The sequence below is a fragment of the Pseudodesulfovibrio sp. zrk46 genome (genome assembly GCF_012516435.1).
In the GTDB taxonomy this organism is placed as follows: Bacteria; Desulfobacterota; Desulfovibrionia; order Desulfovibrionales; family Desulfovibrionaceae; genus Pseudodesulfovibrio.
The window spans coordinates 3322253-3379923 of sequence record NZ_CP051216.1 but is presented as its reverse complement, the minus strand read 5'-3'; the positions used below and the strand labels follow the sequence as shown (position 1 = coordinate 3379923).

Below are 57671 nucleotides of genomic sequence, written 5' to 3'. Positions count from 1 at the left end.
TCACGGAAGTCTAATCCGTTGATGCGCGAAAAAAAATCAATAACGTCACCGGACGCCTGACAGCCGAAGCAGTAGAAAAAACCTTCATCATCGTTAACCGACATCGAGGGCTTTGTCTCTTGGTGGAAAGGACATGGGGCCATAAACCGGCCAGAAACCGGTTTCAGATCCACATATCTACGAACAATGTCCGCGATGCTTATACGGGCCTTCACAGCCTCGATAGCACTTCTATCCACTTTAACTCCAAACAGATAAAACTGTTACTTCAACGTGACTTCGGTCATGCCGTCCCCGCCACGTTCTTCGTTGGCTAGGGAGAAGTTTGCAACAGCCGGATAGTGCTTGAGGAATTCATGCACTTCTCGGCGTAGTGCGCCTGTGCCACGTCCATGTACTATCTCCATCTTTCCTGCCCCTTTACGAAGCGCATCATCCAAAGCTCGTTCAAGTTGGGACAGCGCCATGTCTGCTCGATTTCCTCGCAGATCGACTTCAACCACCATGTCTGACGATGCTACAGTCTTGGATTTACCCTTTTTTGAGCCTGTAGCCTGCAACTTCGATGACTTGTCTGCCGGACCAAGGTGGTCAGCCTTGACCCACATAGCTACGCCGTTGATATCAACCTTGGCCTGTTTTTTACGGTCATTTATTTCTAAGACGGTTCCAGACTTATTCCATGCGAGATACGATACTTTTTTGCCGGGGACAATATCCTCAAAAGAAAAGGTTGGTTGATTTTTCTTTGATGGACCGACATTTATAACTTTTTCGCGCACCTGTGCTAATTTCTTTCGTGCTTCTTTACGGCCCAGTTTGTCAGCTTGCCATTGCTTGACTACGTCCTGTGCCTGCGACTGTATGTCGTTTAAAATTTTTGTGCGCTCTTTTTCAAAATGCTCTTCAAGGCGGTCACGTTTTTTCTGTAGCTTGGTACGTTCCTTTTCGACAGCATCCAGTTCTGCTTCCCGTTTGACTGCCATCTCATTGAGTCGGTCCAAAACAGAGGTTGTATCCGAGCCGTCTAGAAGTAAATACTTTTCAGCCCTCTCAAGAATGACACCTGGCAAACCGTGTTCACGGGCAACGTCTAGTGCAATGGATGCGCCCACCTGATCATAAGCAATTTTAAATAAAGGCTTTTTAGTGCCAGGATCAAACAGGACGCTCGCAGCGCGGACGGATTCGGAAGCCATTGCATAGGCCTTCAAAGCCGGAAAGTGTGTTGCAATGAATGTCGTTGCATTGCGTTCAACTAATGAATCAATTACAGCCTGTGCAAGAGCTGCGCCCTGTGTAGGGTCTGTACCTGCTCCAAATTCATCAAGAATGAATAGTGTTTGTCCGTCTACTTTGTCCCAGACACGCTTTAGATATTGGATCTGAGCTGTAAAAGTGGAGACATTTTCTTCAAGAGATTGCTCATCACCCATTACAACAAAAATATCAGTCCAAAGTGGCAAGGAACTGCCCTCTGCCGCTGGTACCGGAAGTCCAGCGAACGACATCAATGCGATAAGGCCCACGGTCTTGAGACAGACGGTCTTACCACCAGCATTACCACCACTTACAACCAGTGCTTTTTGTCCTTCAAGTAGTTCAATGTTGACTGGCTGGACATCTTCTTCTGCCAAAGCCAACAAAGGATGACGGGTTTTTATCAGGACTGGTGAACCGGATTCCACAATCTCAATGGCTCGGCCATCGTATCTAGTCGCTAAAGCAACTTTGGCCATAAGCACATCAAGGCCAACCAATCCGTGGTATGCTTCAAAAACACCGCATTGTTCCTGACGAATAAGTTCCGTAAGATATTTGAGGACCTTATACTCTTCCTCGCGCTCTTCGCGCTTAAGTTCTTGGAGACGATTATTGGTCTCCACCAGGAACATCGGTTCGAAATAACAAGTTTCACCAGTCTGCGAATAATCGTGAATAATACCCTTAGTTTTATTCTTAAAATTGACCTTTAGTGGCAGTACATAGCGATCGGACGAAATCGTCATGAATTCGTCCTGCAAGGCGTGACTCATATTTTCACGTAGTACGAAATCCTTGACGCGTTTAGTACAGCGTTGATGTATGGATCGAATTTCTTGGCGCACAGCCATCAAGTCCGGAGAACTTTCGTCTTTGATGCGTCCTTCAGGATCCAAACAACGGTTTATGGCAGAAACGGTTTTGGTCGGCCACTCATAGGCAAATAAAGAAGCCCATAAGTAATCCCACCCGCGATCTTCGAAGTTCCGCAGGGAGTCACGGGAGATACGAGTGGTATCTAATACTTGTTTGAGAGCGAAGAGATCATCCTGGTCGAGCACTCCTTTCATGTTATCAAGATAGGCGAACATGCCATCCAGATCGGGAAAAGACTTGATGCGGAAACCAGACTCCCCTGCCCATGAAGCAGCCTGCGCAAATAGAGTTGCGGCCTTATGGATATCATCCAAGGCATTAAGTGGCTTAATTTTCAAGCACGCAGAAGCGCCGGATTCAGACACGGCGAAACCGGATAGTACTTTTAGAATTTTGGGGAATTCCAATACCTGATGTGTTCTGGACTCCATGAGACCCACTTGCGGAAATGTTTGGATTTGACAACGACTAAGGCTGTTCAAAAAGGACCACCTGCCAGACGCGGAAAAAACTCAACACCGAAACGCTTATACGTCCGGTTTGAGTTTCTTCATCAGAAAAGCAGATGATGCTTTTTCAACAGCCTTACGAAAGCTTGGCCTTGACCATGTCGCTGGCTTTCTTGCCGTCGACCTGGCCTTTATGTGCTGCGAGCACTGCACCCATGACTTTGCCCATATCTGCCATGCTGGAAGCACCAGTGTTAGAGATGACCTTGTCAATAGCTTCGGAGAGCTCATCGTCGGCCAACTGTTTAGGCATGTATTGCTCAAGAGCAGTCAGTTCATCGGCTTCGGTCTTTGCGAGATCATCGCGACCGGCCTTAGTGTATTGATCAAAAGCGTCCTTGCGCTGTTTTACCTGTTTGGCAATCAGGTCAAGGACCGCATCGTCGGACAGAGAATCGGACTTTTCATCTACCATACGGTTTTTAATGGCCGTCTTGAGATGCCTCAAGACGGCCACTTTTACCGTAGCTTTGGCTTTGTAGGCCTCGATGTAGTCCTTGTCTATTTGCTTGGACAGACTCATGCTACATTCCACGCATTTTGCGCATTTTCTTTGCAAGCCTCTTCTTTGCGGCAGCTTTCTTTTTCTTCTTCTGCACGCTGGGCTTTTCATAGTGTTGACGCTTCTTCAATTCAGACAGAATACCTGCCTTTTCAACCTGCTTCTTGAAACGACGCAGGGATATATCGAAGTTGTCGCTATCGTCGAGATAAACGCCGGGCAATGTAAATCACCTCCTCGGTGAACCGCCCGCTTTTAATAATTTTGAATAAGCGGGCTGGCGAAATAAGAAACGTTACATATATTCCTTATGCAGAAATTGCAACCAAAAATATGTGATTATTTGAAATTTGCCTGTTGGATTCCCAAGTTAGGCTTAAAAAGAAAAAGCAGTCTGCTGCAATTCTGCGGCAGACTGCTTGAATTTATGCTGTATCTGCGTCTAATGGTCAGCCTTTTTGGCGTCGCGGATGGACTGCATGACAGTAATGAAGAGACCGAGGCCGATAACGCCAATAACCACATAAAGTACTCCGAAAAAGACGAAGTGGTCAGGCATCCACCAGGGCAGATCCATGGGCAGCGGGCTGTGAACGGTTTCGCCGTGAATCATTATAATATCTCCTGGTTACTTAACGGCGTCCTTGAGGAGCTTGCCGGGACGGAATTTGACGACCTTAGTGGCCGGAATCTTGATTTCTGCGCCAGTGCGGGGGTTACGGCCTACACGAGCTTTGCGTTCTTCAACGGCAAATGTGCCGAAGCCCGTCAGGGTCAGCTTGCCTTCGCTTACCAGGGTGCCTTCCACAGCATCAAGGAAAGCGTTAAGGGCCTTTTCGGCACCAGCCTTGGTCAGGTTGGCTTTCTCAGCAATTTTGACAACCAATTCAGCCTTTGTCATCAGTCCTTCCTCCTCAATGAGATTTACCTAAAGTATCGGTATGAAGCTTTTGGCGTATGCACAAGTCCGCCTTGCTTCTTTCCTACCAAACGTTCTCTTTGGGCTTTAATGGAACTTTCAATTTGTGTCCAGCCCGTCAAGCCAAAAAAACCGAAAAAAACGCCGTCATATGGCGCTTTCAGGGAATTCTTCGCATTGAAAACCAGCCTCAAAATCATTTCAAAGATACCGGAGAGCCCTTTGAAATCGCCATTTTTTGTGAAAATATGCACTAAATGAACTTTGATAGGCCCCGAAACTGTGATGGTGTGAGATTCTCAGGCCTTGCCTTGGGGGAAACCTTCTCTCTTTGGAACCAAGCCTCCATTTCAGGTGTCCATTGCTTTTTTAAAATTGTGGACAGCTGTTTCCGTCGTTTTTGAAATAACATTTTGATTAGACGGGCAAGAGCTTCTGGATTGTCTGGCATTTCCTCGACTGTTAGGGGTTTGAACAAGACAACTGCAGAGTCTACCTTTGGTTGGGGGCGAAACACTGTGGGCGGAACTTTGAAAAGATAGCGCGTTTTAGCGAAGTTCCTCACCCAAGCGGTCAGACCTCCATAAGACTTGTTACCGGGTTCGGCTGTCAGGCGCTGAGCTACTTCGTGCTGAACCATAAAAACAGCTCTCTCCAGAGTCTTCACCTTACTAACAATATCCCAAATTAGCTTGGAACCAACATTGTATGGCAGGTTGCCAGCAATCTTACACAACTCATCGTTATTGAGGGATTCCCACTCAAATTTGAGTGCATCGGTGTGAATGATGTTCAGTTGAGGGTATTCTTCGCCCAAATGTACAATCAGATCGTCGTCCATTTCCAGGACAGTGTATCTTGCAGGCTGACCTTCATAAATGAATTTTGTGATGGCTCCCTGTCCTGGGCCTATTTCTATTATATAATCTTCAGACTTTGGATCGATTGCATCTACGATCCTGCGGCAAATATTTGGGTCTTGCAGGAAGTTTTGTCCCAAACTCTTCTTAGCCCTGTGATTTAATTTATTACTCATGGTGTTCTCCGTTGCTGCACATCTAGCTGATGTCCTTGTCCTGCGCAACTTTATTGACACAATATCAGTATAAAACGTATGAGTCATCGGTATTCATTTCAGGAGGATTTTATGAATTTACGCGAGTACGTCCGGGATATCCCCAACTACCCCAAAGAGGGGATTATGTTTTTTGACATTACCCCCATTCTCAAGAGCCCCAAAGCGTTGAAGTACGCTGTGGATGCTTTGGCCGAAAAATTCCAAAATTCTGGTGCCACCAAAATTGTGGCAGCTGAAGCGCGCGGTTTCCTGTTCGGCACCCCACTAGCCTGCAAGATGGACATTGGTTTCATCCCAGTCCGTAAACCCGGCAAACTCCCTTTCAAGAACTGTTCTGTTACTTATGATCTTGAATATGGCACTGATACTTTGTGTATGCATGAAGATGCCCTTGAAAAGGACGACAAAGTTTTGATCATCGATGATCTGCTTGCGACCGGTGGCACTGCAGCTGGCATGGTTCAACTGGTCAAAAACACTGGCGCCGAGATTATTGGAAGCGGCTTTGTTGTTGAGCTTGGTTTTCTCAATGGCGGGCAAGTTATGCGCGATGCAGGCGCTGAGCCCATATCTTTACTCACCATTGATTAGTCCGGGAGCATTATGACTAAAATAGGCATCATTGGAGGCAGTGGGCTTGATAATCCGGATATCCTACAGGATGCCCGAGACGCGACGATGTCAACAGGGTACGGCACACCTTCAGCTCCTCTCAAGGAAGGCGTTATCGAAGGCAAGGAAGTAGCAATTTTGGCCCGTCACGGTCGCGAACACACCATTCCGCCCACGTTCGTCAACAATCGCGCCAATATTATGGCGCTGAAGGAAGCTGGGTGCGATCTGATTCTAGCCACTACAGCTTGTGGTTCTCTTCGTGAAGAGATTGATAGAGGACATTTGGTCATTCTTGACCAGTTTATCGACTTCACCCGCCGCCGCGTGGTTTCTTTTCATGAAGAATTTGATCCTCATGGCGCCGTCCATACCGGAATGGCCGATCCTTTTGACGAGAAGCTGCGTACACTGCTTAATAAAGGTTGTGACAATTTAGGCATTACGCATCATAAACATGGCTGTGTGGTTACTGTCGAAGGTTCTCGCTTCTCAACTCGCGCTGAGTCAAATATGTTCCGCATGTGGGGCGCTGACGTTATCAACATGAGTGTCGCACCGGAGTGCATTCTGGCTAATGAAGCAGGCATTCCATACGCTGCAGTAGCGATGAGCACGGACTACGATTGCTGGAAAACAGACGAGGCTCCCGTTACTTGGGAAGAAATTCTTGAAGTTTTCAAAGGCAATGTGGAAAAAGTTGTTTCCTTGATCAAGGAAACTATTAAGAATATTGACTAATCCGTCTGATAAATAATGAATTGTACAAATGCGTCTGAAACGTGTGACCTGCTCATTCGTGCTGATGTGGTTGTGACGCAGGACGACTCCCGCACCATTGTTAATGAGGCGGGAGTTGCTGTGTCTGATGGTCTTGTCGTTGAAGTTGGCTCTTACGACGAACTTAATAGTCGTTTTGCTCCTGAATCGCATTTGGATATGTCTGGCAAGATGCTTATGCCGGGACTTGTTAATGGGCATATTCATCTTCCCATGACATTGTTTCGTGGTTACGCAGACGATATGCCACTCATGCAGTGGCTAGAAGATCATATCTGGCCTGTCGAGTTCAAATTAACAGACGAAATGTTGAAAATTGGGGCACGAATTGGTTGTGCAGAGCTTCTTCGTTCTGGTTGCACTGCATTTCTCAATGGGTACTTTTATGAGTATATAACTGGCGAGGTGGCTTCAGCTTGCGGTTTGCGGGCTGTTCTTGGTGAAGGCTTTTTCAGCTTTCCATCACCCCACTTCCCCACTGCCCAGCATTGCTGGGATACAATTAAAGAACTCAATGATCGCTTCATAGAAAATCCTCTGATTCGCACAGCAGTTACACCACATGCGGCATTCACGGTCCGCCCTGAATTGTTGACTGAAAGTTACGAACTGGCTTGTGATCTCAATATACAGTGGCAGACTCACATTGCAGAGTCGCCGGTGGAGACGGATATTTGTCTCAAAAAGTACGGTAAACGTCCTATTGAAATTCTACGTGATGCAGGGGTCCTTTCAGAGCGAACAACCCTGGCTCACTGTGTGGATTTGACGGATGATGAAGTAGCCCTGCTTGCCGAGACTGGTGTGACAGTAGTTCATAATCCGGCATCCAACCAAAAGTTATGTTCGGGGCTGGCTCCTGTGCAGAAATTATTGGATGGCGGAGTACATGTGGCATTGGGGACGGACGGTGCTTCTAGTAATAATGGTTTGAACATGTTTCGTGACATGGGATTAGCCGGATTGGCCGGAAAAATTCAAGGAATGGATGCTTCGGCGGTCCCAGCACAGGCTGTGCTGGATATGGCAACCCGAGGTTCCGCCCGTGCACTTGGCTGGCCCGAGCTTGGGCGTATTCAAAAAGGATGCCCTGCAGACATTATCGCATTGGACCTTGCAAGTCCTAATATGATGCCTATGTACAACCCTGTGTCTCATGCGGTGTACGCCGCGACTGGGGGTGAAGTGTGCATGACTATGGTGGCTGGAGAAATTTTATATCTTTACGGAGATTTCAGATCATTAGACGTAAGAGCCTTACGTGACGAGGCTTTTCGGGCGAAATCGTGGGTTTTGAAGACGGCTGAAAATCAAAAATAAGTCTAAAAAAACTTGACAACACCCGCCGAGGGTGCATATCGAATTCTGCTCTTGCACCAATATAAGTTAATAATTGCTCATTAAGCGTAATTTAGCCGCACCAATTTTTAGGAGGAAGGCATATTATGGCCAAGAAAAAAGTTGTTTCCCTGGAAGGGGCCGTTAAGACCGATGCAGGTTTGACCTACAAGGGTGTTGTAATGGCTCCCGTTGTCGAGAAGTGTGAAGGTTGCGAACGTGTCGCTGAAGTTGAAGGCGAAAAGTTCTGCCCTACCTACGCTCAGCCTGAGAAGAAATGGGCTCACGGTGTCTGTAACTTTGCTACCCACGTCCGTGCTGAGATGGATAAGGGCGGAAAGGTTAAGGTCAACCCGCTCAAGGCTTCCAAGCGCGCTGCTCGCGGTCGCTAGAAACCATCGTTCTCGAAAAAAGGCGGGGCTTGTCCCCGCCTTTTTTCGTTTATGGACTTTAATTCATAGGTTATACAAGGACACTCACCTACACGGAGGGATCAAATGGATATCCTTTTCAAGACACTCGACCAACAGTCCGAAGCAGTAGTTGAACTGCAGACCAAGCTTACGGCAATTCCAGCTCTCGGCCCCTTAAATGGTGGCGAAGGAGAAAAGGATAAGGCTGAATTTCTGCTAGATCACCTCAAGTCAATGGGCATCAAGGATATTCGTGAGTTCCGAGCTCCAGCAGATGACGTGCCCTGTGGGTATCGTCCAACTGTAGCTGCTATCATTCCTGGTGAGAATACCGAGCAAACTTTGTGGGTTATTTCTCACATCGACATCGTGCCTCCAGGAGATCTTTCCTTATGGAAGACTGATCCCTACACCCTCGTTCGTGATGGTGATATCATTGTCGGCCGTGGTGTGGAGGATAACCAGCAGGGAATTGTTTCTTCTCTGCTTACGGCTCAGGCCATCCTGGACAACAATCTGACCCCAACTGTTAACTACGGCATGCTTTTCGTCGCAGACGAAGAAACTGGAAGTGCCTACGGTCTTGATTATATGGTTCGTGAACATGGTGATCTGTTTAAGAAGGATGATCTTTACTTGATTCCTGACTTCGGTGAAGCCACTTCAGAATCGGTTGAGGTGGCTGAAAAATCCATGTTTTGGTTGAAGGTAATTGTTGAAGGTAAGCAGTGTCACGCCTCTACTCCAGATCAGGGTATTAATACTTTGGTTCCGTGTGCGGATTTTATTTTGCGTATTCAAGAACTGGAGAATATTTTCGACGCTGAAAATCCCATTTACGATCCGCCTCGCTCTACTTTTCAACCTACCCAAAAAGAAGCCAATGTAGAGAACATCAATACCATTCCTGGGCGAGATGTGTTCTATGTCGATTCCCGAGTCATGCCTAATTACGATCTGGATGAGGTCTTGGATAAGATCAAGGAGTTTGGCTCTGAGGTAGAGAAGAAATACGGTGTGGCGATTTCCTACGAAGTCGTGCAGCGTGAACAGGCTGCGCCAGCCACTCCTGTGGACAGTCCAATTGTGAAAAAGGTCATTGGAAGTGTAAAAAAAGTTTACAACAACAGTCCGCGTCCTGTGGGAGTAGGTGGTGGCACCGTTGCTGCGATTCTTCGACACAAAGGATACGATGCAGTTGTTTGGGCCACTTTGAACCACTGCGCACATCAGCCCAATGAGTGGGCATCCATCAAAAACACCATCGGCGATGCAAAGGTTATTGCCGATATATTGTTTTAATCCGGGCAACGGGACTCCTGCAATGAAACCACCCTATCCTGATCAGTTTGATCTAATTGTTGTGGGCGCGGGCCATGCTGGCTGTGAAGCTGCCATGGCAGCGTCTCGTCTCGGTCTCAAAACCTTGCTTTTGACTATCAACGCCGACCGCATCGGCCATCTTTCCTGTAATCCTGCCATCGGTGGTTTGGCCAAAGGACACATGGTTAAAGAGATTGATGCATTAGGCGGCATGATGGGCCTTTGGGCGGACGCTGCAGGTATTCAATTTCGCATTTTGAATACTCGCAAAGGGCCGGCAGTTCGCTCCAGTCGTGCCCAGATTGATCGTGCAGAGTACATGCGTGTTGTCCAGAAATCGATTTATTCTCAGGATAACCTTTGGGTCTTTCAGGATACTGCTGACACCGTTCTCACTGAACATGGTCGTGTTTCCGGTGTGCGCACTCAGCTTCAGCAAACATTTCAGTCTAAGTCTGTGTTGTTGACCACAGGTACCTTTTTGCAAGGGCTCATGCATGTAGGACTTACAAGTATTAAGGGGGGGCGTTTTGGCGATCCCGCTTCAAATTCTTTGTCAAACTCTCTGCGCAATCTTGGATTTGATTTAGGGCGCCTCAAAACGGGAACTACTCCACGCCTGCTTAAATCGTCTATTGATTTTGACAAGATGGAGATTCAGCCTGGTGACAATCCGCCTGTTCCATTTAGTTTTCGCAATAAGACGGTTCCCATGCAGCAGGTGCCCTGTTACCTAACGTATACAAACGAAAAGGCTCACGAGGCTATTCGGTCAGGCTTTGATCGTTCTCCTATGTTCACAGGTGTAATTGAAGGCACTGGAGCGCGCTACTGTCCCTCCATTGAGGACAAAGTTGCCCGTTTCCCAGATAAAGATCGCCATCAGATTTTTGTTGAACCGGAAGGGTTGGATCATCCGGAAATGTACCCCAGTGGGATTCCCACCAGCCTACCCTTTGATGTGCAAAAAGAGATGGTTTCCGCCATCGTTGGACTCGAGAATGCCCAAATAGTACGTCCTGGATATGCTATCGAGTACGATTTTATACCGCCCACCCAGCTTAAGCCTACTTTGGAGTCTAAACTTGTACCCGGACTTTACATGGCAGGCCAAATTAATGGCACTTCCGGTTACGAGGAAGCAGCTGCACAGGGCTTATGGGCCTCTTTGAATGCTGCTTGTAAACTCTTGGAGCGTGAACCGTTCCTTTTATCTCGGGACCAAGCCTATATGGCTGTTTTGGTGGATGATTTGGTTACCAAAGGGACCAATGAGCCATATCGTATGTTTACTTCTCGAGCTGAACATCGTTTGCTTCTGCGTGAAGGCAATGCAGACGAGCGTTTAACACCAATCGGCCGTGAACTCGGTCTGGTGGATGACACTCATTGGGCTTTATACACTGCTAAGCAGATAAAAATGCAGGCAGTTATGGAAGCCATGAAGACTATTCGCATTCGTCCAAATGCTGAAACTCGTGAGATCATCCACTCCATCGGTGCCGCAGTGCCGGGCAAAGCTGTAGAATTGGCCGCTTTGCTTCGCCAACCGCAAATGGAAATCGAGAAATTGGCGCCTTTCTATCCAGAATTAGAAGAAATGGATGAAGACGTTCTTCGTGAGGCAGAAACTCAGATTCGATATGAAGGTTATCTCGTCAAGCAGGCCGATCTTGTTGCAAAATTCCATTTGCTTGAAGATGTGACGTTGCCTGCCGACATCGATTTTGATTTAGTTTCTGGTCTCACTACTGAAGTGCGGGAGAAGCTCACCAAGGTGCAACCTATGACTCTTGGGCAAGCGAGTCGCATCTCTGGAATCACCCCAGCAGCAATATCCTGTCTTGAAATTCATCTTAAAAAACTCGGCTTCTTATAACAGAAGCGTTCCTTCTCCCTATTGACAGCCGGTTCTCCACTGTCTAAATATTCCAATTATATTGAAGCCCACATATGTAGGGGGTTTCATATCGGCAAGTCATAAACATTTTGGAAGGAGTCTGGTCTTGGACGAAGGATCTGACAGTCGATTTACCAACATTTTCAAAAAAATATTTGGCTCCAACGGACAAGATCTTGAGGAGCACATCCTCGAAGCACGAGCCGAGGGAGAAATCGAGGGCGACGAAGTTTCAATGCTCCTCAATATCCTCGATTTTGACGAAAAAGAGGTTACGGAAATCATGGTTCCACGTACAGACATGGACTGTGTCGCAGTGGATAGCAGCGTGAAAGACGTCGCCTCAGTCATTCTTAATGAGGGATCTCACTCCCGAATTCCCATATATAAAGACACCAAGGATCACATTGTGGGGGTTGTGCATGCCAAAGATCTGCTTGCCCCATTACTCGACGGCAACGGAGATCAACCTATTGAAGGTTTGATGCGACCGGCTTTTTTCGTCCCTGAGGAGATGTGTCTCGATGATGTTCTTTCCGCTTTCAAGAGAGAAAAGATACACCTAGCCATTGTTCAGGATGAATATGGTGGCACCTCTGGGATAGTGACTATGGAAGACGTTCTTGAAGAGATCGTAGGCGAAATAGCTGATGAATATGATCAAGACCGTCCCGACGAAATCGAAGAACTGTCTGACGATGTTTTCATCGTATCCGGTCGTGTGCCCTTGGATGAAGTTTGTGATCGATGCAGCCTTTGCCTGGAGAGTGAAGATGTTGATTCCATCGGTGGTTTTGTCGCCGCCATGGCTGGACGTATCCCCAATGTTGGGGAGTTTTTTACCTTTGACGGGAAACGATTTACCGTTTTGGAAGCTGATGAACGTCAAGTTTGGGCCATTCGCATCGAACCTCTAGAAGGCGTATAAATTGTTTTCTCTCGTTCTTGTCGGCACTCTCGGAGCTTGGCTGGGATTTGCTAATCCTGTTTTACAATTTCCTTTGGCTGCTCTAGCCTTTCCTTTGGCTCTCACTTGGATTGGTCTTCGTGCCATCTCTTTGAAGCAAGCCTTTAAGTTTGGTTGGTTTGCAGGTCTACTTGCTGGCATTGGCTGTTATTACTGGATGGTAATTCCAGTTCAGACTTACGGTGGGCTTCCATGGTTTATCGCTCTTCCTTGCCCCGTTGTATTGGCCGCTGCCATGGGAATTTACTACGGCCTCTTTTCAGTTGCTATGTACCAGGCAGGCCAAAAACTTGAAGGCATCCCTTTGTGTCTATTAGCAGGACTGACTTGGGCTTCTCTGGAAATGTTAATGGGGTGGCTGTTTTCTGGTTTCCCTTGGACAAATCTTGCTTCAGCTTTTGCACCTTGGCCATTTGCTATACAAGGAGCAGCACTGTTAGGCGCATACGGGCTTTCAGGTGTGTTGACTATGCTCGCAGTCGCAGCGCTCCTATTCTCCACCTACCGTAGCACGCTATACCTTTCAATTTCTTTGTCTATCGGCATCTGTGCCTTTGGTGTACTTAGGATAAGTCATTTCAACGGTCCTAAGGCATCATATCCTATTTCAATTATTCAAGGAAATATTGATCAAGGTGCCAAATGGGATCCTGAGTATCAAGCAGCTACAGTTAAAAAATATGCAACCTTGACCTTGCAGGCCATTAGTCATTTCCATCCCAAGGTTGTCATCTGGCCTGAAACTGCTATGCCATTTTATTTTCAGGATAAGACTCCTTATAAAAAAGCTGTTCAAATCCTTGCCAAAGACAGTCGAACTCCTATCATTACAGGCTCTCCTGCGTATAAAGTTATTGATGCCAAAGCACGTAAGTACGTTCTCTACAACCGTGCATGGTTAGTAGACGATACTGGGCGAGCTCTCCAGCGGTACGACAAAGAACACCTGGTCCCTTTTGGCGAATATATGCCATTTGAGGAGTGGATTCCGTTTAAAAAATTAGTGCAGGCTGCAGGAGATTTTGTTCCAGGAGACAACAACCAGCCTATCATTATCGACGGCGTTGCTCTTGGAATGTTGATTTGTTATGAAGGCATCTTTCCGGAACTTGCTCAACAACAGGTAGAACGTGGTGCGAGCGTGATTCTGAACATCAGTAATGACGCATGGTTTGGAGAGACTTCCGCCCCAAATCAACATCTAAATCTGACAATTTTACGTGCCGTTGAACAAGGACGTTGGTTGGTGCGCTCTACAAACACAGGTATCTCTGCTTTTGTCGATCCGTTGGGGCGTATTACTGCCATGAGTACTCAATTCAAGGCAGAGCATTTGAACGCATTCGTCGCCCCGATAAATGATACCACACCGTTCCACAGGAATTACGACTTAATCGCTAGATCAATCTACGCTCTGACTGTTGCGATGTATGGTTTATTTGTGTTCGGTGCCAGAAGAAAAGAACAGTAGGATAATATTAAGTAATGAAAGAATTTCCTGAGCTTAAAGCCGTATCGACGGATCTTTTAGATCAATTTGAGTCTCTTTGGGGGCGTCTTTGACTATACTGAAACCAAGAATAGACTTGATGAAATAGAATTGGAACTTTCAAAACCTGGAGCATGGGATAAGCCTGATGCGCTCACTCCTGTGCTAAAGGAAAAAAGCCAACTTAGTATCAAACTCGGAATGTACGACGACCTTGTTGAAGCAAAAGACGACCTTGATGCATGGCTTGAATTGGCACAGGAAGAGGCAGATGGGGAAACATTGAATGCTTTAGATGCCCAAGTGCACTTGTTCCGCTCTCGTCTAGCTGGAACCGAGTTGGCTACAATGTTTGCTTTTGAACACGATAAAAACAATGCTATTCTTGAAATTCATCCTGGAGCTGGCGGTGTCGAATCACAAGATTGGGCCGAGATGCTTCTGCGAATGTACACTCGCTATGGGGAGCGTAAGGGATTTAAAGTAAATCAATTGGATTTTCAGCATGGCGATGAAGCTGGAATTAAGAGTGTGACTATACAAATAGAGGGATTGTATGCCTATGGACTTCTCAAGGGAGAAGCTGGAGTACATCGACTAATTCGTATATCGCCCTTCGACTCTTCTGGTAGAAGGCACACCTCTTTCGCTTCTGTTGATGTCTATCCCGACATGGATGATGACATTGAAATCGATGTGAAGGAAGAAGATCTGCGTATTGATACTTTTCGATCAAGTGGCCCCGGTGGTCAAAGTGTGAACAAGACTAGTTCTGCCGTGCGAATCACCCACATACCCACTGGAATTGTTGCTCAGTGTCAAAATGAGAAATCACAGCACAGAAATAAAGCAACTGCCATGCGTCTGGTGAAGGCACGGTTGTATGAAGCTGAACTCAAAAAAATTGAGGAAAGCCGTCGACAAGACTATCAGGCCAAGGAAGCCATTGCTTGGGGAAGTCAGATCCGCACCTATACACTCCAACCATACCGGCTGGTCAAAGATCATCGCTCCAACAGCGAAACAGGTAATGTCGAGGCGTTTCTTGATGGCGACCTAGACGAAATGATCCGCAACTACTTACTCTTTATGCATGCCCATGGACAAAACACTTAAATTTCCGCAAAACGAATTGGCCACAGAGCTTGCCGTACTTCGAGAGGAATTAGGAAACCGCTTCTTCTCTGGAGAAGATGGGGATGCTTCTGATGCCGTTTGGGTCTTTCGACTGTTTCAAGGTGTGTCACCTAGCGAATGGGAAGATCTCTCTAGCAAGCATAATCTGAGCGGCTGGCTAAGCTTGCCGATTGATGGTGACGCTTTTCCGCATCTTAAGCGTTTTCAGGAGACACTTGAACGTCTTGCTTATCAAACTGAGCATGATGCCCTTACTGGATTGGCAAATCGACGAGCTTTTGACCGTACTCTTGATATTGAAATTGAACGGTCAAAGCGAGCACGGACTCCCCTTTCACTTGCTATTTTTGATTTGGATAACTTTAAATCCATCAATGATACATATGGTCATCCCAAAGGAGATGAAGTGTTGTCCTCTTTTGCTCAGAAGCTTGAGCAAACAACTCGGCGCTATGACTTAGCTGCTCGATATGGTGGAGAGGAATTTGCTTTGATTATGGCAGGATCTGGGGTGGTCAAAGCGCAACGTCTTTTAAGTCGTCTTCTTAATGAATTTCGGGAAATTGAGTTTGTATCTCCCGATGGTGCTAAAATCTTTAATGTTACCTGCTCTGTAGGTCTTACTTGCTACAAGGGCTCCGTAGATATAACCGCTGATGAGTTCATTAAGTTGGCTGATGATGCGTTGTATGAAGCCAAGACCTCTGGCAAAGATCAAGTCAAGGTTTCAAAGCTACCCTTTGTGGACAATGTACCTAATGACACACTGGTTCATGCAAACGAAAAGCAATTCCTTTTTGGTGGAAATTAACGGAGATAAGTCATGAACGATAACAATACACTTAGCCTGTCCATCATGAGCGGCAAAGGCGGAGTTGGAAAAACTAATATTGTCCTAAATCTGGGGTATGCACTTCATGAGGCGGAAATGACCGCCATGCTCATGGATTGTGATCTTGGCTTAGCCAATCTTGACGTTCTACTCGGGATATCGCCAGAAAGAAATTTGCACGATTTAATGCAGACAGGTGTTGACGCCGAAGATGTTCTTGTCCCTATTGAGGACGGGTTCGATATGCTGCCAGCCACTAGCGGTGTGCCTGAATTGGTTGAGATGGATGAAGATATGCAGGATATCTTGTTCAAGAAACTCATTACTCTTGCGGGTGAATATGACTATCTCATGCTTGATTTAGGTGCTGGCATTAGCCATACGGTTCTATCGTTTGCTGCCCTGACCCAACTTCGGATTGTCGTGGTTACTCCAGAGCCGACATCACTGACCGATAGCTACGCCATGATTAAAGTTTTGGCGACACAGCATAATGTTAAGGATTTCCTAGTAATCGTAAACCAAGCAGTATCGGCTAGTGAAGCAAAGCAGACTTTTGACAGACTGTCTGCTGCCTGTAAAAACTTCTTGAATATCGAGCTTCGAAATCTCGGCTTCATTCACCAAGATCAGACTCTCGTTGAGTCTGTTCGTCGTCAAACGCCGCTGATGAAATTTGCTCCGAATGCTCCAGCAAGTAAAGATATCAAGATGTTAGCGCAAAAGATTATGCGTTACAGGGAGGCCAATATAGAGCGAATTGCTGGGCGTCCTATTCTTAAAGACTTCCCTTCTGTGTGAAATTATAAATAAGGGGTTGACGAAAAGAGTTATTTTTCGGCATAGTTAGTGAGAATTTTAGAAGAGTTCCGTGTTTTGTTGCCCGAAAGGCCTCAAAATGGGGCTTTCGGTTAACTCTATAGTTCCAGGGGGACACTATGAACAAGAGCGAATTGATTAAGGCTCTGTCTGAAGAGAAAAAAATGCACGTTGACGAAGCCACCAAGGTGGTCGGAGCCTTCGTCGATTCCGTCAAGGAAGCCCTTCTCCGTGGTGACCGAGTCGAAATCCGTGGCTTTGGCAGCTTCAAAATCAAGGACTATGAAGGCTACACTGGCCGTAACCCGAAGACAGGTAGTGTCGTTCAGGTTCGTCCTAAAAAGCTTCCCTTCTTCCGTCCTGGTAAAGAGTTGAAAGAATTTATTAACGACTAAAATGCGTTGGTTTTCATACTGCCTGCTTGTGGCGGCAATTCTTTTATCTTGTGAGTTCGCACGAGCAGGTCAGCCGTTGCTGACAATTCTCTACTCAGCAAATACGTATGGCACGGTGCGGCCATGCCCTTCTTGAGGCGGTAAGACTCTTGGAGGGGTGGCCCGGCGGGCCACGTATTTTTTAGACGCTAAAAAGTCAGATCAGCCCATACTTCTCGTTTCCGGTGCTTGGGAGTTCATGGTTCCTGGCGGCAAAAAACCTGCTGCTGAATTGGTATCCGGTCTTGCAAAATCCTATGATTTAATGAACTATGACATCGCCATGCTCGCACAGGATGAAGCCAACTATTTTGGTCATCTAGGTGTCAACGTCGACCAGACGAGAAATGCTGCCAAGGATGCACCTTTTACCAAGGTAAAGACTTCGTCGGGTGATTCGATAGGATTTATTCGATTCCCTTCTCTGAGGAAGGGGCATGATGCTCCTGCAGAAGGAATCATCCGAGAAATTACTAGTTTGGTCAAAAAGCACCAAGATGAGGTCAAACTCTTGATCGGTCTTTCCGACTGGGGGTGGGCTGCTGAGCGCGAGTATCTGGCACAATCGCCGGAATACACTCCCGATTTCTTGTTTGGAAGCGGTTATGGCTCCGGCGTTAATGGACGTGTTGAGGCTGACGGCCGATGCGTCTGGGTTCGCCCATATGATAAAGGTCGAACAATAAATGAGGTCAGGATTTTTTCATGGCCTGATCGTTCTCAACCTTTTGTTTGGGAAGAACCTAATGCCGTCATGTCTCTTTCAGTTGGACTTGGCGACAATTATGCCGACAACCCGGACGTGAGCGCCATATTACATTAGGGTGCTTCATGCCCCTTTTTATAAACCCGCAGCTTTCCGCTTTACAGGAGGGGATGATCATGGAACTCAGAGGAGCTTTCACTGCCCTCTCGACACCGTTTAAAGACGGTCAGATCGACGAGACAACTTATCGCGACTTCATTGAATGGCAAATTGAACAAGGTATTGATGGCCTTGTGCCCTGCGGCACCACCGGTGAAGCCGCTACTCTGACTCATGAAGAACAGGGACGTATCATCAAAATTTGTGTTGAACAGGCCAAAGGTCGCGTTCCTGTGATTGCTGGTGCTGGCTCTAACAGTACACGCGAAGCTATCGAATTGACCAAGATGGCTAAAGATGCTGGTGCAGACGCAGCTTTGCAAATTACACCTTATTATAACAAGCCAACTCCCGGTGGATTGGTAGAGCACTTTAAGGCAATTGCAGCCGAAGCCTCTATGCCATTCGTTATTTACAACGTTCCAGGGCGTACCGGTTTAAATCTTTTGCCAGAACATCTCAAAATGATCACTGACGCAGTTCCCGAGGCCATTGCAGTCAAGGAAGCTACAGGTAATCTTAATCAAGGAGCTCAGGTCATTGAGCAATGTGGTAAAGATTTCAATCTGCTTTCCGGCGATGACTTTACTGTCCTTCCACTTCTTTCCGTTGGTGGATGTGGTGTTATTTCTGTTATTTCAAACATAATGCCTGCGGCAATGAGCGGAATGTGTAAAGCCTTCTTTAATAAGGATCATGAGAAAGCTCTTGATCTGAGTTTGAAAATGGCTCCGGTCAATCGTGCCATGTTCATGGAGACTAATCCGATTCCGGTCAAAACTTCTCTCAACATGATGGGAATTTTCCCTGAAGCCTCATTCCGTCTTCCAATTGTCCCGATGCAAGAAGACAACAAGCCGAAGCTTAAAAAAATACTTAAAGAAGCTGGCGTTATATAATTTTTGATCAGGGCTTTTTTCGGTCATCCCAAGCGGAGCAACGTTTGTTGCTCCGCTTTTTTTGCTATGTATCGGTGTTAAAATTATAATTTTAATAAAATGGCCCGCCAGCACAACGCTGACGGGCCTGACTTTGCGCACTATTTTAGTCTAGTAGACTAGCCTTCGAAGGCCTTGATGAAGTTGGGGGCAACCTGCTTTTTGCGGCTCATCACGCCGTCCAGGTAGACGGGAGCGCCGTCAGTTGCAACGCCGAAAGCCTTTTCGACAACAGACGGATCGTCAGAGGCAATAAGCATCTCAGAGCCTTCCTTCATGATGTCAGTCAAAAGCAGGAAGACGGAGTGACGACCATCAGCTTTGACTTTTTCGATTTCAGCCTGAAGAGCTTCTTTGTGAGCGTCCAGCATAGACAAATCAACAACTTCCAGCTGGCCAATACCAACTTTGTTGCCGGACATGTCAAAGTCTTTGTAGTCGCGGAAAACAAGTTCATTCGGGGTAGCACCGTCAACAGCAGACTTGACTTTGAACATTTCCATGCCCAGAGCCATAACATCTTCAACGCCGGCGATTTTAGCCAGTGTTTCTACTGCTTCCTTGTCCTGCTCAGTGCAGGTCACGGACTTGAACATGACGGTATCGCTCAGAATGGCGCACAGCAAGATGCCTGCAACATTAGCCGGAACTTCAACGTTGTAGAAATCGTACATGGCCTTGATGACAGTACCGGTACAGCCAACAGGCCACACCCACATTTCCAGCGGGTTGGGGGTGGTAACATCACCCAGTTTGTGGTGATCAACAACAGCAAGAAGTTCACCCTTGTCCAAGTTGTCGATGGTCTGGGAGATATCGGTGTGGTCAACCAAGATGATCTGCTGGTCGGTAGCGTCGGTGACGATCTCGGGAGCAGTGAAGCCGAACTTCTCAAGCACGAAAGCAGTTTCAGGAGCGATTTCGCCCTGAGTGATAGCTTTGGCTTCCTGGCCACGCTTGGTGAAAAGATCAGCGACAGCAATCGCGGAAGCGACGGTATCGGTATCGGGGTTTTTGTGTCCAACAACCAAAATTGCCATATCTAAAGTCCTCCTAATTAAATTACTCCTGAAATCAGGAAAATTACCTCTGAAATAGAATGTGCCAAATATCACAATCTTTCCCACCTGTGCAAGTTAAAACAGGTGAAAAAACACAATATCGAACGAAAAAATTTTAGATACTCATAGAGGCTAGGTAAAAGGCAACAAGAGCTGTGCCTATTGCCAATACGACATAAACACGCTTAAGCCTAAGAGCCATGAGACCTCCCAATGTTGCGGCAATCCAAAGGTGGGCCCATGTTATGTCGATTGAAAGCAAGAAGCCGGGAAACAATGATATAAATGCTTGAAATGTGAACATCAGAACAAGCAGACATAAATAAAAAGTTGAAAAGGAAAAAATAAGCTTCCGGCCGATAGCCCGCGCTACGAGAATTGATGGCACATTCTGATCCTTAGGATTCCGAGACCAATTGAGAAGTGAGTTGTAGCTCCCCTTCTCCTGTTCACGTAGAATGAACTCTAATTTAGCCCCAACCCAAGCCAAAGGCATGCTCATAAACAGAATGCCCATAATCCGTCCAGGGGCGCTGAATCCAAAATATGTTGTGAGCGATAATGCGGCAAAGGTCGCTGCCGTTAAGTGTGGTGGGATATACGTTCCAACAGGTATGAGATCCAACCAAAAAAGCTCAAAAAAGATTGCTATATATAAACTGGTTTCAATATCCCCAGTGAAGAGCGCCCAGAACAATCCAACAACGAGTGGACGTTCTAGAAGTCCGAGACTAAGTGAGAAACGGAAGAGAGAAAAGAGGGCAAAAAAAAAGCGACCAGTGCGAACCAAAGATATGGACTAGCAACAGACATATCTAGAACCTCACCTGAATAGGATCATTGGGTACGCAACGGAAATCAAGCTCTACGCCTTTTTGGGATAATTGTTTGAGACAGCTTTCATCATCGTCAGAGAGTGCTACACTAGGGGAAATTTGCTTTTTCCCAGGGCTATAATGAACGTTACCAATATTCAAAACTTCAAATCCGAATCCACATTCATATGCACGTTTGGCATCCGGACAAGAAGAAAAAAGAACCAAAATAGATTCTGATTCACCTGAATCTTTTCTCTCTTCAATTTCATCAGCGAGTTGCTCGATCGAACAAAAAATACAAGAGATGGTTTGAGGGATAGCCAGTGACATGATTTCTTGCTGCAACATATCTGCGGCAAGAGCATCATTTGAAACAATCACAGTTTTGGCGCCTGTGTGCGGAAGCCAAGTTTCTATGATCTGCCCATGAATCAACCTATTGTCGATGCGTACAAGAGTCACGGTAACTCCCTATTTCTTAGCCTTTTTACGCAGCATTGCACCCGCGACCTTTATACCTTGCTGTCCTGCAGATTTAGCTTTATCAGCCAACGCATCAAGATTCATGGAACGATGTTGAAGCGTTGATACCAGCATTGGCAAATTCACACCTGTAATAACTTCTAACTTTTCTGATTTCATAAGAGAAAGGCTCATTGTAGTTGGTGAGCCTCCAAAAAGGTCAGTTAGGGCAACGACGCCCTTTCCACTTTCTACTGATCGAATTGCTTTGCGAATTGCCTCCATAGTCTCATCAACGCCAATATTTACGTCGACTCCTATAGCGATACATTTTTCTTGGGGGCCAAGAACTGTTTCTGCAGCATCCAGTATGGTCTTGGCAAAAGCACCGTGGGTGACAATTACCACCCCGACTTGTTTAGTATTAGTGGTTGGTTTTGCAATCATAATTATCCCAATTCCATGTGTCGGTGTTCAATTGTGACTGCATACCCTTTTTTCTTTAAGGTAGCCAGTACGGACTCAGCCACAGATACAGAACGATGTCGGCCACCAGTACAACCTAACGCTAGTGTTATTCTATAACGCCCTTCATCTGCATAAAGAGGCAACATGTAGCTTATAAAATCCAAAAATTTCGCCTCAAACTCTTCTCCAACATCACTCTTCAAAACATAATTTTGAATAGACTTTTCTAAGCCAGACAATTGACGAAGGTTCTTGTCAAAATAAGGGTTAGGAAGGAATCGAAGGTCAAAGACAAAATCTGCTTCTGTCGGAACACCGTATTTAAACCCAAAAGTAATGATATGCACTCGCATACCACGCCCTAATTCTTCAATCGCTGTCCATTTTGTTTGAATAACTCTTCGCAAGTCATGTACTGAGTAATGTGTAGTATCTAGTACCAACTCGGCATTCTCACGAATTGGCCCGAGCATTTCTCTTTCTTTTGCAAGGGCCTGCTCCAGTCCTAGAGATTGACTTTCAAGAGGATGGAGCCTTCGTGTCGTTGCGTACCGACGAACTAACTCATCCTGCTTTGCCTCCAAAAACAATACCTGTGGCACTATTCCCAGATCAGTAAGGTCTCGTAGAGCATTATGCCAGCCATCCAAAAATTCTAGTTGACGCATATCCATACCCAAAGCCAGGCCACGATATTTAGCATCCTCTTTAAGGATTAACTCAGCGATCTTGGCTGACATTCCCGCAGGAAGTCCATCAATGCAAAAAAAGCCCAGATCCTCAAATACTTTGAGAGCTGTGCTTTTTCCAGAACCGGAAATACCGGTGACTACAACAACGGGAAAGGTATTACTTGGGCTCAAAGAAAGAATCCTTTTGGGCTAAACACCTTGGAGGAGTTTCCAAAGACCTTCAGGACCATCTGCACCGATAAACTCATTACGGAATTCAGAGTCCTTCAATATACGAGAAATTTGCGCTAGAATACGTAGGTGCATTCCAGCAACACTCTCAGGGGCTAGAACAAGGAAAAAAATCGAGCACGGCTTATGATCTAACGCATCGAATTCGACACCAGTCTTGCTTCGCCCCGCGATAACGATAACTTTATCCAAATCCTCTAATTTTCCATGTGGTATTGCGATTCCATCTCCAATACCAGTTGTTCCGAGTTTTTCACGATCAAGAAGGACACGAACCGCTTGGTTCGTGTCCATCTCTGGATATTTTTCACTCAAAGGAGTGATAAGTTCATTTAACACCTCTGCCTTAGTTGCAGAGGTTAATTCGGAAAGGACAAGGTCCTTTTCCAGGTAGTCACCAAGCTTCATAGTCTAGTTTCCGGGGTCGATCAGTCCGAAATCGCCGTTCTTTCGCTTATAGATTACGTTTACACCCTCAGTCTCGGCATTCAAGAAAACGAGGAATTCATTATCAAGCGTATTAAGTTGTTCTGCAGCCTCATCAATAGACATGGGCTTGGCCTCATATGAATCAGTGCCTACAATTGAAGGACCTTCGTCTCCAGTCACATCATCATAAGACAAGAAATTCATTTGAACCTTGCTACCACGGCCTTGACGGCTGCGATTCTTTATCTTCTCACGCATTCTACGAAGCTGAGCCTCGACCTTGTCTAATACCATATCAATGGTCGAGTACATGTCTTCAGAATCTTCATATGCAGATATATGGATGCTGTCCGCGTTAAGGATAACGTCCGCCTTATGACGGAACTTGTCGACCAGCAGGTTCACCTGGAGATCGGCTTCGGTATCGGAAACGAACTTGCCCACCTTTTCAAAACGCTTCTGTGCGTAGTCCTTTAAGTGGTCGGACGGCTCAAAGTTCTTGAAAGTGAAGCTTATGTTCATATGCTACCTCCTGGTTGATTATACGAGAAACTAATTAGAAGTATTGTTTACGCTTTGAAGAAGAGGCGATACCCATGGCGGAACGATACTTGGCGACGGTTCGCCTTGCGATGTTAACATCGAGTTTCTCCTTGAGTATTTCTCCAATTTTTTCATCGCTTAGTGGCTTCTTCGTATCTTCCTCGGCGATCATTTGCTTGATGAGCGCCTTTACGCTTTCCGACCCTACCTGAGAACCGTCATTCAAATCCAGTGCACTATTGAAGAAAAACTTCAATTCATAAATGCCATGCGGCGTTGAAACGTACTTACTGGTAGTAATTCGGCTTACGGTAGACTCATGCATCTCGATGTCCTCAGCTACCTCCTTGAGGATCAAAGGTTTGAGCTTGGTTACACCTTCTTCAAAGAACTCCCGTTGAAAACGGACAATACTCTCAACTACTTTGTACAATGTTCTCTGCCGTTGGTACAGACTTTTCATTAACCATGCGGCAGATCGCATTTTTTCTTGAAAATATTCTTTTTCTTTATCCGCCGCACCCTTCATAGAATCCATGTAGAAGCTGTTCATTTGCAAACGAGGCAAGCCATCTTCATTAAGGATTATGACAAACTCATCTCCGTACTTATAGACAAAAACGTCTGGACTCACATAGTGCGGATCAGTGCTTGAAAAGCTTGTTGCCGGCATAGGATCAAGAGTCTGAAGAAGATCAAGATATTCCTTGAGCTCTTCCATGGAAATCTTAAACTTTCGCGCGAGTGGCTTATAGCGATTCTTTTCCAAGTCTTCGAGATGATCACGAACCAAAGATTCCAAAATTGGATCATCGTATCCAAGCACATCCATCTGAACGAGCAAGCATTCTTGAGGAGTTCGAGCTCCTACGCCAACAGGATCAAGCCGCTGGATACGCTTTACAACATCTTCAATTTCATCTTCGGTAGCCTGAACCATGGACATGATCTCTTCATTGGAAGCCTGAAGATAACCATTATGATCAACGTTTCCGATGACAATTTCACCAATAGCAATGTCACTATCTGTAAAATTCGAAAGCCGCATTTGCCAATTGAGATGCCCTTCCAGTGAAGGCTTTGAGGCAAGCCGTGCTTCAAAGGAAAGTCCTTCTTCTGGAATTTCGGAGTCACGTGCAGAAGCCTGCTTGGAGGTAGACGAAAATTCTCCGAGATAATTTTCCCAATCCGCAGTTCGAACCAATTCCTCTTCTTGTTGGGATTCTGTCAGCTCTTCCTTTTCACGGACTTCAGTCTCAGTTTCAGTTTCGTCTAGAAACGGATTCTCCATGAGCTCTTGCTGAACAGTTTCCAGCAGCTCAAGACGAGATAGCTGCAACAGCTTGATAGCCTGCTGCAACTGAGGCGTCATGACCAGTTGTTGGGAAAGCTTAAGTTGTTGCCTGAGTTCGAGTCCCATATATAAATCCCGGAGGCTGCGAAGGCATCTCTATCGGTTTGAAATCAAATAGTCGGTATTGACGTAACTTTTTTCCACTTCTTAATAATATTATTGCCACAGCAATATGTTAAAATCAAGAACACTCTTGTAACCTGTCGAAACTATTGGGCTAGTTATTATTTCGATGGCACATGAAAAAAGTGTACCAACCTTTAGATGAGGTGTAAATCGAGAAACGCTTATGAGATGTAAAAAAAGGGGTTACAGACTAAAATCTTCGCCCAAATAAATTTGACGGGCACGGCTGTTTTGTACAATCTCCTCTGGATTGCCTTCTAGAATAACTGTTCCTTCATATACAAGGTACGCACGGTCACAGATGTTCAATGTCTCACGCACATTATGGTCTGAAATCAGTATGCCTATGCCCATAGACTTAAGAACTGAAATAATTTCTTGAATGTCAATGACTGCAATTGGGTCAACCCCAGCAAACGGTTCATCAAGCAGAATAAATTGTGGGTCCATAATTAGTGCACGAGCAATCTCCAAACGACGTCGCTCTCCACCTGAGAGAAACATAGCCGCCTGGTCTGCCAACTTCGTAATTCTAAACATTTCCATGAGTTCATTAGCTCGCTCCTTTTGAGCAGCTTTGTTCATGGAAGTCTGTTCAAGTATTATTTCAAGATTTTGGCGAACAGATAGTTTTTTAAAAATGGAGTTTTCCTGTGGCAGGTAACTAACCCCCATTCGTGCTCTTTCATGAAGAGGCTTATCTGTCAGTGGAACTTGATTGAGAACTACTTGACCTGTGTTAGGCTTAACGATGCCTACCAACATGTAAAAGGTAGTAGTTTTACCCGCTCCATTAGGACCGAGTAAGCCCACAACTTCTTGTGGATTAACTTCCAAATTGATGCCGTGTACTACTTCTTTCTGACCATATCTTTTAGAGAGATTGGTGGCTGTAAGTCCTTTAGACATTAAGGCACCTTCACGCCTTCTGGAGTCATGAATACAGCGCGGACACGCTGTCCTTTACCTCCTACAACTTCGCTACGATTTTCGCGAGCGTAGAAATTAATCACCTCACCTGTCAGGCTATTGGGGCCATCTTGAAGCTTGGGATTGTCTTCCATTTTGAGCATCTGGCTTGCCACAAAGTAGGTCAGCTTACCACAAGTCCCCTCAGACTTGCCCTTCTTGGCGCGCACATTGCCCGATGCCACGATTCTCTCAATAGAATCAGCGGAAAATTGCTTTCCTGACTTGGAACCAAGGTAAGCTGAAAGTTTATTAGCCCAAAGCGTCAAGCCACCATGCTCTGCAACAACATTGCCAACAAATGAGACGACTCTTCCGCTTTCGTTGTAAACCATTCTGTCTGAGGAAATTTGAACAGGAGTCCTTGTTGGATCAACTCCCAAACTGCCAGTGTCGGAAGGCGGTGTTGCCGCTACTCCTGCTTTAACTTCCCCTTCCCCATTCGCTTGCTTGGATTCGACTGCTGTGGTTTCGTCCGCAGTTTTTTTAGATGGTTGCTGAGCGACCTTTGCTAAAAACTTAGAGTTGGCATAACCAATAGCGCGTTTTTCATCTCGACTTGCTTCATTTAGATTAAAAACTGCAAACCAACCATTTCTCAAGAAATCAACTTTCACTCGCTGACCGCGAGCCAATGTCACGACATGCTCACCCTTGGGTGTGCGTTGATCACGAACGTTTAGATTTTGCGTCGCTTCGCGAATTTCACCCCAGTCTTCGGCACAAGCCGAGCCAGAGGCTAAGAGAAGGCAAAGGAGAGTTAAAGCAGTGGTATATAAGATCTTCATCGGAGTCATACTCCTTCTCTACTGTTTAAACGGGTTTTTATCCAACCCTTCAGGGGCCAGCAACGCATTAACCCTTCCAGCTGCAACCAGTTCATGAGTGACCAAATTGATCTCGACTGCAGCGGCTTGAAGGGTCATGTCAGGACGTCGCACAATTACGCCCCCTTTGAGATAGACCTTATCGATTGCACCTACGTAGTCAAGATGCTGAGCGATTAATTCCATATCGCCAAATCGTCCGGTCACATTGTCATACAATGTTAGATTGTCATCTTGCTGATCGACTTCGCCTCGGTCAGCCTTAACATAAACTTCTTGCCGATCATCGCCGTAGTATGCCGTCAGTTGTGGCCGTACAACACCAATCAACTTCTTTTCTTGATTATATTTTGCTGATTTTGCAAGCAACTTCCAAGTCATTGCGCCCTGCTTACCTTGAACGAGCTCAATGTCTTCAGCTACGATATCCGCCTCGTTAAGAATCTCCTCACGCGTTTTCTCAGTTTTGATAGAATCCTCACTCCTCTCAACGAGAGGCGACGAAAAGAGAATCTCTTTGACTATAAAGCCAAGAATTATACCCACTGCGAAAATTATTATGAAGGAGAGAGCTGGACGCCCTTTCATCTAATCCGTCCACTGTTTAAGGGCTTCTTCCATTAAGCCTCGGGCTTCAAAGATGAAACCAATAGCTTCACGAACCGCACCTTCGCCGCCGCTACGAGAGGTAATTAACTCCGCAACAGCTTTTACTTCAGGCACCCCGTTGGGGACACTAATTGCCAACCCCGCTGTACGCATTGCTCCCAGATCAATCCAATCATCACCCATGAATGCTGCTTCGGATGGTTCAACGCCTACATTTTCACACATTTCAAGGAAAGGTGGAATCTTATTATGATGCCCGGCATAATAATGCCGAATTCCAAGTTCAGTAATGCGATTTTCTACTGGCTTCTGATTTAGACCTGTTATGACGCCAATTTCAAGGCCAACAGCCTGAGCTAACTTAATACCAAGACCGTCTTGCACATTAAACCGTTTCATGGCGATACCATTAGCGTCATAGTACAGACCACCATTGGTCAGGACGCCGTCGACATCAAGCACAAGAAGTTTTATGTTTTTCGCCAACTCTCTGGCGCGATCATCCATTGTTGATCTCCCAGATAGCCTTCAGTCGGGTCAGTAGTGCCTCGACTTTTTTAAGCGGCTGACTATTTGGACCATCACAGAGGGCATTATCTGGATCGGGATGACATTCCATGAATACACCATTAGCACCGGCAGCCACGGCTGCGGCTGCAAGGACAGGCACGTATTCACGTTGACCGCCGGAAGCTCCGCCCAAGCCACCAGGAATCTGTACAGAATGAGTGGCATCAAAGACAACTGGAACGTCAAAGCTTTGCATCTCAGGGATGGACCGCATGTCAACAACCAAGTTGTTGTAGCCATATGTAGAACCACGCTCGGTCAGCCACACTTGTTCGTTGCCAGATGCACGCACCTTCTCTACAGCATTTTTCATGTCCCAAGGAGCCAAGAATTGACCTTTTTTGATGTTGATAATTTTCCCAGTTTGGGCTGCAGCTACCAACAGATCTGTTTGACGGCAAAGAAAGGCCGGGATTTGAATAACATCTGCGACCTCGGCTACTGTTGCTGCCTGCTCGGGATGATGAATATCTGTCACTATAGGCAGTCCAAAAGCCTCTTTAACCTCGGATAGAATATTAAGTCCACTCTCTAAACCGGGGCCACGAAAACTCGTCACAGATGTTCGGTTCGCTTTATCGAACGAACTTTTGTAAATTAATGGCAATTTCAACTTAGCCGCAACTTCAGCCAAAAATTCGGCTGTTTGCATGGCTGTTTCACGTCCCTCAATGACACACGGTCCGGCCAGAATAAACGGGCCGGACCGAGAATTTTCATATAGGTAGTTGATACTCAACTAATTACCCCTATTGGCCTTATCTTCTTTCGATGCCTTAATGAAGTCCCGGAATAAAGGGTGTGGATCCATAGGACGGGATTTGAATTCTGGATGGAACTGACAACCCAAGAACCACGGATGGTCAGGAATTTCCACAATCTCCATGAGAGATTCATCAGGAGCAGTACCAGAGAAAACCAGACCGTTTTCTTCGCACTGCTGGATGAATTCATTGTTAAATTCAAAACGATGGCGATGACGTTCATCTATGTTGATGGTCTTGTATGCCTCATACGCCTTGGTATCTTTCTTGAGCTTACAAGGATAAGAACCCAAACGCATTGTGCCGCCCTTATCAGAGCCTTCGTCGCGCACTTCAGTCTTTTTAGTGCGGAAATCGTACCACTCTTTCATCAAATAAATGATATTGTGCGGAGTCGTTGTATCAAACTCTTCAGAGTTTGCACCTTCAAGACCGATAACGTTTCGCGCGAACTCAATGCAAGCGCACTGCATACCTAAACAGATACCGAAGAACGGCACCTTGTTTTCACGGGCATATTTGATAGCGAGAATTTTGCCTTCAACACCTCGGGAACCAAAGCCGCCTGGAACCAGAATTCCATCAAGATTTTTGAGCTTTTTCTCGAAGTTCTTAGTGTTGAGCTTCTCAGAATTCACATATTCAAGCTCCACTTTAACCTCATTGGCAATACCACCGTGTACCAGGGCTTCGTGGAGACTCTTGTAAGCTTCGGTCAGGTCGACATATTTGCCGATAATACCGATTTTAACCGTTCCCTTGGGGTTGTACAGGGAGTGCACCAGCTTCTCCCAAGGAGCGAGCTCTGCGTTTTTGGCGGGAAGTCTGAGCTGAATAGCAATCTTCTGATCAACACCCTCCTCGTAGAACTTCAGAGGAACCTCGTAAATTGAGGAAACATCTACGCCGGTAAACACCGCGTCAGAGTCGACGTCACAGAAAAGAGCGATCTTGCGCTTAAGCTCTGCTTCCAACTCTTCTTCTGCCCGACAAATAATAATGTCTGGCTGGATACCCACACTACGAAGCTCCTTGACGGAGTGCTGGGTGGGCTTGGTCTTCAGTTCGCCTGCGGTCTTAATGTACGGCACCAATGTAAGATGAATGTACAGAACATTTTCCTTGCCCAAGTCATTTTTGAGCTGGCGAATGGCTTCCAGAAAAGGCTGACCTTCAATGTCACCAACGGTGCCGCCGATCTCGATGAGAGCGACGTCTTCGCCGTTGGGCAGGTTGATAACCGCTTCCTTGATGGCGTCAGTGATGTGAGGGATAACCTGCACAGTGCCGCCGAGGTAATCACCACGACGTTCCTTTTGGATCACTGAATTATAGATGGAGCCGGAGGTGTAGTTGTTCTGCTGGCTCAGCGCGGTATTCAAGTAACGCTCGTAGTGACCCAGGTCGAGGTCGGTTTCGGCACCATCGTCAGTGACGTAAACCTCACCATGCTGGAAGGGGTTCATGGTGCCGGGATCGACATTGATATACGGGTCGAGTTTCTGAATGGTCGCTTTGAGACCACGGGCTTGAAGGAGTGCGCCAATGGCTGCAGCAGACAAACCTTTGCCCAAGGAGGACAGAACACCACCCGTTATAAAAATGAATTTGGTTTTCATACGAGAGAGAGCCCCTTCGTTATGCTTTTGAATTATAAAAGAATTTCACGGATAAACTCACTTGTTATCCGTGTTGACTGACTAGCGCTGGACAAGTATGTTGCAGCCCAGCAAATCGTTGCTTCGCAAATATTTTGCAGGGTACAGCCACAAAGTCAATAGAGAGAGGAGAAATTCATGGCTCGCGTTAACGCCCTTGTCATTACCGGATACGGTACCAACTGTCACGATGAATCCGCATACGCGCTTAAAACCGCTGGAGCGGACAATACGGATATTGTGTACTTTTCCGACCTTGCCGCAGGGCATGTTACGATGGAGAAGTATAATTACCTCCTTTGTCCTGGCGGATTTCTGGATGGTGACGATCTCGGAGCTGCACAAGCTGCAGCCCTCCGTTGGCGTTGGTCCAGCACCGAAGATGGTAACCCCGTCCTTGATCAGTTGAAAGGATTTTTTGATAACGGTGGTATCATCCTCGGCATTTGCAATGGCTTTCAGCTTTTGTGCAAGCTTGGCCTACTCCCCGCGGTAGGTGGTAAATATTTTGAACGTCAGGTCTCACTTTCCTATAACGATTCAGGTCGCTTCGAAGATCGTTGGGTCACCCTGAAGACCAACCCTAACTCTCCCTGCGTTTTCACCAAGGGGCTTGACTATCTTGAAGTGCCTATTCGTCATGGTGAGGGGAAGATTATTCCTATGGATGATGTCATGCTCAAGGAGATCATAGACAACAATTTATACGCTGTTCAGTACATCGATCCCGAAACCAAGGAGCCAACTCAAGACTACCCCTTCAACCCCAACGGTTCTCCTATGGGCATTGCTGGGCTGACCGATCCCACTGGTCGTATTCTGGGATTGATGCCTCACCCCGAGGCGTATAACCACCCTACCAATCACCCCTCTTGGACGCGTGGCACCAATCCAGACATGCCGCTTGGTTTGGCCATGTTGGAAGCTGGTGTTAAGTACCTAAAAGGTCAATAGGATTACGTAGGTATAATATGCCGTTACCGACGCCTCCTGCCGCGCTCAATGGAAATAGTTGGCGCGCCCTCATGGACGTCGCATTTCAGGAAGCATGCAAGGCCGCACAGATGGGAGAAGCTCCCATCGGCGCGGCCTTGTTCACTGAATCCGGCGATCTCATTGCTAAGGCCCATAACAAGCCTATTGCAACGAAGGACCCTACGGCTCACGCAGAAATTCTATGTCTAAGATATGCAGGAAATAGGTTAGGCAACTATCGTCTTCCTCGAACGATCCTTGCTGTTACCCTTGAGCCTTGCCTGATGTGCACCGGTGCACTTCTGCACGCCCGTATTGGAGGTGTAGTTTTTGGAGCACTAGATCCTCGAGCAGGAGCCATAGTATCAAATCTTGAAGGCTCTGCCCTTCCATTTACAAATCATAAGCTTTGGTATTTAAGTGGTGTAATGGAGAGCGAATGTAGTTCACTTCTGAAGCGTTTTTTTCTTGAGAAAAGAAAGCGTTAATTATTATGTAGTAATTTTTATTGCTTTCTATTTCAGACTATAAAAGTCTGAATAATTACAGTCTCTTTACAAAATTATGAAGGTGATTATTTTGTTTCCTTATCAATATTTGAAACCGACAGGAGATGAAATATGAAAATTGCTCTTCCCACTCGCAATGGACAAATTGATGACCATTTCGGCCATTGTGATCACTACACTATTATGACATTGAATGATGCCAAGGAGATAATTAAGACTGAAGCCATGGACTCACCTGAGGGATGTGGTTGTAAATCTGACATCGCACCAGTTTTGGCCCAGATGGGTGTAAAAGTAATGCTCGCAGGCAACATGGGACAAGGCGCAGTAAACATTCTTACTCAAAATGGCATTGAAGTTATTCGCGGTTGTTCCGGCCCAATTGATAACGTTGCAGCTGGGTGGATTTCTGGACACATAAAGGACAAACTCATAACCTGTGATCACCATGATTGTGACAGTCATGGGCACGATCATAAACATGATTTGAAACCACTATAAATTGAATATCGTATAATATGAAAAGGCCCTCGTGATTTTAATACGGGGGCCTTTTTTATATTTTACAAAGAGAGGTAAGTTTCGTCTTTATCTCGATTTCTTGTGATTCTCGTCCATCACCCTTCATTCTTTCTTAGTAATCGCTAATAACATCCGTTCTAATCACGATTGATTCGCTTTGAAGCAATCCTAGAGAGGTTCTAATCTGTTAAGTGTGGACAGTCTACATGTACGTCAATGAACCACAACCATTACTAAATCGGATATAATGCTTAGTGCACCAATGAAAAATAAAAGGACTACAGGCATTTACCTATAGTCCCAATGTTTTCGTGGCGGAGAGGGTGGGATTCGAACCCACGTGACGGTTACTCACCGCCAACTCGATTTCGAGTCGAGCGCGTTACGGCCGGACTTCGCTACCTCTCCTTTTGGCAAACGCCAATGTGGAAAGGAGATATAAACAGACTCTTCGCAACTGGCAAGCATTTTTAGGCAACCATTGAATTGCTTCTTGCAATTAACTTTAGCGCTATTAGGCAGACCTTTTAGCAACTTCTTACGTATTGCATCAACTCTGACTCCCCCATGACTCCTTGTTATAATTATTCACATAGAAATCAATTGTAGTTGCCAAAAAAATTGTAGAAGAGCTAATATGATCACATGAACACTATTTCATACAACTGTTTAAATAGGCTTTCCAAGCTTGACAAGCCGCCTAGCATATTAGTTGCGGATGATTCTTCTTCTGCCCGATATGTTTTGAATAATTATCTGACAGAAGCAGGCTTCAAAGTCGATATGGCAAAAGATGGCGTGGAAGCATTAGATAAGGCGCTATCTCGCCATCATGATGCGATAATAACTGATATTGATATGCCACATATGGATGGATTTCAGCTTTGTACAAAACTAAGACAAAATGAGAATACAGCTCATATTCCGATCATAGTTCTTTCTACATTAACAACAGATGCACATATTGAACGAGGATTTGCGGTTGGGGCAGATGCCTATCTGTCTAAAGATGGAAAAATGAGCGACAATATAATGCGCATCATTGATCTTCTAGATGCTCACCTTTTTCTTACAGGTAGCCACATTCTTGTTGTAGATGACTCGCCATCAATACGAAATTTCATTCAACAAGGGTTAACTCAGGAAGGTTTTGTCGTAAGTACAGCCGATAATGGCTTTGAGGCATTTGAAATGTTGTATGAATGTAGGCCAGAATTAATTTTAACCGATGTAATGATGCCAAAAATGGATGGCTGTCAGTTATGTAAGGCAATAAAGAAGTCAGAATTTTCCTCAATTCCAGTCGTATTTATGTCAAATGAAAACGACAGACCGCTCATTCGTCAACTACTACGACAAGGCGCAGCATCATATTTAATTAAACCATTCACTGTTAGCCAACTAACCGTAATTATCGAGCAAGTTTTCAATTCCCTTTTTCGCGAAATGCTTGAAGAGCGAGAGCGTTTACAAATCGAAAACAAAACAACTTTATCAGCAATTAGCAGTCTAGTTCAGGCCCTTGAAGCACGTGACAGCAGTACTGCAGGACACTCTTCTCGAGTCGCCGCGATATCAATAGGCATTGGATTAGAAATGGGGTTTACTCAAGATCAATTGAATGGGCTTCACGTCGCAGGGCAATTACACGATTTAGGGAAAATAGGAGTACGAGATAGTGTCTTACTAAAAGAAGGGAAGCTTGAGCCTGACGAATACGAACATATCAAAAGTCATGTCAAAATCGTTGAAGAAATCCTTAAGCCAATCGATCTCCTTAGTGAAATATTAGAGGTTTCTGTCCATCATCATGAACGCTGGGATGGAGGTGGATATCCTTCAAAACTTAAAGGTCATGAAATCCCTCTTGAGGCTTGTATTGTTGCTGTCGCTGATGCGTTCGAGGCTATGACAGCCAAACGGCCCTACCGTGAGCCTATGTCGAAAAAACGAGCTGTTAAGATCCTTTTGGAAGAACGAGGCCGTCAGTTTTGTCCTCAATGTGTGGATGCTTTTCTACGCTGGTTTAAAAAGACAGATGGTATAATTCCTTGACTACTCAACACCACTAACATCATTTGCTTTATAATATTTAGTTTTTTCAATAAGCTCATGGACATAAAGCCGAATCGATGAGATTCATAACTTTACGTCAAGAAGAAGCAAACTCTACCATAATTATGTTTATGTATTTCCCTAGGGTACAACAATTCGATATAAACCGTTCAGAATATCCCTGCGCAATGCATCGAATACAAACAATATGTCATCAGCTACTTGAGAATGTCTAAAAGATAATACGAATACAACTTGTACATGCACGTCTTCGGCTGATTATATTAATCATACAAAACAGATAGAATAAAATGATAAGATTGTTTTCTGTTCTATTAATCATTCTTTTTGCTTTTCTATTCATCCTTGCTTCCTGGTCAAGAAAGACACCGAATAATCTTGGCCTAAGGGATGACCGTTTATCTGATTGTCCTACAAAGGATAACTGTGTTTGCACTCAAGCAAGTATTGAAAGATATAGAGTTGAAACCATACCCAGCAACGACAGTCTGGACGTTGTCATGATGGACTTATCCAACCTTATCGAATCAATGTCTGGAGGAAAAGTTATAGAAATTAATGACAATTACGTGCGTGCAGAATTCACAACCCGCATATTTCGTTTTGTGGATGATTTGGAGTGCTTCTACGATAAGGAGTATGGAGTGATTCACTTACGATCGGCTTCACGAGTTGGTTACTTTGATCTCAATACTAACAGAAATCGTGTAGAAGAACTACGCATTAAGTTCCTTGCAAAGAGAAAGTAACCAATTTACGAAGGCACTTGTTTCTTCCCAAGAATAATCGACACACCACCACGATTTACTATGGTCTAAAACTGACCTGCCTCCAGTTGATGTTCCGGCTTATGTTGGTCTGCACTCTTCCTGCTGAGATTGTCCAGCCTCTAGCCGAATATCCCTAGGAAGAATCGCGCGACTGCCGCCAAGTTTCGATCACGACCTGAGCCTCCTTCAGCGAATAAAATATCTCTCCATCCAATAGTTCATCCCGTAACATCCATCAGTGAAACTTTCGCTGTATCCGTTTTCTCATAAGTTGCCGGGCTCGATGGAAGCAGTATTCACTCCGACGTCTTTAATCCACCTTCTGATCGCTTTCGCTCTGAATTCTGAACCGTTGTCTGACCTGATGAAGTCTGGTTGTCCTCAGCTGACAACAGGTTTACAAGGACAGTCATCACATCCTCGGTCTTCATACTTCTCGCACCAGTTATTCCAAGGCATTCTCGTGACAACTCGTCGATGATGGTCAGTATGTAAAATGCTTTGCCAAAATGTGTGCACCCCATGACGAAGTCATAAGCCCAATCGTCCATACTCGCTGACATAGTATATGATGATGTTGGTCAATGCCTCTTCGTCGTCAGCCACACACCTCTGGTACCGTTGACTGGTCCGAGGTTATCCGATGACCTTGCACGTCCGACGCTCTAACCCATGAATACAGCCTGAACATTATTCACATATTTGCGACGACATTTATGGCCAATTGACGGCAGACATCTGCAACTCGTCCCCTTTAGGCACGACAACGCCGGCTTCATTGCGCTTGAAGATAATCATTTCGGGGGGGCAGTTCATACCTCATTCGACAATCGAGCCAGTTTCATAGCCGATTGGCTATTGTGGCTTGAGGGTATATAGATCTATAAAGAAAAAAGGCCGCATCAAGTGCGGCCTTTTCCCTTGAGCTAACAAATGACTTTTACTTGGAAATTGCTTCCACTGGACAGGTCTCAATGGCTTCATCAACACAATCAGCATCAGAGTCTGCACTAATAACAACTGCCTTTTCACCATCTCCATCCATTTCAAAAACATCCGGGCATATTTCGACGCAAGATTCACAACCAATGCATTCATCCGGATCAATAACAATAGCCATACCAATCCTCCTGATAAAATTATACTTCATCAACTAACAGCAGTTGATTGCAACCATCTATACACCCTGCGTCTTTTCATACGCAACTTATTTCGTCGTCTAAAGCTTGAAAATCATCTTTCTTGAAGGCCATGATAAAGCGTGTCGAAATATGGATAAAGAAGATACTCCATTACCGTTCGCTCTCCGGTCTTAATACCAACTAGTAACCGCATACCAGGATACAGTTGGTATTTTTTACCATCCTTTTCGAAACGATCGCTTTCTGTTTCAACCATCACACGATAATAAGTATCCCCTTCCTGCGTTGTAATAGCATCAGGGCTAATTCGCGTTACTATGCCATCCAAGTTTCCAAACATGCGAGCGTCACCAGTAGCAAGCTTAACTGTAGCTGGTTGGCCAACCTGCACATAGCCAATATCTCCCAAGGCCAAATGAGCCTCAATAACGAGCTTATCTCCTCCAGGCACAATATCAAGCACTGTCATTCCTGGCTGAACAACCTCACCCTCTCCCATTACATAAATTGATTTGACTATTCCATGTGCTGGTGAACGGATAACGGTCCTTTTTAAACTATCTGCGGTTTTTCGTAAGCGTTGAGAAAACTCTAGAAGCTCTCTTTGAGACTTACGCAATTCCTCTTGAACTTCTTCGTGAAATGTATTGGATATTTGGTCCAGCTTTTCTTTAGCAGCTGATAACGTTGACTCAGAGCGAGTCAAAGCAGCATTATCTTCTTCAATTTTACTAATAAGATTAGACTCTTCTTTGAGAAATCCTAAGTGTTTGTACCGCGAGGTCAACTTGTCTTTTAGTAAATCCTCACTAATCTTAATTTGCTCTTGTACATATTTCAAATTTTGCTTCTGGTTACGGATTCTTACCGTAATTTCTTGAATATCTTGCTCGCGTTGTTTTATCTTTTCTTTTTGTGAGTTGATATCATTTATAAAGCGCTCTCGGCGAGCCTTATACAATTCACTAGCCTGTTCAACTAAGCCGGGTGATTCTTCGCGCAATGACTGGGAAAAATCTGGCTCAATCGTAAACAATGAAGCTGAAAAACTCGATCTATCATTCCCTTTCTTGACTGGTTTGGATGTATCATCAGCATTTACATTAAACCATCTGGATTCAGCATTCAGTCTGGCAATCTGCGTTTTCAGAGATGACACACGTACATTAAGTTCTTCAACAGTTGAATCGCTAGCTGTTGCTTCAAGTTCAATCAACGCCTGTCCAATTTCAACCAAATCCCCTTCACGAATCTTAATTTCGTGGACAATGCCACCTTCAAGGTGCTGAATTCGTTTTACTTTTGAGCTAGGAACAACTTCACCGATAGCATCACTAACAATATCTAAAGGGGCAATTGAAGCCCACACAAAAAAACTAACACAAAAGGTTACACAGAGATAAAAAAAGAACTTGGTGGTCTTATCCACATCGGTAGACTTCTCATGATTGTTCATGCTCACCACCTAAGACTTCATTGACGCACCCTGTTCAGGTGCTGCTGTTTTCTTCTGTATGACACCGACCTTAGGGATAGGTTTGCTATTAAGATCGATGACACTACCGAACCCTTTAATAATATTAGGATCCCGAGAAACGACAAAAAGCGTAACACCTTGTTTAGCCAATAAATTCATCACCTGAAATACAGCTTCTGCGCCTTCAACATCTAATCCTTCAGTGGGTTCGTCAAATACCGCAATACGCCCCTGCCCAACTAAAGCACGAGCCAAGGCTAGACGCTTGCGAATACCTAGTGGCAGGTTATGCCCCCCTTCCTTAACAAAAGTTTCCATTCCAGTTGCACTACTATCAAGAAACCGTCGTAAATCAGCGAGACGAACTACTTCATTAAGCTTAGCATCATCAATATCAGGATTCAAAAGCGTAATATTCTCTTTATACGATCCATTGAGAAATGTTGGTTCTTGCGGAAGATACATTATTTGGCGTCGCCACCACTCTGGAGCAAGCTGGCGTAAGTCAACACCATCTGCCAATATTTGTCCTCGACCGGGATCTAAGAGACCTACAACTAATTTAGATAGGGTTGTCTTTCCTGCGCCATTTGCTCCGAGGATGCCAACAACAGAACCTGGTTCAATGGAGTAATTCAATGACTCAAACAAGGGCCCTGTTGCCCCCGGAAAGGCAATTGCAACATCCTTGAATTCTAAGCGCCCAGAATACTGTTTCATGGCAGTTCCACCACTAGCTTCTCTCGGTAAGCCAATGAATTCATTGATCATGCGCATAGCGTCGTTTGCTTTCCCCATCATCAAAACAGATTGCATGAAACTTGTAGAGATCTGAAGTGTTTTGGCAGAAAGAATGCTTGCGCCGATTAAGGAGCCAACAGAAAGTTCTCCCATAACGACTTGCTTAGCTCCAACGGCATAAATTGCAACTTTCAACAATGAATTTAGACCTTGTACGATAGCCAGTGACCAGCTCTTTTGAACAACGATCCTCTCACGCAACTCCGCCAGCTTCTCAACCTGTCCCATCCATATGCTTCTAAGAAAACTACCGCCGTGATATGCACGAACGGTCTCAGCCCCATGAATTGCTGAGTTGACACCACCACGATGCTGAACAAGAACTTCTCGCATTGTACTGTCTACACTGCGAGAACGATTCATATTCATTTTACCTGCGATCATTGTCATAATCACAGCTAACAAAGTCACTATTGCAAGAACAGGACTAAGGAAAAAGACTGCCAGAAAAAACAATACGAAGAAAGGCATGTCCAGCACAGAAGCGATTCGGGATGCCTCATATGCGCCTTGCACAGTTTGGGGAGCAGCCATAACTTCTTGGATTTTAGCTTGTGGAATGCGGTCTAATGCAGCTGTTTTAAGCTGAGACAATGCATCAAGTACTGCGGCTTGTAATTGACGATCAGGTTCTGCGCTCACCGCAGCACACATCTTTGTCCTGACGACGTTGAAGCCCATTCCAAGAACAAGGGCAATCAACATTCCTGCCGTAAGTGTGTATAGAGTTCCGTCGAAACCATAGCCGATATAACGGCTCAGGATTTGAATGACAAAGATTGGAGAAGCAAGAAACAGAATGTTGACAAACAATGATGCTATAACAATCTCCACCGCAAGAGGCTTGGATCGGAACAGCCGTCTTAAAAGCTCGTTCATACCAACTCCTCAAGGATGGAGAATTATAAACAAATGGCCTTGTTTGAACTAACTAAATTTCGGTAATGTCTTCCGTAATGAGTCCCATCTCGTACAGAAGCGTATATCCGGCAATAATGATGTCAATGTCTGTAGCTACTTTCGCACTAATGGCGTTAATATAATCTCTTTCGCCAACAAGAATGTCAAGAAGACGAACCTCTTCACCTGTCGCCTTCTTCTTTTTGACCAGACCCAAAAATTCCCAAGTAATATTTGCCTGAGTTTCATATAATTCAGAGTTCTGACGCAAGGTCGTCAACTCAAGCCATGCATTGCGAACACTTTCTTCAACAGTGCGTCTACGGTCAAGTAAGGTACGCCGAGCACTCGTCATTTCTGACTTAACAGAGCGAATGTTCTCAGTGTCCTGCATGCCTGAAAACAGGTTGTAACTAATAGCAAGCGTGCCACGCTGTTCATAACGTAAACCAGATGTACCCTGATCATTCTCTTTACGTTCAGCCTCAAGAACTGCCTCAAGTTGTGGGAAATATCCAGAACGCTGAGTCCTGAGGTCGCCTTCAAGGCGCTCTAAAGAATATTGAGTTTCAAGAAGCATAGGGTTGTTGTCAAACGCAATGGCAATGGCATCATCAAGGCTACCTGGAAGGTATTTACGGGGGACAGGAACTGTATCCATTAAGAGGATCTCTTCCTCAGTAGGGGCGAAACCAAAGACGGATTTAAAATTATTAACTGAAGCTTGAAGCTCCCTTTCCTGCGTAACTCGATATGATTGAGCCCCTGCCAGTTGCCCTTTAACTTGAAGTTCTTCGTATGAATAGCCAGCACCTCTTTCAACCAGCACTTCTTGCATGCCGGAAAGCTCTTTGACACTATTCTCGGAACGCTTCGCATACTTAACAAGTTCACGAGAACGCACAACTCGCAAGTAGGCAGTAATACCAAGGGCAACTATTTCCTGCTTTGTTTGAGAGAGCAGCGCACCATACTCCTTAACCTGTCCAGCTGCAGCGTCAACCGGGCCAGAAACAGCTCCAAAATCTAATAGTTGTTGGGTTGCACTGATTGTTTGTTCATTACGAGTGAACTGGGTTTCCTTGTTGTCAGGCTTTTTAATATTTTCCTTGCCCCCTTCTATGGTGGCATCAACCTGAGGCAACCATGCCCCCTTAGCACTTTCAAGCTGATGCTTGACTGATTCAAGCTGCGCTTCTGAAGCCTTAATACGATCATGGCTCTTAACCAATTCCTCAAGAAGTGAATCGAGCTTAAGGTCGCGCACTTCCTGAGCGTTCACCACATTTACCCCACCAAATGCAATGACACAGGCCAGCAAAACAATCAGATTAACTTTGAACAGACTTTTCAAAGCCCTCTCCCGTATGTATAAAAACTTCATGTCAAATTCATTAGCAACAATTTCGGACAATTAGATGCAAATTTAGTAAATTGTCACAAACACATTATAAAAAATAATTATTTATAGCAACAGTTAATCTATTTTAGTTATAAATTAAAGAACATTAGCAGTTGCTTTTTTATTAATATGAACAGCAAAGGAGACCTCATGCTCAGTTTCTTTAAGAAAGCATTTAAAGTGGATCAGTTGATTCTACTGACAGTGGGCATAGGTGCTTCGGTTTTGATGGCCGCCCTTTTTGCTATTCAGCCTCAGTTCTTACGCTTTCTTGACAACAAATTATACGACCAATATTTATCAAAATATCACAGTTCAAATGCGACTGATATACCTATTATTGTTGATATAGATGAAAAAAGTCTTGCCGAAATGGGGCAATGGCCATGGCCTAGATATAGAGTAGCAATGTTATTGAAAATGCTCCAAGCGTATGGCGCAGCCTCAGTCGCAACCGATATCATTTTCGTTGAACCCGATAAAACATCCCCTTCAATTCTTCAAAAGCAATGGAAGAAAGAACTGAAGCTGGATACAAAGATTGAAGGCTTGCCAGAATCGTTGCGCGACAATGACAAACTTCTAGCACATTATTTGAAAACGGGGCCATTTGTCCTCGGCATCGACTTTCTTACGCAAGCTCTTTCCATAGAAGAAGGGATCGCTCATCAAACTAGAGATTGTTTTATCAAGCCTGCAAAAGTTGCAGTACTATCTGTACCTGGCTCCCCTTCCCCTCATGACGTATTATTCAAGGCAGAGGAAGCAATTTGCCCACTCCCCGTTTTATCTATGGCTGCACAAAGGACAGGGTTCATTACAATTGCTGCAGACGAAGATTCTATCTATCGAAAAGTTCCACTCTTATTTAGTTGGAACGACAAATACTACCCCAGCTTAGCCCTTGCCGCCCTCATGCAGGCAACAGGAATAAAATCTGTGGTAGTAAAAATGTCGACTTCAGGAATTGAATCTGTTCGATTTGGAAAGATAGTCATTCCTACAGACCATCGAGGCAGAATGCTCATCAATTATAGAGGACCATCTAAAACTTTTAGATATATCAGTGCAAGCGACATTCTCAACAAAAGACTCCTGCCAGGGGAACTTCAGGGTAAAATCGCTTTCATTGGAACCTCTGCGGCTGGCCTTAAAGATATTAGAGCTATGCCACTGGATCCAAGCTACCCAGGCGTAGAAGCTCACGCAACAATCATCGACAACATCTGGTCTAAGGACTTCATAAGCAAACCAGATTGGGCAACTGGTGTAGAATTTATAGCAATGCTATCGATCGGATTAGCTACCACTTTCCTACTTATGTGGGCAAAAGCTCTATGGATGATTATCCCTCTAATAGTCGCTAGCGCTGGCATGTGGTATGGATCGACCGAGCTTTACACGGAACACAAACTATATATTTCACCACTCTATTCTTACATCAACCTCGCCCTAACTTTCTTATTATTGACCATGATAAAATTCTGGCGAGAGGAACATGCAAAGAAATTCATCCATGGTGCGTTTGCTCACTACCTAGCTCCATCAGTCATCTCACAAATTATGGAAGACCCAGATGCACTTTCACTAGAGGGGCAAGAGAAGGACATTACGATCCAATTTTCAGATGTACGAAGTTTTACATCTCTCTCAGAGAAGTTGACCCCAACGCAGGTAACCAATCTTCTTCATGATTACCTCACTCCAATGACTCGTATAATCACGGAAAATCAGGGAACACTCGATAAATTCATCGGCGATGCTGTCATGGCTTTTTGGAATGCTCCTTTAGACATAGAGAATCATCAAGAAAAGTCCTTAGAAGCAGCACTATTACAGATAGAAAAGCTTGGCGATCTCAATGAAATATTTATTGAGAAGTATGGCTTTACTATTGCGGTAGGACTCGGAATTCATTCTGGTTCTGTCCGTGTTGGCAATATGGGATCTGCGGACTTGTTTGACTACACTCTTATCGGTGACAATGTTAACCTTGCTTCACGCCTTGAAGGTTTGACCAAATTTTATGGACAAAAGTTAATCGTCAGCCAGACCATTGTGGATGCCTGTGAAGGAAAATACTATTTTCGTATTCTTGATAGCGTACGAGTTAAGGGAAAAGTTGAACCAGTTACAATATATACATCATACCGCTATGATGACGCCAAAAAGCGCCAAGCAGAGCTTGATAAATACGAAAAGGCTCATGAATTATATTTAAAAAAGCAATTCACTGAAGCCAAAAAGTTGTTTGAAGAATTGGACGCAATCGAGATGGAGCCTTTGCTCTACAAATTGTACATTGAGCGTTGCGATCATCTTATCGACGAACATCCGGGCGATGATTGGGATGGAGTATTCACCCACAAGACAAAGTAAATCAATCAAAAAAAGGCCGTAATTATTATACGGCCTTTTTTTGATCCTAATGTGATTGATTTAGGGGTTGTTCATCATTCCTTCGATAAATTCATCTGGCCATAACGCTGGAGATGGATCCCCCTCAATCAGCCGTGCCTTGGCTTCGGCATCAAGTTTAAAGCTGTTTTTAATAAAACTAGTATAGAATCCAGCTGCATCGATCTCACCAATCAAAATGCAGCCTGCGAGCATATCATCTTTAAAGATCAGCTTACGATAAATAGAGCTCTTCTCATCAAGGTATATGCTGGTTTCGTATCCATCTTTACCCTCGACATTGGTTTCACCTACAGAAATTGTAGGAAGGCCGTAATACGTGATTGAGTTCATCGACATGCCACCTGAATATGGCTTGTCAGCTCCAGCCATATTTATCCCCGCATATCGACCTTGAGAGTAAGCATTGGGCCAAATGGGACGCACTGTATACTCACCGGTAAGCATATCTTTGGCTTCTGCGACGTCTCCAGCTGCAAAGACATCGCTATCACTCGTTGCCATGTAGTCGTTAACTCGTATCCCTTGACCAGTTGTAATTCCGGCTTGAGCTGCCAAGCCCATGTTGGGTCTGACGCCCGCCGCGACAATAACTACATCGGCCTCAACCAAACCCTGATCGGTTTCAACGCCCTTTATGGTGCCATCATCGAATCGGACGATCTCTTTAGTGCCGCACCCCTGAAGGAATTTAATACGATTTTTTTCTAGATGGTTGACGATTAAATCACCTGCTGTTTCGTCAAAGTAAGTGCGCATAATCCGAGAGCGAACTACGATTGTAACGTCCACTCCTTTTTCTGCGAAACCTTCGGCAGCTTTCAAGGCAATCAGGCCCGCGCCAATAACAACAACCTTTTGAACTTTGTCCACCAACTCTTTAAGGGCTTCAGCGTGTGCAACAGTTGTAAAGTTGTGAACGCCAGGACCATCTATGCCTGGGAGCGGCGGCTTTACAGGTGTCCCACCTGTAGCAAGCAATAATTTCCCATAAGAGACAGTATCTCCCGAATCCAATGTTAGCTTTTTTGAGCTTGTATCAATCCCGATTACTCGAGATGCGAGACGCATCTCAACATTATTACTTTTATAAAATTCTTCCGACCGAAATGGGAGGGTTTCAAATTTAATTTTGTCCGATAAATAATAAGAAATTAGCGGACGCCCGTAAGTGGGCACAGCTTCGTCACTAATAACAAGAATCTTCCCATCCTTGTCTTGCTGACGGATGCCCTCAATGGCACCGATGGCAGACACGCCATTTCCGACAATTACGTAATTCACAAACTCTCCCCCTCAAGTTGATCTTTTATATATTGCCAATTATGACAAAACCAACCTCACCTCTTTTGAGCGAACTGTTTTTTACCTATTTTTTTGTCAAAAATCCATAACTATGAATTTAAACAGACGTTTTATCGTTTTAGTGAAAATTAATAAATAAAAACAGATGATTGTAATATTTGCAATACACTTAAAGAAAGGCTATTTAATGCAGCTTCAAAACCAAATCTCAGGAGATGATGATTCCGTGAGCATTGAAGGTAATAAAGTACTTATAGCCAATCGAGGCGAAATCGCCGTAAGGATCATGGAAGCCTGTCATGATTTAGGCCTCCCCTTCGTCGCCTTGTATACCAATGAAGACAGAGACTCTGGCCATATTGATGTGGCCCGTAAACTAGGCGGCGAAAAGTCGCTTTACCGAATCCAGAACTATCTTGATGCAGGTGATATCCTGTCCGTAGCCGACGAAGCTGGCGCAACAGCCATCCATCCGGGTTACGGCTTCTTTTCAGAGAACTATCGTTTTGCCCGTCGTGTTGTCGAGCGAGACCGTCCAATGACTTTTATAGGCCCTTCTTGGAATGTTATTCAAGAATTGGGTGATAAGATCAACACCAAAAGACTTGCTCGTAAGCTCGGTGTTCCAACTGTGCCCGGCTCTGATCGAGCAATTTACGATGAACTTGAAGCTGAAGCCATTGCCGAAAGCCTCTTTGAATTTCAAGAGCAAATGGGGATCAAACGCCCTGTCGTCTTGGTGAAAGCTTCAGCTGGTGGCGGTGGAATGGGAATTGACGAATGCGAAGATATGGCTCGCTTTCGCCAGACTTATCGCCGTATCCGCAACTTCTCTCTCCGGACCTTCAACGACGAAGGCATCCTGATTGAGCAGCGTGTCTTTAACTTCAATCATCTTGAAGTCCAGATTGTATCAGATCGTTCCGGAACCAATCCAGTTCACTTTGGCACTCGTAATTGCTCGGTGCAATCTCCGGGTCTCCAAAAGCGCATTGAGGTCGCTCCAGGATTCTGTCCTGAAGACCTTAATTACACATTCGACGCACAGAAGCTTCTGGACGACATTACTGAATATTCCCTCTCTATTGCTCGTGAGATCAAATATGACAACGTAGGCACCTGGGAATGGATCGTAACACCTCAAGGTGAACCTTTTCTGATGGAAGTAAACACTCGTATTCAGGTAGAGAACGGTGTTTCTGCAGACATTGCGAAAGTCAAGGGTAATCCGGATGTAAACCTAATCCGTGAACAGATTCGTATCGGTTTAGGTGAAGATCTCGGCTACACTCAGGATGATGTAACCTTTGATGGTGTATCAATTGAGTATCGACTCATTGCTGAGGATACTGACAATGGATTCACACCATGGGTCGGTAAAATTGAAGAACTTGCTTTAACGAATCAAGAATGGGTCAAATTCCATTCTCATGTTCCTCAGGATCGTCCCTATCAGATTCCAACTGAATACGATCCCAACCTCGCTTTGGCCATCATCTGGGGTAAAGACCTTAAAGAAGCCAAGGAACGTGGTGTGGCATTCCTCAACGACCTCCGTCTCAACGGTATTGACTCCAGTGGGCTTGCCATGAAGTCAAACATTCCGTTCCTCATCGAAAAGACGGAAAATCTTCTTGAATTCTAACCCAATATGTTATGAATATAGACAAGAAACTCAATGAACTCTTGGAACGGGTAAACTACACCCGTGACATCTTGGGCAACAAGGCCCGCCCAGAGCTTGATGCCTTTGCAAAAGAGATTCAGGCGTTCCCGGCCAAATATAGTGTGGCCTCTGAAGATATGGCGCAACGGGCTGTACAATCGTTGGACAAACGCTTGTCGACCATGGAATCAGCAATCGATGCGCAGCTAACTGCCATGGATAAGGTGCGAATCGTTCGTCATCCTCAACGTGTTTGCCTTAAAGACATTTTGGAAAACGTATACGATAACTATACCGAGATTGGTGGCATGGATGAACACTCCATCGACCCAGGTATGCTTATCGCTAGAGCCTACATCTCCCGCCGTAAAGGAAAGAAAATCATTAACCAACCTGTCATGGTCGTTGGCCAAGAAAAAGGTCATGGTCAGGAATTCCGTAATGGTGGTTCGATCAAACCCTGGGGTAATAGCAAAGCTCTCAAATACATGAAAGTCGCTGCTAGAGAGCAAATCCCCATCCATGCATATGTAAACACTCCAGGTTCCTATCCAATTGAGGACTTTCCTGGAGCTGCACAGCAGATTGCAGAAAATATATACGAAATGGCGGGCTTGCCCGTTCCCATCATTGCCATCTTTTCCGAAGGTGGCTCAGGTGGCGCTGAAGCCATTGGTATGGCAGATAAACGTCTCATGCTTTCTCATGGGTATTATTCGGTTATATCTCCGGAAGGGGCTGCAGCTATTGAAGGCCGTATCCGTGGTTCTGAGCGAGCCCCAGTGGAATTAATCGAATCTTGTGCAATTTCTCAACGTATCACTGCACAGGATAATCTCAAGAATGGATATATCGATGAAATTATCGAAGAACCTTCCTTGGGAGCCCGTGCAGACCACTTTGAATTCTATAAACAAGTTCGAGAGCAAGTAGTTCGTGCAACCGACGAAGTCACCCTGTCAGTGCGAGGCTTTTCATTGTTTCGTGCTATTGCGCTTCGTCATTTTCGAAAGCACACAGACATCATTGTTCGTTGGTCTCTAAGCGACAAGGCTCGCCAGCGTCTGATCGTCCGTCGATTCAAAAAATACCGTAAATTGGCGCAGAGCGCATATCAAGATAACCGCTCAATGCTGGAACGGCTAAATGCAACCAGTACACGAATCGTATCTAGCACCACTTCTGCACTTCTTTATGGAATTGTTAAACCTTTTAAACAGCGCATTTCACGCTTCATGGAAGAGGCTACTGATGAGATCCATGTCGTCACTGGTCGCATGGATGCCGCGTATCGCGCTATAATGAAAAAATTTGGAGTAAAAACCCAAGAAGAACAAAAGCAGGCAATCGAACTTACGGGGCTTTCCAAAGTAGATGAAAGCCAAGAGCTAATGACTAACGGAAACGGATATATTAGCCCGCAAGCTCGACAGGATCGAGAGATCACCTGCCCTCATGCAGAAAAACGTGGCTGCCTAGACATTTGGGCCCGTGATTTGTTCACCGATTTCGCAGGGGTATGCCCTCACTGTGGCTACAATTTCCCTATGGAATATCAATGGTATCTCCACAATATCTTTGACAAAGGAACAATCCGCGAATTCAATCGCGATATAGCTTCAGGCAACCCCACAGACTTCCCGAACTTTGAGAAACGGGTAAGTGCTGCAAAGGAAAAGACAGGCCTCGAGTCAAGCTGTATAACTTTCAATGCAACTCTTGAAGGTATGCATTTGACTTGTGCCACATTAGTCGCCAACTTCCGTGGTGGTTCTGTCGGCGCAGCGGAAGGCGAAAAATTCATTCGTGCTCTTGAGTTGGCACAAACAAAACATCAGCCGTTCTTGGCTTATGTTCACGGAACTGCCGGCATCCGTATTCAGGAAGGAGTGAATGGGCTGATTCAGATGCCTAGGGTCACTATGGCTGTGCGAAAGTATATTGAAGAAGGCGGCCTTTATATAGTACTGTATGATACCAACTCTTACGCAGGTCCAGTGGCTTCATTTCTTGGCTGCTCTCCTTATCAATTTGCAGTTCGTTCCTCACGACTCGGTTTTGCAGGCCCTGGCGTCATCAAAGAAACGACTGGTATCGAAATACCACCGGATTACCATAATTGCTTCAAAGCTCTTTCTCGTGGGCATATTCAAGGCGTATGGAGTCGTAAGGATATCCGCAAAAATCTGCACCAAGCATTCCTGACAATTGGTGGGCGCAATCTATATTACCGATAGTCTAACCCAATACTCATAATTTAAAGGCGACAGTTTCGACTGTCGCCTTTTTTATTTCTACGAAACCAGCATACACCCGTCACTTTTTGGTAACATTTGTCTGTAGCTGTAATGTAGACTTGCTGAGTTTGAAAGCTGATGTCTTCACAACAACACATTAAGTTCGACTAGGAAGACTTCTATGACGAGTTCTTTACTCAAAAAAATATTGAATAAGCGCGCACGCGCGAGTGAAGGGGCACTAATGCACATGGAATTACCTGATCAACTTTTGGCCACAAAAAGTCTTATTCCCTACCAAGAGCAAGCTCTCATTCTAATTGCCATAAAAGACTATTATATTCTGAAAGAAATGTACGGCGAAGGTTTCATAGAGCAACTTGAATTTGAACTTAAGCAGAACCTGAACATATCTCTTGGTGGTTCTAATAGCGAAGCTATTAAAGTTGGCCCTGGAGAACTTGCCTTTGTTGTGCCCCAGACTTCAGCCCCGGCGGATATTGGCTACAAGTACAAAATTAACGCCCAAGATGCTCTAAAGAAAACAATGTTCCGCCAAACGGGATTGGGAATTGATCTTGGCATGGGCTACGCGACTGTTAACTATACGGATGAGACAAACTCAAAAATACATTTCAATTCAGGTATTGATGAAGCTCGAAAAATGCTTCGTTTGCCTTTGAATATGAAAGGACTGTCTATAGCCAGGCGCTTCAATTCAATTTTAGCACAACGAATGGTCTCTACTCTTTATCAACCGATTCTCAATTTTAAATCCGGGAATATTATTGGATGGGAAGCTCTAACAAGAGGGCCCAAAGGTAATTCTTTTCATTCACCTGTCATTCTTTTCGAAACGGCTGAACACCTAGGGCGTCTATTTGCTTTAGAAAAACTTTGTCGAGAATCTGCAATTGCCAATGCCGGAGAGCTAAAAGAAGGTCAAAAACTATTCCTTAATATTCACCCCAAAACAATGGCTGACCCCGAGTTCTCCCCTGGCAAAACTTTAGAACTTATGGAGCAAGCTGGACTCTCTTCTGACAACGTCGTTTTCGAAATTACTGAACGCCATAGCGTCCAAGAGTTTGAATTATTTTACCGCACCTTAGACCACTATCGCAATCAAGGTTTTAAAGTTGCAGTAGATGATGCAGGAGCCGGATATGCAGGGTTAACGACTATTGCGGAACTCCAGCCAGAATATATTAAACTGGACAAATCATTAATTGATCAGATTCACAAAGACCCAGTTAAGCGCGCTCTAGTCGAAACTACTGTTACTTTTGCTGATAAAATAGGCTCACAAATTATTGCTGAAGGCATAGAAACCAAAGAACAAGCTGTTTGTCTAAAAGATATTGGTGTGCACTGTGGGCAAGGGTATTTTCTTGCTCGTCCAGACAAACCAAAGCCTAATTTGACTAAGGAATGTCAAGAACTCCAATCGGTAAATGAAGTTGCCAGCAAGTCCATAACCTGTTCTCTTCCAATCGGAGATCTCGCTAAACCGCCCCACTCAATTCTTCCTTCACATCTGGTCTCAGACGCACAACAGTTTTTTAAAACTAATGACAGGTTTTCCTCGATAATAGTAGCCGACAATAACATCCCACGTGGCCTAGTGATGGAATATCATTTGAATAGACAACTATCCTCACGATATGGGATTGCTTTATATTTTAGGCGTCCTGTTGAAACAGTCATGGATAATATGCCGCTAATCGTCGACATAGATATGCCAGTTGAGCAGGTAGCCCGCAAGGCGATGCAACGAGAATCACTCAAAGCATACGATGATATCATTGTAACCAGAAAAGGATATCTATACGGAATGGTATCCGTTCAGGATCTTCTGAATGCAATGGCCAAAATCCAAGTGGAAATGGCGAAAGGGACAAACCCTCTTACTGGTCTTCCCGGTAATGTCTCTATTGAGCAAGAAGTAGAAAGTCGGATAGCCCAAGAACGTCGTTTCAGTATAATTTACGGAGACTTGGACCATTTCAAAGTATATAATGACACTTATGGTTTCAAGAATGGAGATCAAATCATACGATTGGCCGCAGACATTATGAGTTGGGCCACTAAAAAACATGCAGGGAAAAATGCAAGTCTTTGTCACATAGGGGGGGATGATTTCGTGTTAATAACTTCCCCCGATACAGTTGAACGCATTTGCACATCAGTCATCCGATGTTTTGGTCGACTCGTCAAAAATTGTTATTGTGAAGAGGATCGTAAACGAGGGTGGATTGAAGCAAAGGGACGTGACGGAAAGAAAGGTCGATTTCCACTTGTTTCAATATCACTCGGGGTAATTGAAATATGTGGTCAATGTTCATTAATGGAAATAGGAGAACGCGCTGCCCATATTAAAAAATTCGCCAAGTCCAAACCTGGCAACTCAGTTGCAATGGATCGAAGACCACCTCTCGGCTCCTGCTAATTGTGAATATTTCTATACTGAATAAAAAAGCCCCAGCCAACTGACTGGGGCTTTTTTATTCAGTATTTCAGTTTACTACCGAGTCAACTTCCGAAATTTGATTCGATGAGGCTGATCGGCGTCTACGCCGAGACGCTTCTTACGATCCTGCACGTAGTCACTATAATTGCCTTCTACGAAAACAACTTTAGAATCGCCTTCAAAAGCAATAATGTGAGTGGCGATACGATCGAGGAACCAGCGGTCGTGACTAATAACCAGCACACAGCCGGCAAAGTTTTCAAGACCGTCCTCCAAGGCACGCATAGTGTTCACGTCGAGGTCATTAGTAGGTTCGTCAAGCAAGAGCACGTTAGAACCAGATTTAAGCATCTGGGCCATGTGAACTCGGTTACGCTCTCCTCCAGAGAGAACGTCAACGGACTTCTGTTGGTCTGAACCAGTGAAATTGAACCTGGAACAATAAGCCCGAGCATTTATGTCACGCTCGCCAAGCTTGATGAATTCAGCACCTTCGCTGATGATCTCGTATACACTTTTACCGGGAATCAAAGAGTCACGATTCTGGTCAGCGTAGGCCATATCAACAGTCTGGCCGATGATCATTTCACCTGAATCGGGCTTTTCCTCACCAATAATCATCTTAAAGAGTGTAGACTTACCGGCACCGTTAGGTCCAATGATACCGACAATAGCATTAGGAGGCAGGATAAAGTTCATGTCCTCCACAAGAAGCTTGTCCCCCATGGTCTTGCTAACACCTTCAGCAATGACGACCTGCTTGCCGAGATGGCGTCCCGGAGGAATGTATATTTGGAGATCGTCAGCCAAACGCTCGGACTCATGTGAAACCATAGCTTCGTATGCATTAATGCGAGCCTTGCCCTTTGCTCTACGCCCTTTGGGAGACATTTTGATCCATTCAAGTTCGCGGGCCAACGTCTTCTGGCGTTCAGCATCCTGCTTCGCTTCTTGAGCCAAACGATTCTGCTTCTGTTCCAACCAAGAGGAATAATTACCCTTCCAAGGTATGCCACGTCCACGGTCAAGTTCAAGGATCCACCCTGCCACATTGTCAAGAAAGTAACGATCATGAGTAACCGCGATTACTGTGCCAGGGAAGGTGGAAAGAAACTTTTCTAACCAAGCAACGGAGTCGGCATCCAAGTGGTTGGTGGGTTCGTCAAGAAGTAGAATGTCTGGAGACTGAAGCAATAGACGGCAAAGCGCTACGCGACGCTTTTCACCACCAGAAATGACGTTCACCGGAGTATCCCCGGGGGGGCAACGCAGGGAATCCATGGCCATATCAAGCTTGGAATCAATATCCCATGCACCTTTGGCATCCATGAGCTCACCCACCTGCCCCTGACGTTCGATAAGAGCGTTCATCTCATCGTCATCCATTGGTTCGGCGAATTTTTCGTTGATTTCGTTGTATTCACGGATGATATCCATGATTTCTCCGACACCTTCTTCAACGATTTCACGCACGGTACGGGTTTCGTCCACCAAAGGTTCCTGCTCAAGGTAACCGATAGTGAAACCATCCTTTACCTGCGTCTCACCATCAAATTCGGTATCCACACCTGCCAGAATTTTAAGCAGAGAACTCTTACCGGAACCGTTTAGACCGAGCACACCGATCTTGGCTCCGTAGAAATAGGAAAGTGAAATATCTTTCAGCACTTCACGCTGACCGTGACGTTTAGTCACCTTGTACATCGAATAGATGATTTTTTCTGCTTCGTTGCTCATCGCTACCTCGCAAAACAATTTTTCTTATGGGAAAGAACCCTTCTCAGAGTTACCCAGATTTGTAAAGCAAAAAGGGGCCACGAAGCCCCTTTAATCCTTGCTAAGCAAAGGATTGCAGTAATTCTTTCAGGTCCGATTTCGCATACTCGTGCTTGGCGAGTAATACGCCATCCCCATTGTGTGGTTCCATCTTGCGATAGAGTACACCAAGGGGAATGCGATCGGGGAACTCTCCAGCTTTCATCAATGCTGCGCACCAGTCGGTTTCATCGTGATTATCCAATATATAGGCACGCTCTTTGTACCATGAGAATGTATTGATTTTGTTAAAGGAAACACAGGGCTGCAAAATATCCACTAAGGAAAAACCATCATGCTCAATTGCTGCCTTGATTGTTCCGACAAGATGCTCAGGCTCTCCACTGAAGGCACGGGCAACAAATCCAGCCTTTTGTGCAATTGCCACAGCCACCGGGTTAAACGCATCGGAAGCTGCGCCATCGGGCTGAGCTTTAGTCACATGCCCTCGTGCAGTTGTCGGGCTAGCCTGCCCTTTGGTGAGTCCATAAATTTGATTATTGTGCACCAGCAAGGTCACATCCAAGTTGCGCCGAATGGCCGCTGTAAAATGATTACCTCCTTCGCCATAAGAGCAACCGTCACCGGATACGCAGACAACTGTCATTTCCGGATTTGCCATCTTCATACCTTGTGCCACCGGCAGAGAGCGCCCATGTAGTCCGTTAAACATGTGACAATTTATATAATGTGGCATCTTTGCAGCCTGTCCAATTCCGGAAGACACCATAAGCTTATGTGGAGGGATATCCAACTCCGCCAAGGCCTCCTTCAAGGATTTCAAAATCGAGAAATTACCGCAGCCTGGACACCAAGAGGTCTCAAATTCGCCGTATACATCAATGTTTGCCATGGTTGACTCCTTTAAAGGATGCTTTCAAGTCCCCTGAGGACATATTGAGGGGTCATAATCCGACCGTCAAACCTCAAAACATACGCTCCAACTCGAAAGCCGGTCTCTTGTGCCAAAAAACGGGCAAATTGACCTGTGGCATTTCCCTCAACAGCGACCACTTCACCAGCTTCTTCAAGAAATTCCATAAATTGCTCTTCACGAAGCGGATAAACCTGCTTGAAATGAAGCACCCCTACAGAATGATTATCCACTTGTTCGGCCGCCTCCAAACATGCACCAAGCGTTGTTCCCCAGCATAGAAGCACCAAATCTGCACCTTTCTCTCCGTAATAATCAGGGCCAATAACGTCCTGCCAAAGACCGCATCCCTTAACAAGCCGTTTGGAGTTCTGGCGTATACGATTCTCACCATCTTCGGTTATGCGGCCATTTTCATCATGCTCGTGAGAATCACCGCGAACCAGCGTTTCGCAAAATCCTGGCACTAATCTGGGCGACACCCCATCTTCAGTCAATTCATAGCGTTTGTATCCCCCACCCACTGTCAGCATGGGCTTAGCGATATCAGGAAGTGCATCAAGATCAAAAACATCCACACTTTGATAGGAATCAGCTAAAAATTGATCTGATAAAATAAACATGGGAGTCTGATATTGCTCTGCCAGATCAAATGCACGATGGGTCAGGTAGAAACATTCCTCCACTGTAGCCGGTGCAAAAATGGCGCGAGGGAATTCTCCATGTCCGGCGTATAGGACTAGATTGAGGTCTGCCTGTTCGGTGCGGGTCGCCATACCTGTTGCCGGGCCAGGGCGTTGCACAACTGCAGTTACCAATGGGGTCTCCGACACAGCTGCCAGACTGACTCCCTCAACCATAAGGGCAAAACCGCCACCCGAAGTGGTAACAATGGGACGCGCTCCAGCAAAGGAAGCACCAATGGCCATATTTATGGCTGCAATCTCATCTTCCACCTGCTCATATTTAAGTCCCAATCCGCGTCCCTTGCCAATGAGAGTCTGAGCAATGGAAGTGGAGGGAGACATGGGGTAAAAAGAAAGGAAATTACATCCCGCAGCCAATGCTCCCATAGCAATGGCCTCGTTACCGTTGAGCATCAACTTGTTTTCGCCATATTGGGGCACTGGTAAACAATCATACACAGCTTCCTTCGCTTTCACCCAATCAAACGCAATTCGTAGGACATCTAAATTGGCCTGCACCACCTCATTGCCTTTTTTGCCGAAAGCCTCACTTAACATTTGCTCAAAATAGCAGATATCCTGACACAGAACGGATCCAAGTACACCCAATGCGACGGTATTATAAAATAAAGGCTTGGAGGCTAGATCATTGAAGGGGATGAGCAGACCTGAAACATCTCCTTTATCAATATCATCTCCGCAGATAATGATGCCGTCCTCAGCTAATTCTCCACGATGCAGATTCACGGTCTCGGCATTCAAAGCCACCAAAATATCAATCTCATCGGTTGGGGAAACGATCTCATCCACCCCCATGCGCACAGCAAAGGTGTTGTGGCCGCCGCGAACACGCGACATATATTTTTGCAAGACTAGCACATTGTAGCCGGATCGGGTCATAGCCTTGGAGAAAAGGGTTCCAATAGTTGCAAGCCCCTGTCCGGCCGCACCGCCTATTACAATATTAATGTTCTGGCGCGACATTCAAACTCCTGTGACTGCGGATAATAAAAAGGCCGGAGGATGTTGTCCTCCGGCCTTGTAGGCTCAATTATTCAGCGGGAGCAGTAAAGACTCGAACGCCGAGGTCACGGTCAAGCATGAACAGCCCACCACCGTCACCGAGCATCTTCAGCTTACCTACGATATCACCAACGCTGTCTTCCTCCTCAACCTGCTCGGAGATAAACCACTGCAAGAAGATGCCAACGGCGTGGTTACGCTCGTCCATAGCCAAGTCTGCGATCTTATTGATACGAGCGGTTACACCTTTCTCATGTTCTAGAGCCTCTTCAAAGGCAGCCAAAGGAGTCTCCCAGGAAGCTTGAGGAGCATCGATTTGGCCGAGTCTAGCATGACCACCAGCCTCATTAATATAATCAAAGAACTTCAGGGCGTGGAACATTTCTTCTTGGTACTGGGCAAACATCCACTTGGAAAAACCACCAAGTCCTTCCTGGGCAAAATGCGAGGACATGGAGAGGTAGATGTGAGCAGAATATATCTCCCAGTTCATTTGTTCATTAAGTGCGGCTTCAAGCTTATCACTCAGCATGGAGGACTCCTTTTTAGATGTATTCAAATTGGTTACATAAAGTATTTACTACACAATTAGCTCCGCAAGCATTCGAGAATATAGGAGCCGGATAATACCAGATAACAATTCATCATTTTTCAATTGAGAATGCAAGTTTCAGGAACGATTATTACGATCAAATCAGACGATTCTGATCGAACATAGTGCGCAATCGATGCGCAAGGTGTGTGCTGCGCTGCCCTGCCGTAGCATTGTGCAGACCAATCTGAAAAGCTCGTTCGCTACCAATAAGCACTGCCAACTCACGTGCACGTGTCAGACCTGTGTACAATAAATTTCGCTGTAAAAGCAAAAAATGCTGCGTCACAATGGGCATAACGACCGCTGGGTATTCACTGCCCTGCGATTTGTGGACAGAAACAGCATAAGCAAGATTCAACTCGTCCAATTCACTCGACTCCATGATCACCCGTTGCCCATCAAATTCAATAAACAGTTCCTGCGAATCTGGGTCGACCTCCAAGATCCATCCGAGATCACCATTGAACACTTCCTTATCATAGTTGTTCTTAAGCTGGATAACACGGTCGCCTTCACGATAAGTGGCAAATTTTCGTTTGAGTTCAGGCTTATCAGGGCTTGGAGGATTAAGGCGTCCCTGCAATGCCACATTCAGGGCTTGCGTTCCTACCTCGCCCTTATGCATCGGAGTAAGCACCTGAATATCCCGTAATGGATCGAGACCATATCGCTCAGGAATACGAGCACAAACACTGTCCAAAACAAGCTTTTGCACCTTGGTCGTATCCTCTTGAGGAATCCAAAAGAAATCAGCTTCTGGTGCCTGCTGCGGATGGTGACGCGGGAATTTACCAACATTAATGCGGTGGGCATTGACTACGATGAAGCTTTCCTGCGCTTGGCGAAATATATAGGTCAATACGGCACAGGGAACACGGTGAGAATTGATGAGATCGGAAAGTATATTACCCGGGCCCACGCTAGGAAGCTGGTTTACATCCCCCACAAGGATCAGACGACACGTATGTGGAATAGCGCGTAACAAAGCTAAGAATAGCTGCGCATCCACCATGCTCGCTTCGTCTACGACCAGTACATCAGCACGCAGTTTTTGATCTTCGCAATAGTGAAATCCTCCGTCAGGTTGGTACTGCAGAAGGCGGTGGATCGTCTGTGAATTATGCCCGGTGGCTTCTGCCATTCGCTTGGCAGCACGGCCTGTAGGAGCGGCCTGTTTAATCTTAAGCCCCAACTCTCGAAGCGTAAGCATAATTGCCTTGGTGATGGTGGTCTTACCCGTGCCCGGCCCACCAGTGACGATGAAGACCTTGTTGCTACAAGCCTTGAACACAGCATCACGCTGCTCTTCGGACAAAGTAAAACCCAACTTATTCTCGACGCGTGGCAAGGTTTTTTCGATCTTTTTTCTACTTACCGGTGTAGGGTGACTCACTAATTGATACAGCCGTTGAGTTATCTCGTTCTCATAATGA

General features: G+C 45.3%; 54 protein-coding genes and 1 tRNA gene (2 of these 55 running past the window's edge). 23 read left to right on the top strand and 32 right to left on the bottom strand.

The window, feature by feature from the left end; translation table 11 throughout:
• The 6 genes from dnaG to HFN16_RS15250 all read right to left on the bottom strand — a co-directional run.
• On the bottom strand, positions 1-239 hold the 5' portion of the coding sequence (dnaG, locus tag HFN16_RS15275) for a DNA primase (protein ID WP_168891579.1). 1528 nt of this gene lie to the left of the window's left edge; the window shows 239 of its 1767 coding nt (coding positions 1-239); it begins with the start codon at positions 237-239; its stop codon lies off the left edge, out of view.
• A gap of 24 nt (positions 240-263) precedes the next feature.
• Positions 264-2570: a Smr/MutS family protein gene (locus HFN16_RS15270; RefSeq protein ID WP_168891578.1), complete on the bottom strand. Its 2307-nt coding sequence runs from the start codon at positions 2568-2570 to the stop codon at positions 264-266.
• Between the two features lie 154 nt (positions 2571-2724).
• Positions 2725-3171, bottom strand: coding sequence for a GatB/YqeY domain-containing protein (locus tag HFN16_RS15265; RefSeq protein WP_168891577.1), 447 nt, complete (start codon positions 3169-3171; stop codon positions 2725-2727).
• Between the two features lies 1 nt (position 3172).
• Positions 3173-3373, bottom strand: a complete 201-nt coding sequence (rpsU, locus tag HFN16_RS15260; RefSeq protein ID WP_015413817.1) for a 30S ribosomal protein S21 — start codon at positions 3371-3373, stop codon at positions 3173-3175.
• Positions 3374-3592: 219 nt separating this feature from the next.
• Positions 3593-3763, bottom strand: coding sequence for a hypothetical protein (locus HFN16_RS15255; protein WP_168891576.1), 171 nt, complete (start codon positions 3761-3763; stop codon positions 3593-3595).
• A gap of 15 nt (positions 3764-3778) precedes the next feature.
• Positions 3779-4051, bottom strand: a complete 273-nt coding sequence (locus tag HFN16_RS15250; protein WP_168891575.1) for an HU family DNA-binding protein — start codon at positions 4049-4051, stop codon at positions 3779-3781.
• A 56-nt stretch (positions 4052-4107) separates the two neighbouring features.
• Here HFN16_RS15250 and HFN16_RS15245 point away from each other — a divergent pair, with 56 nt between their 5' ends.
• Positions 4108-4326 (top strand): hypothetical protein, encoded by a 219-nt coding sequence (locus HFN16_RS15245; RefSeq protein ID WP_168891574.1) that lies wholly within the window; start codon positions 4108-4110, stop codon positions 4324-4326.
• On the opposite strand, the gene rsmA is transcribed toward HFN16_RS15245, so the two are convergent.
• On the bottom strand, positions 4323-5105 hold the full coding sequence (gene rsmA, locus HFN16_RS15240) for a 16S rRNA (adenine(1518)-N(6)/adenine(1519)-N(6))-dimethyltransferase RsmA (protein ID WP_168891573.1): 783 nt from the start codon (positions 5103-5105) through the stop codon (positions 4323-4325). The genes HFN16_RS15245 and rsmA overlap by 4 nt on opposite strands.
• Positions 5106-5216: 111 nt before the next feature.
• Here rsmA and HFN16_RS15235 point away from each other — a divergent pair, with 111 nt between their 5' ends.
• The 14 genes from HFN16_RS15235 (at position 5217) to dapA (ending at position 18955) form a co-directional block, all read left to right on the top strand.
• Complete coding sequence (locus tag HFN16_RS15235) at positions 5217-5738, top strand: adenine phosphoribosyltransferase (protein WP_168891572.1); 522 nt, start codon at positions 5217-5219, stop codon at positions 5736-5738.
• Positions 5739-5750: 12 nt separating this feature from the next.
• Positions 5751-6500, top strand: a complete 750-nt coding sequence (gene mtnP / locus HFN16_RS15230) for an S-methyl-5'-thioadenosine phosphorylase (protein ID WP_168891571.1) — start codon at positions 5751-5753, stop codon at positions 6498-6500.
• 15 nt (positions 6501-6515) lie between these two features.
• Positions 6516-7859, top strand: coding sequence for an amidohydrolase (locus tag HFN16_RS15225; protein WP_168891570.1), 1344 nt, complete (start codon positions 6516-6518; stop codon positions 7857-7859).
• Positions 7860-7984: 125 nt separating this feature from the next.
• The gene (locus HFN16_RS15220) at positions 7985-8269 is read left to right on the top strand and encodes a PxxKW family cysteine-rich protein (RefSeq protein WP_168891569.1); all 285 of its coding nucleotides are present in this window, start codon (positions 7985-7987) and stop codon (positions 8267-8269) included.
• Between the two features lie 105 nt (positions 8270-8374).
• On the top strand, positions 8375-9592 hold the full coding sequence (locus HFN16_RS15215) for a M20 family metallo-hydrolase (RefSeq protein ID WP_168891568.1): 1218 nt from the start codon (positions 8375-8377) through the stop codon (positions 9590-9592).
• Positions 9593-9614: 22 nt separating this feature from the next.
• Complete coding sequence (gene mnmG / locus HFN16_RS15210) at positions 9615-11492, top strand: tRNA uridine-5-carboxymethylaminomethyl(34) synthesis enzyme MnmG (RefSeq protein ID WP_168891567.1); 1878 nt, start codon at positions 9615-9617, stop codon at positions 11490-11492.
• A 127-nt stretch (positions 11493-11619) separates the two neighbouring features.
• Positions 11620-12441 carry a hemolysin family protein gene (locus HFN16_RS15205; RefSeq protein WP_168891566.1) on the top strand — a complete coding sequence of 274 codons (822 nt, stop codon included), beginning with the start codon at positions 11620-11622 and terminating at the stop codon, positions 12439-12441.
• Between the two features lies 1 nt (position 12442).
• A complete protein-coding gene (gene lnt / locus HFN16_RS15200; protein ID WP_168891565.1) occupies positions 12443-13951 on the top strand; it encodes an apolipoprotein N-acyltransferase in 1509 nt (502 codons plus the stop codon).
• A 14-nt stretch (positions 13952-13965) separates the two neighbouring features.
• Positions 13966-15085 (top strand): peptide chain release factor 2 gene (prfB, locus tag HFN16_RS15195; RefSeq protein ID WP_247648354.1). Its coding sequence is split into 2 segments (ribosomal slippage): positions 13966-14040 and positions 14042-15085, totalling 1119 coding nucleotides; the frame shifts between segments, so codons are not numbered across the junction.
• Positions 15069-15917 carry a GGDEF domain-containing protein gene (locus tag HFN16_RS15190; protein ID WP_247648353.1) on the top strand — a complete coding sequence of 283 codons (849 nt, stop codon included), beginning with the start codon at positions 15069-15071 and terminating at the stop codon, positions 15915-15917. Before prfB ends, HFN16_RS15190 begins: the two co-directional genes overlap by 17 nt.
• A gap of 12 nt (positions 15918-15929) precedes the next feature.
• Positions 15930-16739, top strand: coding sequence for a MinD/ParA family protein (locus tag HFN16_RS15185; RefSeq protein WP_168891563.1), 810 nt, complete (start codon positions 15930-15932; stop codon positions 16737-16739).
• Between the two features lie 137 nt (positions 16740-16876).
• Complete coding sequence (locus HFN16_RS15180) at positions 16877-17152, top strand: HU family DNA-binding protein (RefSeq protein WP_168891562.1); 276 nt, start codon at positions 16877-16879, stop codon at positions 17150-17152.
• Positions 17153-17390: 238 nt separating this feature from the next.
• On the top strand, positions 17391-18014 hold the full coding sequence (locus HFN16_RS15175) for a hypothetical protein (protein WP_168891561.1): 624 nt from the start codon (positions 17391-17393) through the stop codon (positions 18012-18014).
• A 59-nt stretch (positions 18015-18073) separates the two neighbouring features.
• Positions 18074-18955, top strand: a complete 882-nt coding sequence (gene dapA, locus HFN16_RS15170; protein ID WP_168891560.1) for a 4-hydroxy-tetrahydrodipicolinate synthase — start codon at positions 18074-18076, stop codon at positions 18953-18955.
• A gap of 158 nt (positions 18956-19113) precedes the next feature.
• Here dapA and HFN16_RS15165 read toward each other — a convergent pair whose 3' ends face one another.
• From HFN16_RS15165 to HFN16_RS15100, 14 genes are all read right to left on the bottom strand, one after another.
• A complete protein-coding gene (locus tag HFN16_RS15165; protein ID WP_168891559.1) occupies positions 19114-20034 on the bottom strand; it encodes a manganese-dependent inorganic pyrophosphatase in 921 nt (306 codons plus the stop codon).
• Between the two features lie 136 nt (positions 20035-20170).
• A complete protein-coding gene (locus HFN16_RS15160; protein ID WP_168891558.1) occupies positions 20171-20845 on the bottom strand; it encodes a PTS sugar transporter subunit IIC in 675 nt (224 codons plus the stop codon).
• 25 nt (positions 20846-20870) lie between these two features.
• On the bottom strand, positions 20871-21335 hold the full coding sequence (locus tag HFN16_RS15155) for a PTS sugar transporter subunit IIB (RefSeq protein WP_168891557.1): 465 nt from the start codon (positions 21333-21335) through the stop codon (positions 20871-20873).
• 9 nt (positions 21336-21344) lie between these two features.
• Complete coding sequence (locus HFN16_RS15150; protein WP_168891556.1) at positions 21345-21782, bottom strand: PTS sugar transporter subunit IIA; 438 nt, start codon at positions 21780-21782, stop codon at positions 21345-21347.
• A gap of 2 nt (positions 21783-21784) precedes the next feature.
• Positions 21785-22666 carry an RNase adapter RapZ gene (rapZ, locus tag HFN16_RS15145; protein WP_168891555.1) on the bottom strand — a complete coding sequence of 294 codons (882 nt, stop codon included), beginning with the start codon at positions 22664-22666 and terminating at the stop codon, positions 21785-21787.
• Between the two features lie 18 nt (positions 22667-22684).
• Positions 22685-23134, bottom strand: coding sequence for a PTS sugar transporter subunit IIA (locus HFN16_RS15140; RefSeq protein ID WP_168891554.1), 450 nt, complete (start codon positions 23132-23134; stop codon positions 22685-22687).
• 3 nt (positions 23135-23137) lie between these two features.
• Positions 23138-23677 (bottom strand): ribosome-associated translation inhibitor RaiA, encoded by a 540-nt coding sequence (gene raiA / locus HFN16_RS15135; RefSeq protein WP_168891553.1) that lies wholly within the window; start codon positions 23675-23677, stop codon positions 23138-23140.
• 34 nt (positions 23678-23711) lie between these two features.
• Complete coding sequence (gene rpoN, locus HFN16_RS15130) at positions 23712-25118, bottom strand: RNA polymerase factor sigma-54 (protein WP_168891552.1); 1407 nt, start codon at positions 25116-25118, stop codon at positions 23712-23714.
• A gap of 243 nt (positions 25119-25361) precedes the next feature.
• Positions 25362-26087 carry an LPS export ABC transporter ATP-binding protein gene (gene lptB, locus HFN16_RS15125; protein ID WP_168891551.1) on the bottom strand — a complete coding sequence of 242 codons (726 nt, stop codon included), beginning with the start codon at positions 26085-26087 and terminating at the stop codon, positions 25362-25364.
• Entirely contained in the window at positions 26087-26935 is an 849-nt protein-coding gene (locus HFN16_RS15120; RefSeq protein ID WP_168891550.1) for an LptA/OstA family protein, read from the bottom strand. The genes lptB and HFN16_RS15120 overlap by 1 nt, the downstream gene beginning before the upstream one ends.
• An 18-nt stretch (positions 26936-26953) precedes the next feature.
• Positions 26954-27562, bottom strand: a complete 609-nt coding sequence (gene lptC, locus HFN16_RS15115) for an LPS export ABC transporter periplasmic protein LptC (RefSeq protein WP_168891549.1) — start codon at positions 27560-27562, stop codon at positions 26954-26956.
• The gene (locus HFN16_RS15110) at positions 27563-28090 is read right to left on the bottom strand and encodes an HAD hydrolase family protein (RefSeq protein WP_168891548.1); all 528 of its coding nucleotides are present in this window, start codon (positions 28088-28090) and stop codon (positions 27563-27565) included.
• On the bottom strand, positions 28083-28892 hold the full coding sequence (gene kdsA / locus HFN16_RS15105; protein ID WP_168891547.1) for a 3-deoxy-8-phosphooctulonate synthase: 810 nt from the start codon (positions 28890-28892) through the stop codon (positions 28083-28085). Before kdsA ends, HFN16_RS15110 begins: the two co-directional genes overlap by 8 nt.
• Positions 28893-30536 carry a CTP synthase gene (locus HFN16_RS15100; protein ID WP_168891546.1) on the bottom strand — a complete coding sequence of 548 codons (1644 nt, stop codon included), beginning with the start codon at positions 30534-30536 and terminating at the stop codon, positions 28893-28895.
• A 177-nt stretch (positions 30537-30713) separates the two neighbouring features.
• Between HFN16_RS15100 and HFN16_RS15095 the strand changes: the two genes are divergently transcribed.
• From HFN16_RS15095 to HFN16_RS15085, 3 genes are all read left to right on the top strand, one after another.
• The gene (locus HFN16_RS15095; RefSeq protein ID WP_168891545.1) at positions 30714-31529 is read left to right on the top strand and encodes a phosphoribosylformylglycinamidine synthase subunit PurQ; all 816 of its coding nucleotides are present in this window, start codon (positions 30714-30716) and stop codon (positions 31527-31529) included.
• 71 nt (positions 31530-31600) lie between these two features.
• Positions 31601-32038, top strand: coding sequence for a nucleoside deaminase (locus tag HFN16_RS15090; RefSeq protein ID WP_247648352.1), 438 nt, complete (start codon positions 31601-31603; stop codon positions 32036-32038).
• 132 nt (positions 32039-32170) lie between these two features.
• Positions 32171-32560: a NifB/NifX family molybdenum-iron cluster-binding protein gene (locus tag HFN16_RS15085; protein ID WP_168891543.1), complete on the top strand. Its 390-nt coding sequence runs from the start codon at positions 32171-32173 to the stop codon at positions 32558-32560.
• A gap of 333 nt (positions 32561-32893) precedes the next feature.
• On the opposite strand, the gene HFN16_RS15080 is transcribed toward HFN16_RS15085, so the two are convergent.
• Positions 32894-32989: transfer RNA gene (locus HFN16_RS15080), tRNA-Ser, on the bottom strand.
• A gap of 237 nt (positions 32990-33226) precedes the next feature.
• Here HFN16_RS15080 and HFN16_RS15075 point away from each other — a divergent pair.
• Positions 33227-34636, top strand: coding sequence for a response regulator (locus HFN16_RS15075; RefSeq protein WP_168891542.1), 1410 nt, complete (start codon positions 33227-33229; stop codon positions 34634-34636).
• A gap of 1731 nt (positions 34637-36367) precedes the next feature.
• On the opposite strand, the gene HFN16_RS15065 is transcribed toward HFN16_RS15075, so the two are convergent.
• The 4 genes from HFN16_RS15065 to HFN16_RS15050 form a co-directional block, all read right to left on the bottom strand.
• Positions 36368-36547, bottom strand: coding sequence for a ferredoxin (locus HFN16_RS15065; RefSeq protein ID WP_168891540.1), 180 nt, complete (start codon positions 36545-36547; stop codon positions 36368-36370).
• Between the two features lie 113 nt (positions 36548-36660).
• Positions 36661-38025 carry an HlyD family type I secretion periplasmic adaptor subunit gene (locus HFN16_RS15060; RefSeq protein WP_168891539.1) on the bottom strand — a complete coding sequence of 455 codons (1365 nt, stop codon included), beginning with the start codon at positions 38023-38025 and terminating at the stop codon, positions 36661-36663.
• A 9-nt stretch (positions 38026-38034) separates the two neighbouring features.
• A complete protein-coding gene (locus HFN16_RS15055) occupies positions 38035-39726 on the bottom strand; it encodes an ATP-binding cassette domain-containing protein (RefSeq protein WP_168891538.1) in 1692 nt (563 codons plus the stop codon).
• A gap of 52 nt (positions 39727-39778) precedes the next feature.
• On the bottom strand, positions 39779-41101 hold the full coding sequence (locus tag HFN16_RS15050; RefSeq protein WP_247648351.1) for a TolC family protein: 1323 nt from the start codon (positions 41099-41101) through the stop codon (positions 39779-39781).
• Positions 41102-41299: 198 nt separating this feature from the next.
• Between HFN16_RS15050 and HFN16_RS15045 the strand changes: the two genes are divergently transcribed.
• Positions 41300-43528: an adenylate/guanylate cyclase domain-containing protein gene (locus tag HFN16_RS15045; RefSeq protein WP_168891536.1), complete on the top strand. Its 2229-nt coding sequence runs from the start codon at positions 41300-41302 to the stop codon at positions 43526-43528.
• A 60-nt stretch (positions 43529-43588) separates the two neighbouring features.
• Here HFN16_RS15045 and HFN16_RS15040 read toward each other — a convergent pair whose 3' ends face one another.
• A complete protein-coding gene (locus tag HFN16_RS15040) occupies positions 43589-44851 on the bottom strand; it encodes an FAD-dependent oxidoreductase (protein WP_168891535.1) in 1263 nt (420 codons plus the stop codon).
• Between the two features lie 247 nt (positions 44852-45098).
• Here HFN16_RS15040 and HFN16_RS15035 point away from each other — a divergent pair, with 247 nt between their 5' ends.
• The 3 genes from HFN16_RS15035 (at position 45099) to HFN16_RS15025 (ending at position 51224) form a co-directional block, all read left to right on the top strand.
• Complete coding sequence (locus HFN16_RS15035; RefSeq protein ID WP_210772207.1) at positions 45099-46517, top strand: biotin carboxylase N-terminal domain-containing protein; 1419 nt, start codon at positions 45099-45101, stop codon at positions 46515-46517.
• Positions 46518-46528: 11 nt separating this feature from the next.
• Positions 46529-48775: a carboxyl transferase domain-containing protein gene (locus HFN16_RS15030; RefSeq protein WP_168891533.1), complete on the top strand. Its 2247-nt coding sequence runs from the start codon at positions 46529-46531 to the stop codon at positions 48773-48775.
• Between the two features lie 181 nt (positions 48776-48956).
• Positions 48957-51224: a GGDEF domain-containing protein gene (locus HFN16_RS15025; protein ID WP_247648350.1), complete on the top strand. Its 2268-nt coding sequence runs from the start codon at positions 48957-48959 to the stop codon at positions 51222-51224.
• Positions 51225-51299: 75 nt separating this feature from the next.
• Here HFN16_RS15025 and ettA read toward each other — a convergent pair whose 3' ends face one another.
• The 5 genes from ettA to HFN16_RS15000 form a co-directional block, all read right to left on the bottom strand.
• Positions 51300-52982: an energy-dependent translational throttle protein EttA gene (gene ettA, locus HFN16_RS15020; RefSeq protein WP_168891532.1), complete on the bottom strand. Its 1683-nt coding sequence runs from the start codon at positions 52980-52982 to the stop codon at positions 51300-51302.
• A gap of 100 nt (positions 52983-53082) precedes the next feature.
• Positions 53083-53913, bottom strand: coding sequence for a 2-oxoacid:ferredoxin oxidoreductase subunit beta (locus HFN16_RS15015; RefSeq protein ID WP_168891531.1), 831 nt, complete (start codon positions 53911-53913; stop codon positions 53083-53085).
• An 11-nt stretch (positions 53914-53924) separates the two neighbouring features.
• A complete protein-coding gene (locus HFN16_RS15010) occupies positions 53925-55604 on the bottom strand; it encodes a 2-oxoacid:acceptor oxidoreductase subunit alpha (RefSeq protein ID WP_168891530.1) in 1680 nt (559 codons plus the stop codon).
• Positions 55605-55671: 67 nt separating this feature from the next.
• On the bottom strand, positions 55672-56175 hold the full coding sequence (locus HFN16_RS15005; RefSeq protein WP_168891529.1) for a ferritin: 504 nt from the start codon (positions 56173-56175) through the stop codon (positions 55672-55674).
• A gap of 157 nt (positions 56176-56332) precedes the next feature.
• On the bottom strand, positions 56333-57671 hold the 3' portion of the coding sequence (locus HFN16_RS15000; protein ID WP_168891528.1) for an ATP-dependent RecD-like DNA helicase. The gene runs 869 nt beyond the window's last position; 1339 of the gene's 2208 nt are visible here — the last part of the coding sequence; the start codon falls outside the window, past its right edge; its stop codon occupies positions 56333-56335.

Bases quoted from the DNA above. Each gene is read 5' to 3' on its own strand.
- HFN16_RS15075 (WP_168891542.1), top strand. From the start codon at position 33,227: ATGAACACTATTTCATACAACTGTTTAAATAGGCTTTCCAAGCTTGAC.
- HFN16_RS15150 (WP_168891556.1), bottom strand. From the start codon at position 21,782: ATGATTGCAAAACCAACCACTAATACTAAACAAGTCGGGGTGGTAATT.
- HFN16_RS15090 (WP_247648352.1), top strand. From the start codon at position 31,601: ATGGACGTCGCATTTCAGGAAGCATGCAAGGCCGCACAGATGGGAGAA.
- HFN16_RS15100 (WP_168891546.1), bottom strand. From the start codon at position 30,536: ATGAAAACCAAATTCATTTTTATAACGGGTGGTGTTCTGTCCTCCTTG.
- rsmA (WP_168891573.1), bottom strand. From the start codon at position 5,105: ATGAGTAATAAATTAAATCACAGGGCTAAGAAGAGTTTGGGACAAAAC.
- HFN16_RS15255 (WP_168891576.1), bottom strand. From the start codon at position 3,763: ATGATTCACGGCGAAACCGTTCACAGCCCGCTGCCCATGGATCTGCCC.
- HFN16_RS15140 (WP_168891554.1), bottom strand. From the start codon at position 23,134: ATGAAGCTTGGTGACTACCTGGAAAAGGACCTTGTCCTTTCCGAATTA.
- HFN16_RS15175 (WP_168891561.1), top strand. From the start codon at position 17,391: ATGGTTCCTGGCGGCAAAAAACCTGCTGCTGAATTGGTATCCGGTCTT.
- rpoN (WP_168891552.1), bottom strand. From the start codon at position 25,118: ATGGGACTCGAACTCAGGCAACAACTTAAGCTTTCCCAACAACTGGTC.
- HFN16_RS15045 (WP_168891536.1), top strand. From the start codon at position 41,300: ATGCTCAGTTTCTTTAAGAAAGCATTTAAAGTGGATCAGTTGATTCTA.
- lptC (WP_168891549.1), bottom strand. From the start codon at position 27,562: ATGAAAGGGCGTCCAGCTCTCTCCTTCATAATAATTTTCGCAGTGGGT.
- HFN16_RS15120 (WP_168891550.1), bottom strand. From the start codon at position 26,935: ATGAAGATCTTATATACCACTGCTTTAACTCTCCTTTGCCTTCTCTTA.
- HFN16_RS15095 (WP_168891545.1), top strand. From the start codon at position 30,714: ATGGCTCGCGTTAACGCCCTTGTCATTACCGGATACGGTACCAACTGT.
- HFN16_RS15010 (WP_168891530.1), bottom strand. From the start codon at position 55,604: ATGTCGCGCCAGAACATTAATATTGTAATAGGCGGTGCGGCCGGACAG.
- HFN16_RS15060 (WP_168891539.1), bottom strand. From the start codon at position 38,025: ATGAACAATCATGAGAAGTCTACCGATGTGGATAAGACCACCAAGTTC.
- HFN16_RS15005 (WP_168891529.1), bottom strand. From the start codon at position 56,175: ATGCTGAGTGATAAGCTTGAAGCCGCACTTAATGAACAAATGAACTGG.
- HFN16_RS15065 (WP_168891540.1), bottom strand. From the start codon at position 36,547: ATGGCTATTGTTATTGATCCGGATGAATGCATTGGTTGTGAATCTTGC.
- lptB (WP_168891551.1), bottom strand. From the start codon at position 26,087: ATGTCTAAAGGACTTACAGCCACCAATCTCTCTAAAAGATATGGTCAG.
- HFN16_RS15165 (WP_168891559.1), bottom strand. From the start codon at position 20,034: ATGGCAATTTTGGTTGTTGGACACAAAAACCCCGATACCGATACCGTC.
- HFN16_RS15015 (WP_168891531.1), bottom strand. From the start codon at position 53,913: ATGGCAAACATTGATGTATACGGCGAATTTGAGACCTCTTGGTGTCCA.
- HFN16_RS15235 (WP_168891572.1), top strand. From the start codon at position 5,217: ATGAATTTACGCGAGTACGTCCGGGATATCCCCAACTACCCCAAAGAG.
- raiA (WP_168891553.1), bottom strand. From the start codon at position 23,677: ATGAACATAAGCTTCACTTTCAAGAACTTTGAGCCGTCCGACCACTTA.
- mtnP (WP_168891571.1), top strand. From the start codon at position 5,751: ATGACTAAAATAGGCATCATTGGAGGCAGTGGGCTTGATAATCCGGAT.
- HFN16_RS15225 (WP_168891570.1), top strand. From the start codon at position 6,516: ATGAATTGTACAAATGCGTCTGAAACGTGTGACCTGCTCATTCGTGCT.
- dapA (WP_168891560.1), top strand. From the start codon at position 18,074: ATGGAACTCAGAGGAGCTTTCACTGCCCTCTCGACACCGTTTAAAGAC.
- HFN16_RS15215 (WP_168891568.1), top strand. From the start codon at position 8,375: ATGGATATCCTTTTCAAGACACTCGACCAACAGTCCGAAGCAGTAGTT.
- HFN16_RS15220 (WP_168891569.1), top strand. From the start codon at position 7,985: ATGGCCAAGAAAAAAGTTGTTTCCCTGGAAGGGGCCGTTAAGACCGAT.
- HFN16_RS15110 (WP_168891548.1), bottom strand. From the start codon at position 28,090: ATGGATGATCGCGCCAGAGAGTTGGCGAAAAACATAAAACTTCTTGTG.
- HFN16_RS15245 (WP_168891574.1), top strand. From the start codon at position 4,108: ATGCACAAGTCCGCCTTGCTTCTTTCCTACCAAACGTTCTCTTTGGGC.
- mnmG (WP_168891567.1), top strand. From the start codon at position 9,615: ATGAAACCACCCTATCCTGATCAGTTTGATCTAATTGTTGTGGGCGCG.
- HFN16_RS15180 (WP_168891562.1), top strand. From the start codon at position 16,877: ATGAACAAGAGCGAATTGATTAAGGCTCTGTCTGAAGAGAAAAAAATG.
- HFN16_RS15270 (WP_168891578.1), bottom strand. From the start codon at position 2,570: ATGGAGTCCAGAACACATCAGGTATTGGAATTCCCCAAAATTCTAAAA.
- HFN16_RS15185 (WP_168891563.1), top strand. From the start codon at position 15,930: ATGAACGATAACAATACACTTAGCCTGTCCATCATGAGCGGCAAAGGC.
- HFN16_RS15265 (WP_168891577.1), bottom strand. From the start codon at position 3,171: ATGAGTCTGTCCAAGCAAATAGACAAGGACTACATCGAGGCCTACAAA.
- HFN16_RS15250 (WP_168891575.1), bottom strand. From the start codon at position 4,051: ATGACAAAGGCTGAATTGGTTGTCAAAATTGCTGAGAAAGCCAACCTG.
- ettA (WP_168891532.1), bottom strand. From the start codon at position 52,982: ATGAGCAACGAAGCAGAAAAAATCATCTATTCGATGTACAAGGTGACT.
- HFN16_RS15055 (WP_168891538.1), bottom strand. From the start codon at position 39,726: ATGAACGAGCTTTTAAGACGGCTGTTCCGATCCAAGCCTCTTGCGGTG.
- HFN16_RS15190 (WP_247648353.1), top strand. From the start codon at position 15,069: ATGGACAAAACACTTAAATTTCCGCAAAACGAATTGGCCACAGAGCTT.
- HFN16_RS15085 (WP_168891543.1), top strand. From the start codon at position 32,171: ATGAAAATTGCTCTTCCCACTCGCAATGGACAAATTGATGACCATTTC.
- HFN16_RS15025 (WP_247648350.1), top strand. From the start codon at position 48,957: ATGACGAGTTCTTTACTCAAAAAAATATTGAATAAGCGCGCACGCGCG.
- HFN16_RS15030 (WP_168891533.1), top strand. From the start codon at position 46,529: ATGAATATAGACAAGAAACTCAATGAACTCTTGGAACGGGTAAACTAC.